Below are 54,543 nucleotides of genomic sequence, written 5' to 3'. Positions count from 1 at the left end.
TGTGCAGCGGGCGCAGTGCCGCTGCCCGGCGCCTGTTGTCCACCCGGCGCCGCCGCGGTGGCCGCCGTCGCCGAGCCCGGCGTCGTCGACGGTGCATTCGACGTCGACGTTCCCGGTGTCGTCGCGCCCGGCGTCGTACCGCGCGAAGGCATCGGGATCTCGCGCGTTTCGCCGCGCAACGTGGGCAAAGCGATTTCGCGCGATTGCGATTGCGCGGACGTGATCGGGATCTGTTGCGTCAGGCGCGCCGATTCTTCACCGCGCACCTGCGGCGGCGCGACGCGGATGCGTTGCGCTTCGACGGGCTGCGTTTCGAGCGTCTGGCGCTGCGCTTCCACGCGTGCGATTTCCTGCGTGGGCTGTCGCAATTGCGGAACCGTGATATCGCGCGGCGCGACGACGACTTCGCGCGGCCGTGGCGGCGGCAACACGAAGGTCGTATCCGGTTGCGGCACCTGCGTCACCTGCAACGGTTGCGGCGCGGGGGGCACTTCGACGACCGGTTCGGGCCCGGGTTGCGGCTGCGGCGGCGGTTGCGCGGCCACCGGTTGCTCGGGTTGCGGCGCGGGCTGCTCGGGTTGCGGCGGCGGTGGCGGTTGGGTCGGTGCCGGTGAAGGCGTCGGCGTCGCCGCGGGGGGCGAAGGCGCGGCGGCGGTTTGCGCCGGTTCCGGTTGCGGCCCCTGCGGCGCGCCACCGCCGGTTTCTTCCGGCGTGCCCTTGCCGATGAACTCTGCTTGCACCACCTGCTGGCCCTCGCCCTCCGGCGCTGGCGGCGGAACGAACACGTAGGCGAGGAACAACAACAGCACCGCGAAGAACAAGTGCAAAACCGCGCTGACCGACGCGGCGAACCAACGCAACCCGCGTTCTTCGCGAATCGGCGGATGCCACTGTTGGCGCCACAAGGTGGCGAAGGCCTGCCAACGATTGAGTTGCACATCGCGCCTGGGCGGCGATGCGAGCGGACGTTGTGCGAGTTCGTCGACGAAGGTTTGCGGTAGCGCGCCTTTCACCGCGTGCGGCGTGGCCGGCATCGCGTCGAACCACTGCTGCCACCCTGGCGGGAGCGTGCCCGGGGCCTGCGGGCGAATGGATTTCAGCCGCCGCCGCAGCCCCAGTGCTTCGATGATGTCGTCGGCGGAGAACACGCGCTCCGCGAACCGTCAGGCCGCGTCGCGCGGCATGTACGGCGCCGTGCCCGTCGCATGGTCGGTCGCATCGCGCACGGCGGTCACGCCCGGCACGCGCGTCATCAGCGTTTGTTCGATGCCCTGCTTGAGCGTCACGTCGGCCATGCCGCAACCGTGGCAGCCACCGCCGAAGCGCAGCAGCACCACGCCATCGGCCGTCACCTCATGCACCGACACGTGCCCGCGATGCTGGGCGAGCTGCGGGTTGACCTCGTGTTCGACCACCCACCGCACGCGCTCCACCAACGATGCGGACTCCGCCGGCGCTTCGCCTTTGATCTTCGGCGCGCGGATCTGCAACTGCCCGCCGGTGGCCTGCTGCGTGTAGTCGATCTCTGCAGCGTCCAGGAACGGCGCGCTCGCCGGATCCACCCACAGGGTGAAGCCTTCGCAATCGATGGCCCATTCCTCGCCGGTGAGGTCGCCCGGTTCGGCGAACTCCAGGCGCACGTCGGCGCGCGGCGTGCCGGGATGGACGGCGGAGAGGCGAACGCCGAGGCCCGGCAGGGCTTCGCGTTCGATGAGGCGGCGGAAGTGCGCCTGCGCGGATTCGGAGAGCTGGATCATGCGGGCTATTCTACCGACCCCGGAAGCGGCCGCCGTGGTGGACAGTCCACCATGCGACCACGGCCGATATGTTCTGGTTCAGCGCGCAACGCTGCGGAGTGCCCCCATGACCGACCTGATCGCCCTCGCCGACGCCCACTGCATCCCGCGCCGCGGCACCGAGCACAAGCTCACCGAAGCCCGCGTGCGCGAGCTGCTGCCGCAGATCCCCGGCTGGGAGCTGGCCGAGGACGGGCACGCGCTCGTGAAGACCTTCAAGTTCAAGGACTACTACCGCACGATGGGCTTCGTGAACGCGCTGGCCTTCATCGCCAACGCCGAGGACCACCATCCCGACCTGGGCGTGCATTACGACCGCTGCGTGGTGCGCTTCTCCACGCACGATGTCGGCGGGCTGAGCGAGAACGACTTCATCCTGGCGGCGAAGACGCAACGCCTCACGGGATGAGCAGCCAGGACTGGCACACCCTCCAGCAGGACGACATCCACCTCGAAAGCCGCCTCTGGCCGCGCGTATTCGCGGCCGTGCCGGAACTGGTGATGGCGATTTCCATCATTGCGATCTGGCTGTGGCCGATGGCCTTCGGCCGCGTCGGCGTGATCAGCACGGCGATCGCCGTCGCCTACGAACTCCCGGTGTTGTTGATCTGCGGTGGCCTGCGCCTGCTTGGTACGCGGCGGTGGTTCGATCCGCGCTTGCCTGCAATGGGGGTCGGGCCGCTCGTGGTCGCGGCGTGGTGGTCGAAGGTGATCTTCGTCGACTGGTGGTACATCGCCCCCGAACGCTGGCTGGCATGGGCGATCGTCGGCGTCCTGCTCGGCAAGGCGATGATCTTCTGGAATACGCGCCGCAATGCGCCGGGCTTCGATGCGACGGTCGCCTATGTCCAGGCGCTCGCGTTCGCGATCTGCATCCTGTTCGCGATGAACGCATCCGACCGCGGCCTCACGCCGGAGGTGATCGCGGCGCTCGACCTGCCCAATTCGCCCTCGTTCCCGAATTTCGGCGAAACCGGCGTCCAATGGGGACAGGCCGCCGCCGGTGCGGCCTCGTATTTCGCGATCAGCGCGATCCTGCGCTTCCTCTTCCTGGTGCGCCCAGCGCCCGCCCGGGGCTGATCAGGCGAGCCGGTCGAGGACGTCGATCAATTCCGGCGCCAGCGGCGCATTGAGCGAATACGGCGCACGCCCGCCATCGAGCGCGAATTCCAGCGTCGATGCGTGCAGGAACATCCGCTTCAGCCCGACCTGGTCGCGCAGGCGCTTGTTCGCCGCCGGATCGCCGTACTTGTCGTCGCCGGCGATCGGATGGCCGATGTGCTGGGCGTGCACGCGAATCTGGTGCGTCCGGCCGGTTTCGATGCGCACTTCGCAATACGACTGGCCACCGCGCCGCTCCAACGCCTTGAAATGGCTCAGCGAGGGCTTACCGGCGGGATTGACCTGCACATGGCGTTCGCCGCCCTGGCGCAGGCCGATGTGCAGCGGCGCGTCGACGGTCATCGTCCCGTTGGGCAAGCGGCCCACCAGCAGCGCCAGGTAGCGCTTGGCGATCCCGCCTTCCTCGCGCATCAGCGCCTGCAATTCGGTGAGCGCCGAACGCTTCTTCGCCAACACGAGCAGGCCGGAGGTGTCGCGGTCCAGGCGGTGCACGAGTTCCAGGCCGTCGTGCGGCCGCAACACGCGCAGCGTTTCGATCACGCCGAAGCTGATCCCGCTGCCGCCGTGGCTGGCCACGCCCGCGGGCTTGTTGACCGCCAGCAGCCGTGCGTCCTCGAACACGATGCTGGCTTCCATCGCTTCGAGCAGGCCCTTGGCGGGCGAGCCCTTGTCGGTCGGTTCGTCCAGGCGGACCGGCGGGATGCGGACCTCGTCCCCACCCTCCAGGCGTCGGTCGGCCTTCACGCGGCCCCCGTTCACGCGCACCTGCCCGGACCGCACGATCTTGTAGATCAGCGAGCGCGGCGCCCCCTTGAGGTAGCCCAGGAGGAAGTTGTCCAGCCGCTGGCCTTCCCGGTCTTCGGCAATGCGGACAGTCCGTGCCTGCGCGGGGGCGCGGCCGGGGGTCGGATCGGTGGGGTCCATGCTCGCCTTTGACCTGCTACACTCGCCGCGCGAAGTAAGGGTTTGATTTCGCAGGGAGATTGCGCGAAGGACCGCGAACATCGCGTTCCCGCACAGCCAACGGGCCGAAAGCCCGCCTCCCGCGATCCCCGACACAGTGCGCGACCACCGCCCCCGGGGCGGCCATGTTAGCGGCTCGTCGGCAGGCCCGGCCATCGCCCGGTGCGTCAGACATCGGCGCTCACACGACCCGAGCGACGCAAGGCTCCCCCGCCACGCGTCGCCGGCCCGCAAATTGGATTGGAAGTACAAGCGCTCCCGCGGTTCGCCGAGGTGTCGTAGCGCTGGCATACAAGAAGCGACAACGATGCGCCTGCAGGGCGCGCCGATGGCGCCGCGGTATCCAGAGGCGAACGCCCACGGCGTTCCGCGTGCGACAGCGCGCGAGGAACGCAAATGAAGCGAATGCTCATCAACGCCACGCAGGCCGAAGAACTGCGCGTGGCCATCGTCGACGGCCAGACCCTGTACGACATCGACATCGAACAGCCGTCGAAGGAACAGAAGAAGTCCAACATCTACAAGGGGCGCATCACGCGCCTTGAACCCTCCCTCGAAGCGGCCTTCGTCGAGTACGGCGCCGACCGCCACGGTTTCCTTCCGCTGAAGGAAATCTCCCGCGACTATTTCCAGCAAGGCGTCGACCACAACAAGGCCGGGCTGCGCGAGCTGTTGCGCGAAGGCCAGGAAATCGTCGTCCAGGTCGACAAGGAAGAACGCGGCAACAAGGGCGCGGCGCTGACGACGTTCATCTCGCTCGCCGGTCGCTACATGGTGCTGATGCCCAACTCGCCCACCGCCGGCGGCGTTTCGCGTCGCATCGAGGGCGACGACCGCGCCGCCCTCAAGGAGGCGATGGACAAGCTGCAGATCCCCGACGACATGGGCGTGATCATCCGCACCGCCGGCGTGGGCCGCGATGCCGAAGAACTGCAGTGGGACCTGGATTACCTGCTCCAGGTGTGGAAGGCGATCGCCGAAGCCGCGCTCACCAAGCCCAGCCCCTTCCTGATCTACCAGGAATCGCGCCTGATCATCCGCGCCCTGCGCGACTACATGCGCGCCGACATCGGCGAGATCCTCGTCGACACGCCGGAGATGTTCGAGGAAGCCCGCGAGTTCGTGCAGCAGGTGATGCCGCACAACCTGCGCAAGCTCAAGCACTACACGGACGACACCCCGCTCTTCAACCGCTTCCAGATCGAATCGCAGATCGAGAACGCGTACGAGCGCACCGTGCGACTGCCCTCGGGCGGCGCGCTGGTGATCGACCAGACCGAAGCCCTGACCGCCGTCGACGTGAACTCCGCGCGCGCCACCAAGGGCGGCGACATCGAGGAAACCGCGTTCCAGACCAACCTGGAAGCGGCCGAGGAAGTGGCCCGCCAGTTGCGCCTGCGCGACCTGGGTGGCCTGGTGGTCATCGACTTCATCGACATGGCGTCGAACAAGCACCAGCGCGAAGTCGAGAACAAGCTGCAGCATTCGCTCAAGTACGACCGCGCGCGCGTGCAGCTCGGCCGCATTTCGCGCTTCGGCTTGCTCGAAATGTCGCGCCAGCGCCTGCGCCCGAGCCTGGGCGAATCCAGCCAGCTGGTCTGCCCGCGCTGCGAAGGCCACGGCCGCATGCGCAGCGTCGAATCGCTGTCGCTGTCGATCCTGCGCATCGCCGAAGAACACGCGATGAAGGAGAACACCGGGCAGGTGCTCGTGCAGGTGCCGACGCAGATCGGCAACTACCTGCTCAACGAAAAGCGCCGCGCCCTGGCCGAGATCGAACAGCGCCACGACGCGCCGATCGTCATCGTCGCCGACGACCAGCTCGAGACGCCGCATTACGAAGTCACGCGCATCCGCGAGAACGAGATCGGCGAGGAAAGCAACAAGCCCAGCTACATGCGTGGCACGCCGCGCAAGCTGGCCACGCACGCGCTGACCAAGGCGCACCTCAACATCCCGAACCTCCCGGCCGTCACCAACGTGCGTCCCGCGCAGCCCGCGCCCGTGCGCGAGGAACCGCGCGAAGAAGTCGTGGCCGCGCCGGCGCCCGTCGCCGTCGCACCGGTGGCCCGTCCGGCCGGCGGCATCGGCGGCTTTTTCAAGCGCCTGTTCGGTGGCGGTGAACCCGTCGCCGCGGCGCCCGCCCCGGCCGCGCGTTCGCAGGAAGAGCGTGGCCGCAACGCGCGCGATGGCCGCCGCGATGCACGCGACGGCCGTGGCCGCCCCGCGCAGGGTGGTCGCGACGGCCGCCGTGACGAAGGCCGCCGCGACGAAAACCGCCGCGACCAGAAGGCCGGCCAGCAAAAGGGTCCGCAGCAGGCGCAGCAGCAGAAGGGCCAGCAACAGCAGCAGCCCAAGCAACCCAAGCAGCCCAAGCCGCCGCGCGACGACGCCCAGCGCGAACAGCAGCGCCTCGAACAGCAGCAGCGTGCCGAGCAGCAACGCGCCGAACAGCTGGCACGCAACGCCGAGAAGCAGCGCCTGCGCGAACAGCAGGCCGCCGCCGATGCCGCAGCGAAGGCCACCGAAGCCAAGCCGGCACCGATCGCACCTGCAGCGACCGCAGTCGCGCCGGGCACCGAGGCCGCCGTCGCCCTCGCCGCTTCCGCAGAGGCCACGGACATCACGCAGGACGCCGCGGCGCAGCAGCCGATGGTCGAAGGCGCCGAACACCCGCACGACGCGCACGCCGACGCGGGTGAAGCCGGCGGACGCCGCCGTCGTGGCCGTCGCGGTGGTCGTCGTCGTCGTCGTGGCCAAGGCGGCGCCGAAGGCGAAGCCGGGACCGAGGCCGACGCACAGGGCGCGATGCACGATGACGCCGACACCGGCGAAGTCGTCGCGCAGCATCGTTCGCAGCCGGAGTTCGACTTCGAGGACGACTTCGCGCCGGCCCCCGTCGCAACGCAGCCCGCCGAAGCCGCCGCCGCGCCGCAGCAGGCCGCCGCACGCGAAGCGCAGTTCGCGCAGGCGCCGGTGGAACACGACGTCGAGCGGACTTCGCAGGCCGAAACCAACGTCGAATCCGCCGCGACCGCATGGGACGACGCATCGGCCTCGACGCCGGGCGCATGGACCGATGCACCGGTCGCGAACGAAAGCGTCGCCGACGCCGCGCCCACGCTAGCCGAGGCCGAACCGGTCGAAGCTGCGCCGGCCGCGCCGCAAGCCACTCCCATCGTCGAAGCGCAGCCTGTTCCCGAAGCGCAGGCCGACGCGCCCGTCGTCGTGCATCACGACGCGCAGCGCGACGTGCAGGAAGACGCCGTCGCCGACGCGCACCCGGCACCGGGCCTGTTCGACGCGATGCCCACCGCAGACCCGGCGCAGGCCGCCGCCGACGCCGCGGAAGACGCCAAGCACGAGCAGCGCAACGCGTGATGCTCCGAAGCCCCGCCAGCACTGCTGGCGGGGTTTGCTACCAGGCCAAGGCCGGATCGCACATCCCGTAGCGACTGACCATCCGCGCCAGCGCGATCGGATCGCGGATCCCCAACTTTTCGAACAAGCGCGACTTGTGCGTGTTGATCGTCTTCGCGCTCAGGCTCAGGCGCCGCGCGATGTCTTCCTGGCGCAGGCCGCGCACGAGCAATAGCGCCACTTCCAGTTCGCGCGGCGAGAGCGCGTCGAACGGGCAATCGCCCGCGCCATCGATGCCCGCCAACGCCATCTGCTGCGCGATGCCCGTGGCGAGATAGCGCCGCCCGTGCGCGACATCCTGCAACGCACGCAGCAGTTCGGCCGAATCATGGCTCTTGCCGACGTAGGCCGAAGCACCCGCTTCCATCGCACGCCGCGGCAGCGGCCCGTGGTGTTGCGAGGACACGACGATCACGCGCGTGCCGTAGCCGCCACGCACGACACGTTCGGTAACCTCCAGCCCGCTGATGCCGGGCAGATGCACGTCGCACACCAGCACGTCGGGCCGCATCCTGCGCAATTGCGGCAATGCGTCTTCGCCGCTGCCGGCGTGCCCGACGATGTCCACGCCGGCCTCGCCGAGGATCAGGCACATGCCGGTGCGCACCATGACGTGGTCGTCGACCACGAATACACGGATCGTCATCCATGACCTCCTTTCGCAACAGCCTACGGCGAATGCGAAACGCACTCGTGCGACGCCGGTCAGCTTTCGCTCGCGGGCACGGTCGCGGATGGACAGTGGAATCTTCCACGCGCCTTGCGCATGGCGTGACAGAATCGCCGCGTGACCCCCATCGAGCCCCGCCCATGATCGTTCGCATGTGGCACGGCCGCACCGCCGTCCACCACGCCGATGCGTACCTGGCCTTCCTGGAGGAACGCGCGATTCCCGACTACCGCCGCATCCCCGGCAATGCGGGCGTGTGGTTGCTGCGCCGCATCGAAGACGACGCCGCGCACTTCATCACGATGACGCACTGGACCTCGCGCGAGGCCATCGCCGCCTTCGCCGGCGAAGACATCGCGAAGGCGAAGTACTACCCGGAAGACCGCGACTTCCTGCTGGACTTCGAACCGACCGTCGTGCACTACGAGATCTGCGCCAGCGCCGGCCCGCTCAATCCTCCAGCGTGAACCCGGCCTTGATCGTGACCTGCCAGTGCTGGATGCGGCCGTCCTCGACATGGCCGCGCGTCTCGATCACCTGGAACCACTTCAGGCTCCGGATCGTCTTGCCGGCGCGTTCGATCGCGTTGCGCACGGCATCGTCGGTGCCGGTCTTCGACGAACCGGTGAGCTCGACCGCTTTGTAGACGTGGTTGGACATGCGCGGATCTCCGATGGGACGTTCGAACACAACGGGCCACCGGCGCGCCGACGGCCAGCCTTCACGCCAATGCGCCGAGCAGCCGCTGCAGCACCTCGTCGATCGAGACCGCGTGCAACACCAGCGGGATCATCGGCAGCGCCGTGGTGACCGCCACGCCGAGCACCGTCAGCTTGTTGACCGGCACGACCGACATCGTCCGCACGGTCGTGTACATCTGGGTGAAGTCGGCGATGGCCGAAGGGTTCGGACTTTCGAGGAGCGCATCGCCGCTGCGCAGCGCATCCGGATTCTCCCAGCGCATGGCGAACGCGCGCGAGGCCGCCTGCCCCAGCGCGCCGAGCTCGTGCATCCCGTGGCGGCGCGCACGCACCAGCGGCCGCATCAGGAACAGCAGCGGCCCGAACACGACCAGCACGCTGCCGATGATGCAGCCGAGCAATTCCCACTGGACCGACTGCAGCGTTGCGTGCGCGTATTCCATCTGCACAAGGAGGTTGCCGCAGAGGATCGCGCTGCAGGCGAGCGTCAGGATCGCGAACCAGGCCTGCGTCGGCGCGAGGAACCCCAGCCCGCCCGCTCCGTCGGGATGCGCCGCCAACAAGGACAGGCGCAGCCGCGCCAATCGCCACAGGAACCAGGTCCACAGCGCGAAACGCCAGAGCCACACCAGCGCGATGAAGCGGAACATCGGCGCGGAGACCGCCGCGAACCACTCCCCCGCCTTCGACAACGATGCGCCGTCGGTCGCCCAATGCGTGAAGCCGGCCACGTGCGAAAACCGCGCGTCCGTGCCGAAGGCCGACAGCAACGCGAGCGCCGCGCAGAGCAGCTCCGGCACCACCGAATCGCGCGCGGCATGGCCCTGGCGCACCAGCCGTTCGAAGGCTTCGTGCGCCGACGTGGACACCAGGCCCGAACGCCCGATATAGCGCACGCTCGCGCGCAGCACCGCGTCGCAAGGCCCCGCGCCGAGCACGAGGATCGGGATGGCGACGAGCAATCGCGCGAGCACCGCGTAGTCGCCCAGCAAGGCGATGCGGTCGGTCGACGGCAACAACATGCCGTCCATCGCCGCGAGCACCACCAGCGGCACGAACGACACCAGCACGATCAAGGCCAGCACCAACCACTTCGTCGGCACGCCGGCGCGCAGCGCGCCCAGCCAATGCATCAGGCGATACACCGGTCCACCGTGCAACAACGAGAAGGTGTCGGAGATCATCGCGCCATGCCTCCGGCCAACAAGGCTTCAGACGCGGAACAACCAGGCCGCCGTCACGCAACCGATGAGCAGGAAGACCAGCGTCATCGTCACCACCGCGCGATCCATCGGCCGGAACCGCGCATTGCGGATGTCGTTGTTCACGCGCTTGTAGCGATAGATGGACCAGGCCGCGAGCGCGATCCCGAGCACCACCATGCCCATGCCCACGTTTTGCGTATCGTGCATCGCGCCGAAGGTCTGGCCCGCCTGCAGTTTGTCGTTCTGCTGCAGGAAGACCGCGAAGCGATTGAGCGTGATCCCGAAGCCGATCAGCGACACGCACGTGCGCATGTAAGCCAGGTGCGTGCGTTCGTTGGCCAGGTGCGAGCGCAGGTCGGCCAGGCTCGTACGGGTCGCGGCCAGTTCATTGGACGTGGGTTGCGTGCTCATTGGCCAGCCTCCGCGGCCTGCGCCGCGCCCTCGCGCGCCGCGGCGTCGAGGTCGCGTTCGAGGAAGAAGTTGAGGAAGGTGCGGATCACGGCGATCGCGGCGAGCTTGCCGATGTCGTCCCACGTCGGCGCGATCGCGGTGCGCACGATGTCGGCCGCGAGCATGAACTCCAGGCCCAGCAGCAACCAACGCCCCAGGCTCAGCCCTGCCGCGCGCCGCATGCCCTGCGTCGCGCGGTTGCGCAACAGCGGCACCACGATGCGCACGATCCCTTCCACCGCGCCGATGGCGATCATCAGGACGGAGATCGCTTCCAGTGCGAGCGCGACGGCCTGGCTGAGTTCGCGGAAGAGCTCTTCCATGCGCTGCGCTCACTCCGCGGCGACGCAGCGGAAGCCGAGGTGCGAGGTCGATGTATCCACCGGCTGCGCCATGCGCGCGGCGGGACGATAGCGTCGGCAATAGTTCGGCGCGCACAGGTGCGAGCCGCCCTTCATCACCCGGCGCGGGATGCGCAACTGCGGTTGCGCGGGATCGAAGCTGGATTCGGCCGGCCCGCCGCGCGGGTTGTCGGGAATGCAACAGGCCTTCTGCGCTTCGGCGGGATGGCGCGGGCGATACCAGTCCGACGTCCATTCCCATACGTTGCCGATCATGTCGAACAGGCCATGGCCATTGGCGGGAAAGGCACCGACCGGCGAGGTTCCGACGTACCCGTCCTGCGCCAGGTTCTGCCACGGGAACTCGCCCTGCCAGGTGTTCGCGCGATGCAAGCCGTGCGGCGTGAATTCACCACCCCACGCGAACTCGGCGTCTTCCAATCCGCCGCGCGCCGCGCATTCCCATTGCGCTTCGGTCGGCAGTTGTTTTCCCGCCCATTGCGCATACGCCTCGACATCGCTCGCGGCGACATGCACGACGGGATGATCGTCTTTTCCCTCGATCGACGAATGCGGGCCGAGGGGATGCCGCCAGTCGGCGCCGCGGATGAATTGCCACCAGCGATAGTGATCGTCCAGCCCGACGCGATGCGCAGGCGGCACGAACACCACGGACGCAGCGACCAACATCTCCGGCAACGCGCCGGGATAGTCTTCGGCCTTCGGCGCGATCTCCGCCAGGGTGACGTGCCCGGTCGCTTCCACGAACGCACGGAATTGCGCATTCGTCACCGGCGATGCATCGATCCAGAACCCGTCAATGCTCACGCGATGCGCCGGCGCTTCTTCCGGATAGTGATGGTCCGACCCCATGCGGAACGTGCATCCCGGTATCCACACCATGCCGGCGTTCGCATCGGCGCGCATCGCAGGCTGCGCGCTCATTTGACGACCGCGCCCGGCGGGAAGCTGGCGAACATCTTGTCGAGCGCGGTATTCACCGCGGTTTCGGTCTTCTCCGGCGAATCGGGCACCGTGCCGCTGGCTACACCGCGCCATACGGCCTTCTTCGTGCCCGTATCGAACATGTCGAGCACCAGCGTTCCGACGGTATAGGTGTTCACGCGCGTGGTGGACGTGGCCATCCCGCCGTAGCCCCACCCCGGGCCATAGCCCCAACCGCCCATGCCGGTGCCGGTGTACATCGTGTCGAGCGTTTGCTTCTCCTGCGTCGCGACGTTGCCGACGATGGCGAGGTCGCCGCTGCCTTCCTGCCGCGTGAATCCCTTGGCCGCCATGCGCGCATCGATACCCGCCAGGATGCGTTGCTTCGCGAGCGGGTTGTTGATCTGCAATTCCTGCGCCCAGTAATAGGTGTGATAGCGCGAGAAGTCGGCGGCCGGATCGTGGTCGACGGTGACGTCCGGTGTCGATGCACACCCGGCCAGCAACGCGGTCAGTGCGAATGGAATGAGCGCCTTCATTGTGTCTCTCCTGGAGTGTCCTAACCGAAAGGTTTGACGTCGAACACCATGCTGGCGATCGCCATCAGCCCGATGAACAGCAGCACCACCGCACAGATCAGGATCGGCGAAACCGGATACGCGCTCTGCCCGTGGATGAGCCCTTCGCGGATCATGTTCGTGCGTTCCATGCGCAGTTCCCGCATGTAACGCGCGTGATAGACGATGCCCACCATCAGCAAGAGGATTCCGATCGCGACCAACGCGATGCCGAAGTTGCGCGGCGCCTCGCGCGCGAGCGGCACGCCCGGGCTCTCCAGCCAGTGCGTGAACACCTGGTAGATCGTGAAGCCGAAGCTGATGAGCGACAACGAAGTGCGGATCACCGACATCAGGGTGCGGTCCGCGCTCAGCCGCGTGCGCTGGAAGCTCATGCCGGTGCGGCGCGAGGACAGCTCGACCGAGATGTCGTCGGAGGTCTTGAATTTCGCGGGATCGACCGGGGCCATGGCCCCAGCTTCCGGTCGCCGCACGAACCGCACAACGGGGTTTACACGGTCGGATGTCTCAGTATTTCTACTGTGCGCTCAACGTCGCAGCGCGTGCCGATTGAGCGAGGCCGACCCGAACCAGCGGCCGGCCATCACCGCATCCACCGCGGCGGCGAGTGCGTCGCCGGCATCGGCCTTGAGCACGTAGGCGGTTCGCGGGAGCGCGCGGGCGCGTTCGACCAGGGCCGGTTCGTCGTGCACGGTGATGAAGACCACGCGCAGGCCCGGATGCGCCTTCAACGCGAGTTCGGCGGCCTGCAGCCCATCCATGCCGGGCATCGAGATGTCGGTGACGAGCACGTCGGGCTGGAAGGCGCTCAGCGCGGGCAGGATCGCGTCGCCGTCGGTCACCAGCCCCAGGACCTCGAAGTCCTGTGCCAGCAACGTCCGCAACTGGCGCGCGACGACCGGGCTGTCTTCGGCCAGCAACACCCGCGTGCGATTCGGCGCGACCCCATGCATGCCGCCCAGCGTGACGGTGCGCGCGCGCCGCGCCTATCGCGAAAACGACTGAAACCGGGCAGGTAAAACTACTGCCCGGCGTCAGTACATGCCGCTCAGGGCGGCGCGTCGATCGCGATCAAGCCCGCGTGCGCCGCCTTGCGGACCAGTTCGACGGTGCTGTGCACGCCGAACTCCTGCATGATCGCGTACTTGTGCGACTCGACCGTGCGCACCGACAGGCCCAGTTCGAAGGCGATCTGCTTGGAACGCAAGCCTTGGGCGACGCGTTCGAGGATCTCGCGCTGCTTCTGCGTCAATGCGGCATCAGGCCTGGCGCGCGAAGCCGAAGGCGCATGCGCGCGATGCGCGCTGGCGCGGATGGTGCGCGCGGCGAGTGTCGGCGTCACGTAGGTGCGTCCTGCCAGCACTTCGAAGATCGCGCGCACCAGCTCGTCGCCGGCCGAGGATTTCAGGACATAGGCACTCGCGCCGCCTTCGATCGCTTCGGCGGCGAGTTCGGGATCGGCGTGCATCGTCAGGAACACGAACGGCACCTCGATGCCCATCGCACGCACGGTGCGCATCGCCTCCAAGCCGCTCATGCCGGCCATGCTGATGTCGGAGACGACCACATCGGGCGGGTCGCGCTTCACCGAGGCCACGAGCGATTCTCCGTCGCTCACGATCTGGATGTTGCAGAAGCACTCCAGCAACAACATTTCCACGCCCTGGGCGACCAGCACGTGGTCGTCGGCCAACAGCACGCGGGCCCGTTCGCTTGAATTCGCAGCGTCCATTCCTGGTCCCCTCCAACAGTCCGATGGATCCCCCCGCGTCCGGTGAGCCTCGCGTGAAAAGCGTTCAAACCGCGTGAGGGGCACGCGCGCATTCATGTGTTTGAACCGGTCATCCATCCGTCGGAACGGTGACCTTCCGTCATTGCCGCGCGCGTGTACGAGGTGTACACGAAGCTGAAAATGCATGGGGATCGGCATGGACCAGGCACCCGCACGCATGGGTTGGCTCCTGCCCGCGGCCGTCGCCGCGGCGGGCGCGCTCGGGCAGACATTGACCATGACGCCATGGATGGCGTCTTTCCTCGGGCAATCGGTCTGGGTCCCCGGCGCGATCCTGATGTGCGGCCTGCTGGCCACGCCCGGTTCGCGTTGGCCGGTGGTCTTCGGCGCCGCGCTGCTCGGCAGCGCGATGGCGTGCGTGGGGATGGAGCGCGAGTTGTTGCCGCATTGCGTGGTGTTGATGGGCGAGTTCGCGCTGGTCGTCGTCGCCACGTGGTGGCTGCATCCCGAACGCGACGGACGCATCTCGCCGACCGGCTGCGATCCGATCAAATTCCTGCTCATCTGCGGCGTCCTGCTTCCCGTGGCCGGTGGTGCATGGGCGCATGCGGCCGGCGCGCAGCTCGGGACGATGACGGGGGCGCTGACCGATGGCCACGAAATGCTCGCGCGCAGCATCGGATACCTGATCGTCGTGCCCGCCTTCACCGGTGCGGTGCGCCTGGCGAACGAGCGCGTGGAGGACGAGGCCGACGCGCACGGGTGGCAACCGGCGATCATCCTGATCGGCGCGCTTGCGATCGTCGTGCTGTGGATCTCGCCGATCGGCAATGGCGAAGCCTTCCCCTTGTTGTTGCTCGCACCGATCATGCTGCTGCTGTGGTCGGATCACGCGCTCGGTTCGGCGTGGACGCGCGTGGCCTGGCTGCCGGTGTGGCTGGGCTGCCTGCTGCTGACCTCGCTGGGTATCGGCCCGCTCGTGCACGAAGCCCCGCTTGCGACGCTTTCGCACGTGCAATGGTGGTCGATCGGTACGACCGTGGTGTTGCTGCTGCTCACCGCGCTGCGCGACCAGCGCGGCGAATCCAGCGAAGCCCTGCGCGATTCCGGCGAACGGCTGAGCCAGCTCGCACGGCGCGCGATGAACATGCAGGAGAACGAACGCAGCCGCATCGCGCGCGACCTGCACGATGACGTGAATCAATCGCTCGCATCGATCTCCATCGAACTCAGCAGCCTCAAGCGCAACGCCGATCCGCCGGGCCGCGACCGCATCGAAAGCTTGCAGGACCGCCTTCTCGGCGTGTCCGACGACATCCGCCGCCTCTCGCATGAATTGCACCCGAGCATGCTGCGCTACACGAGCCTGGCTGCGTCGCTCGAAGGCCTGTGCGCCAGCCATTCGCGCGAAGACCTGCACGTGCGTTGCGAGACCGACGAATCCTTCGACCTGGCCGAGCCGCAGAAGCTCGACTTGTTCCGCATCGCGCAGGAAGCGCTGCACAACGTCGAGAAACATGCCGGCGCACGGCACGTCCGCATCGAACTGCGCCGCGACGGCGGCAACCTGGCCTTGCTGCGCGTGGAGGACGACGGCCGCGGCCTTCCCGCCGATCGTGCGGCGGCGCCGCGGCGTGGGCTGGGCATGATCAGCATGGTGGAACGCACGCGTTCGTTGCGGGGCCGCATCGAGTTCGGCGCAGGCACGCGCGGCGGCACGCGCGTGGATGTGCGCTTCCCCGTGGCCGCGTCATCGGTAGAAGTACTGAGGTCCGTCCCGTAGAAGTCGGGTTGGGCTGCGCGGCGGCGACGCGGAGGATAGGGACCGTCCCGTCGTCAGCGGAAATCGCACATGCGCTCGAGCGCGCGCTCCCTCCCCCTCGGCGTCGCGCTGACCGGTGCCCTCGCCTGCACGTTTGCCGATGCTCCCGCCCATGCCACGGAAGGTGGCCTCGGCAAGCCCATCACCGGCTTGCAAGGGACGTCGTATGCAGGCCTGGTTCCGCCGACGCCGGGATTCAACCTCGCCATCGACTACATCTATTACTCGGGGCAAATCGGAGGCCAACGCGAAACACCGATCGGCCGCAGCACGGCGATCGGCCTGGATGCGCAGTTCAACCTGATCAGCTTCACCGGCGTGTATGTGTGGCCCACGGGCGAAGGCCGCTGGAACTTTGCGAGCGCGGTTGCGGTGCCCTTGGCGAAAGTCGACGTGAGCGCGGACCTGCGCATCGGCCGGCTCGGCCTGTCGACGAACGACAGCGACAGCGGCCTGTTCGACATGGACTTCGTGCCCGTGATCGCCAGCCGCCATTTCAGCCAGACCCACCACATGTCGCTGGCGCTTTACGTCAGCGCGCCGACCGGCGCGTACGATCCCGACAAGCTCGCCAACGTCAGCCTCAACAACTGGTCGTTCTCGCCGACCCTCGCTTATACCCAACTCGGCCAGGCCGGCACGCTCGAGTTCACCACGCTGGCGGCCGTGGATCTGTACACCGAGAACAACGCGACCGATTACCAGAATGGCGCGGTTTTCCGCGCGGATGCGTTGTTGATCAAGAGGACCCGAAGCGGTTGGGGCTTCGGCGGCGCAGGCGGCTGGATCCAGCAGCTGCAAGACGACACCGGGCCGACCGCCGATCGCCTGAATGGCTTCAAGGGACATTCGCTCGCGATCGGCCCGATCGCCACCTACAAGACCGGCAAGATCGAGTTTTCCGCACGCTGGTTGTACGAGTTCGACGTCAAGAATCGATTGGAAGGCAACCCGGTGATGGTCACCGGCACGATCACGTTCTGAGGAGACCGACCATGCTCAAGCGACTGCTCGCCGAAACCATCGGCACCTTCTGGCTCGTGCTGGGAGGCTGCGGCAGCGCAGTGCTCGCGGCGAACTTCGGCGGCGACGGCAATCCGCTCGGCATCGGATTGCTCGGTGTAGCCTTCGCCTTCGGCCTCACCGTCGTAACCGGCGCATACGCCTTCGGCCATATCTCGGGCGGACACTTCAATCCCGCCGTGAGTGCAGGCCTTTGGGCCGGCGGTCGGTTCCCCGCGAAGGAATTGATTCCGTATTGGGTCGCGCAAACCCTGGGCGCGGTGCTCGCCGGCTTCGTGTTGTGGCAGATCGCGCACGGCCGCGCGGACGTAGTGATCGACACCAGCGCCGCAGGGGCTTTCGCGACCAACGGTTACGGCACGATGTCGCCAGGCGGCTATTCGATGGTCGCAGCGCTGCTGTGCGAACTGGTGATGACCGGCATGTTCCTCGTGGTGATCATGGGCGCCACCGATCCGAAGGCGCCTGCCGGTTTCGCGCCGCTCGCCATCGGCCTGGCGCTCACGCTCATCCACCTGATCAGCATTCCGGTGACCAACACCTCGGTGAATCCCGCACGCTCGACCGGCGTTGCGTTGTTCACCGGCGGAATGCCGCTGCAGCAACTGTGGTTCTTCTGGGTCGTGCCGATCATCGGCGGCATCCTCGGCGGCGGCCTGTATCGGTGGTTGAGGCAGCCGGAATGAACGCCATCCTTGCCGATCCTGTCCTGGAGCGTCTGTTCACCGCCGATGCGGCCATCGTCAAAGTCGGGCGCAAGATCCGCGTGCTCGATGCGATCGGCTGGCCCGCGACGATGGAGACGCGTTTCCTCGAACGCCTGCGCGCAGGCCAACCCGAACTTCCGCAACCTCCCACGCAGCCGCAGGCGCTGGAAGCCGAAGTCGATCAACTCGACACGCTCATGCGCGGCATCGATCGCGGACATCCCATCGGACATTGGTTATGGAAGACCGCGTGGAGTTACCGCGTGGCCGCGCAGATGCTGCGCGGCATCGGCACGCCCGAATTCACGCGCTGCTCCACGCTGCTCTATGGCAGGCCCGATACGAAGTACCAATCGCAGGACATCACCTCCGACGACGCGGCGCGCGACATGCTCGCGACCACCGACCACTTGATCGATTCGCGCCTGATCCCGGAAACGCCCTGCGACATGACGGCCGAACAATTCGCGCAACGCATCCGCGCGCGCATCGATCCGTTCTTCACCGACGACAAGGTCGAAGTCGTCCTCAATCCCGACCTGGCCTCGAAAGCCGCCGCCGGCAGCAAACAGATCACCCTGCGCGCGACCGCGATGTTCTCCGAACTCGACGTCGAGCAATTGGTCCAGCACGAAGCCTTCATCCACTCGGCCACCCTGCTCAACGGCAAGCACCAACCGCACGTCAAATCGCTCGGCGTGGGTTCGCCGCGCACCACGCGCACGCAGGAAGGCCTGGCGACGTATTCGGAAATCATCACCGGCGCGATCGATCTGCAGCGCCTGCGGCGCGTCGCGCTGCGCATCGTCGCGGTGGGCCAGGCCTTGCAGGGCGCGGACTTCATGGAAGTATTCCGCACCTTCCTCGATGCAGGCCAGACCGAAGTGGAAAGCTATCGCAGCGCGGCACGCGTGTTCCGCGGGGGCGACGTGCGCGGCAAGATCTGCTTCACCAAGGACGGCGCCTACCTGGAAGGCGTGATCATGGTGCACCTGTTCATCTGCAAGGCGCTGCACGAAGGCCGCGGCGACATCCTGCGCATGCTGTTCTGCGGGCGCGTCAACACCGCCGACGTGATCACGTTGACGCCCTTCCTCGAAACCGGGTTGATCGTCGGGCCGCGTTACGTCGCGCCGTGGGCGAAATCGCCCGAACGCGTGCTCGCGACGATGGCCTTCTCCGCGGCGACCGAAAGATTCCGCCTGGATACGTTCAAGCTCGATCGCTTCGTCGAATACGAAGACGAGCGGATCGCCGAATCCGGCATCGGTGTCTGAGCGTCAGCGCGGAGGCGGGACGGGTGGCGGCGACGGCGGGCACTCCGCGCGGCGCTGCCACATCACGTAGGGCACGCCGACGAGCGCGGACACCAGGACATACAGCAGCACCGTGCCGACGAAGTTGAGGTCGGGGAAATTCGCCGAGGCGATCGTCAATGCGATCGCCGGATGTCGGCATGCGGTGGCGAGGGCGAGCACGATCGAATGCCCGCGCTCGGGCCGCCCGAGCCAATGCCCTACGGCCAGGCCGACCACGACGAAGAGCGTCACGGCGAAAATCGTCCCGTCGCCGACGGCCGACCAGATCCCGCGCCACGCGGCTGCGAGCAGCGCGACGACCGCCAGCGGCAGCAGGATCTTCGCGATGCGCCCGACGATCGGGGTCAACACGCGCGCGACCGCGGGCAACCGCCGCCGCAACACGACACCGACCACCAGCGGCGCGATGATCATCAACAGCACGATCTTCGCGATTCCGCCCACCGAGACATGCACCTGGCGGTGGAAGAACCAGCCGAGGATGAACCCGGCGATCGGGATCGCCACGATCGCGACCAGCGACAACGTCACCAGCAAGGCCACCATGTACGCGTGCTCGCCGCCCGCACGATCGGCCTTGGTCGGCAGCAGCGGCGGCAAGGGCGACAGCGACAGCGCGACGAGCGCCATTTCGGTCGTGCGGCGGAAATCGAAGCCCCGCTCCATCAACACAGCCAGCACCGGCATCACGAGGAACACCGACAGCAACGACTTCACCAACAGCCCCGGCCGACGCCACAGATACAGCAGGTCGTTGCGGGTGGCGTGCAGCCCGAAACCGAGCACCGTGCAGACGATGCTCAGCTGGAAAGCAAAGATGACGATGTGTTTGGGATCGATCACGGCTCAGCGTGCATAGAGGTCGACCCTCACGCCCTCCGCCGTGTTCTGTCTCACCTGTACGCTGAAGCGGCGCTCGTCACGCTTCACGCGCACGAAGACATCGCCCTTGGCGACGTCGGTTTCGAAATCCTTCGTGCCCAGCATGTCGCGAAACAGATCCCGCGTGGCCAGCGCGATGCTGTTCTCCGTCTGGCCCTGCCTGATCGGCACGACGACTTGCGTCGGCGCGTCCTCGTCGTTCTGCCAGACCAGGAACTTGATTTGGCCATCGCTCTTGGCCGAGCGGTCGAAATCGATGGTCCAACGCTTGGCGGCATCGCCGGGGCGTTTCATTGCAGAGGCAGCATCGGCCGTCGGTGCTGCGTCGGTCGATTGCGCCAGTGCGCCACCGCAGCTGAGCGCGGCGACCAGGCACAGCACGAAGCTGGACAAGCGCATCGCGGATCTCCCGAAGGGCAGAACCTCACAATGGCGGCCACCGGGCGGTGGAACTACCGCAATTCCACTTTGCGGCGGGCCAGTAGAAATACTGGGGCGAACCTGCAATGCGTTGACTCAGAACCAAATCCGCACCCCCGCAACCAGCCGCGTGTCACCAGCTCCCTCGCCCGCCGCGCGCCGGAAGTCCGCAGTGTCGCCGTAGGCGCGCTCGTATACCAGCCCCACGTAGGGCGCGAATTGCCGATGCACTTCGTATCGCAGTCGCAGCCCCGCTTCGATGGTCGACAAGCCGGAACCGATGCCGCGTTGCGGGTCGTCCTTTCCGTAGAGATTGGCCTCCACCAAAGGTTGCAGGATCAGGCGATTGGTGAACAACACCTCGTACTCGGCTTCGATGCGTGCCGCGGTTCGACCAGAGGGGCCCAGGTACGCGGTGGCTTCGACTTCGAACTTGTAGGGCGCAACGCCGGCGATGCCCAGCGCCGCCCAGTCCTGCGACGCGCCCGGTTTGAAATCGTGGCGCACGCCGGCCAACAGATCCCACCAGCGTGCGACAGGTCGGCCGTACAAGGCTTCGACTCCGGCCGCCTCCGTGCGTCCATCGATGCGTTCGCCTTCCGAGCGCACCCAGAGCTTGTCGGTATCCGTGCCAACCCAGGCCTGGGCTTCCCATTCCAGGCCTGCGCCATGGTCGGCGTCGAAGCCTTCGAGGCGATTGAACAGCACGTAGGACTGCACACTGTTGTCGTGCGCGGATTCGCCGTGCGCGGATTCGCCGTGCGAAGCCGGGTCATGCGCATGATGCTGCGCGTACGCACTGCCCGATGCGAGCAATGCGATCGTGACAACCAAGCTCTTCATCGTTCCACCCGCACTTCGCGCATCATTCCCGCTTCCATGTGGAACAGCAGGTGGCAGTGGTAGGCCCATGCGCCGGGCGCATCGGCGCGCACGCGATAACTGCGGCGCGTGCCGGGGGGCATGTCGATCGTGTGCTTGCGCACGTGGAATTCCCCGTTTTCGTCTTCCAGGTCGCTCCACATGCCATGCAGGTGGATGGGGTGCGTCATCATCGTGTCGTTGACCAGCACGATGCGCAGGCGCTCGCCGTAGTTCATGCGCAAGGGTTCGGCCTCGGAGAACTTGCGCCCGTCGAAGCCCCACACGAAGCGCTCCATGTGGCCGGTGAGGTGCAGTTCGATGTCGCGGCCGGGTTCGCGGCCATCGGGGTCGGCGAAGAGGCTCTTCAACATGCCGTAGCTCAGCACGATGCGCCCGTTGTCGCGCAGGCCGACGCCCGGATCTTCCAGGCGCGGCGTCGGCGCGGCGGCCTGCATGTCGACGAAGGGATTGCGGGTTTCGCTGGCGGGATGCGTTTGCGCGGGCATCGCGTGCCCCATCGCGGCGTGGTCCATGCCGGGCATGCCCGCCATGTCGTGCATGTCGTGCGACGTCGCGCTGCCCGACGGCATCGCCTGCGACATCGCCCCATGCCCCATGTCCGCCATCGTCAGGATCGCGCGCGGATCGCGGGCGGGCACCGGCGCGCGCAGGCCTTCGCGCACGGCGAGCGTGCCGCTCACAAAACCCGTGTGGCCCATGTCCTGCGCGAAGATCGTGAAGGCGTCCTGCCCCGTCGGTTCGACGATCACATCGAAGGTTTCCGCGGCCGCGATCCGGAACTCGTCGACCGTCACCGGATGGACGTATTGCCCGTCGGCGGCGACCACCGTCATCTTCAACCCGGGAATGCGCACGTCGAAGTAGCTCATCGACGATCCGTTGATGAAACGCAGGCGCACCTTTTCGCCGTGGCGGAACAGGCCGGTCCAGTTGCCGAGCGAAGTCGCGCCGTTCATCAGGTAGGTGTAGGTGTTCGCATTGACGTCCGACAGATCGGTCGGCGTCATGCGCATCCCGCCCCACATGCGGCGATCGGCGAGGGTTTTCGAGATGCCGTCGCGTTTCGCATCGCGCAGGAAATCGCCGACCGTGCGCTTGTGGTAATTGTCGTAGCCCGGCATTTTCTTCAGGCGCGAGAACAGCGCGGACGGATCCAGGTCGGTCCAGTCGGTCAGCATCACCACGTGTTCGCGGTCCCAGCCGAAGGGCTCGGGCGCGAGTGGATCGATGATCAGCGGTCCATACAGCCCCGCCTGTTCCTGATAGCCCGAGTGGCTGTGGTACCAGTACGTGCCGCCCTGGCGCACGTCGAAGCGATAGTCGTAGGCCTCCCCGCGCCCGATGCCGTCGAAGCTGATCCCCGGCACGCCATCCATGTTCGCGGGCAGGACGATGCCGTGCCAATGGATCGAGGTGCGATCGCCATGGATCGACCCGGGCGGCAAAGCGTTGCGCACGCGCAGATGCACGGTCGTGCCCTCCTTCCAGCGCAGCAGCGGCGCGGGAAGCGAACCGTTGACGGTCACCGCGGCGCGGACGCGGCCGGTGAAATTCACCGGCGACTCGCCGATGGACAGATCGAATTGCGTGCCACTGAGCACGCCCTGGCGCAGCGCGCCGGAAGCTGCACGCAAGGGCCACGCCCCCATGCCGGCGAACACGCCGGCGGCCGCGAGGCCTTGCACGAAACGGCGCCGCGCGGGTTGCGCAGGCGCGTCGAAAGGATCGAAGGACATCCAACACTCCGGAAAACGGACAGGCGTGCGCGCAGGCGCACGGCGGGAAAGGCGTCGCGACGGACGCCGATGGACCGCTTAGCCGATGGGAGGTCGGATCAGGTTCGGGAGCGCGGGACTCGCGCGTGATGCATCGCGCGCGGCGACGGACACACTTGCGGGGCGTGGCATCCACGCCACGATGCCAGGCATCGGCAAGGTCGCGGCCTGCGCGATGCAACTGCACATGCAGGCGCCGGGCGGGCAGCAATCGGCATGCGATGCCGAGGGTGCGGCGGGCGCATCGTGCGCCGCCGTCGCTTCGTGGCACGGCGGCGCGGCGTGTTGCGTGCTGGTGGCCACATCGCTCAAGGCCATGCGTGCATTCGCGAACGCCGTTGTCGTGCCGTTCGCCAACAAGGCGAGGCACAGGAGCAGGCGCAGCAGGCACGGCAACGGACGCATGGCCAAAGAGTAACCCATGCGCCCGCCGTCGAAACAAGCCCCGCGTTGGCGGGGCTTGTTCGGTTCATTTCTGGGGATTGACGCCCTTGTCGACGACCAGTTTCACGACGACCTTGCGCGCGTTCGCATTGTTCCCGGAGCCGGCATCGGGCGCCACGCCCATGCCGTCGCCCGCGGTCACGCGGCCGGGTTGCAGGCCACCGGAGCGCTGCAGGTAGTTCGCCACCGCCTCGGCGCGGCGCTTGCTCAGGCGTTCGTTCGCCGCCGCATCGCCTGTCGAATCGGTGAAGCCCTGCATCACGACGGCGTAGTTCTGGATTTCCTTGGCCTTGGTCGACAGCGCCATCAAATCCGACTTGCCCTTTTCCGAGATCGCCGTGCTGCCCGAAGCGAACAGCACTTCGGCCGTGGCAACGGCTTCGTATTTACCGAAGTCGTCCATGCGCTTGCCCATCGCATCGACCTTCGTCGATGTCGGCGAGACGCCCGCCTGGACTTGCTGCGCGGTGCGCATGTCGTCGGAACGGAACGAAATGGCGGTGGCCTGCAGTTGATCGCCCTGCGCGACGAGGTCGGCCACGATCGGCAGGCCCGGCATCAGCGCGGTCTTCTGCATGCGTTCGAAGCGGACGGCCGCGAGGCCCTCCTTCTTCTTGATCTCGGTGGTCGAGGTCAGCATGATCTTGTGATCGACGTTGTTGCTGTCGCGCACGGTGACGGTATCGCCGTCGATCGCGGTGATCAGCCCCTTGACCGTCGACTGGTCGCCGTCGGCGGCGAAGGCCGATGGCGCGAGGGCGAGCCACGTCAGCAACGCGGCGATCCAGATCGCGTGTTTCGAAGATGTCCAGCGTGCCATGGCATGTCCCTCCAGGACGATTGGCCGAGTGGAAAGCCTCGCGCCGGGATCGTGGCCTCGCAATTGTCCGTTGGGCCAATCCGCTTCGGCTCATCCGTGGACACGACCGACCACCACGCGCCTTGCCCACCGGGCGTGCCACGCTTGGCGCCTGATTCCGGACGAGCAAGCCCGATGACAACCCGCAGCAAACTCTTCACGCGCTTCGCCAAGAAGTCCGCGCACTTCACCGGCACGCCGGCGTGCTTCGTGATCGCAGTGGCCGTGCTGGTCGTCTGGGCCGCGACCGGGCCGATGTTCCACTTCGGCGACACCTGGCAACTGGTGATCAACACCGGCACCACCATCATCACCTTCCTGATGGTGTTCCTGATCCAGAACACGCAGAACCGCGACACCGAGGCGATGCAGATCAAGCTCGACGAATTGCTGCGCGCCAACCGCTCGGCGAGCAACACGCTGCTGGACCTGGAGGATCTGGAGGAAAGCGAGATGGAGGAGCTGCGCAAGCACTACGAAGCGCTGGCGGAAAAGAGCCGCACGCGGCGCAGGTCTTCGCACGATCGCAAGTGATCGGCGTCAGAGGCGATTCGAATCGACGATCGCCTGTGCGAAGGCCTGCGGTGCTTCCTGCGGGAGGTTGTGGCCGATGCCGCCGGTCAGCAGTCGGTGTGCGTACTTCCCGGTGAAGCGTTTGGCATAGCTCTCCGGAGGTGGATGGGGTGCGCCATTGGCATCGCCTTCCAGGGTGATCGTCGGCACGCCGATGCCGGGAAATCCCGCCAGCTTCTTTTCGATGTCGTCGTACTTCGGATCGCCCTGCGCCAGGCCCAGGCGCCATCGATAGTTGTGGACGACGATGTCGACGTGGTCGGGGTTGTCGAAGGACCGTGCGCTGCGATCGAAGGTCGCATCGTCGAACGCCCATTTCGGCGAGGCCAGCTTCCAGATCAGCTTCGCGAAGTCGTGCGTGTACTTCGTGTAGCCGGCGCGGCCGCGATCGGTGGCGAAGTAGAACTGGTACCACCACTGCAGTTCGGCTTCGGGTGGAAGCGGTGCCTGTGCCGCGGCCTGGCTGCCGATCAGGTAACCGCTCACCGCGACGAGCGCCTTGACGCGTTGCGGCCAGAGCGCGGCGACGATATCCGCGGAGCGAGCGCCCCAGTCGAAACCACCGATGACGGCCTTCTCGATGTCGAGCGCATCCATGAAATCCACGACGTCCTGCGCGAGCGCGGCCGGCTGCCCGTTGCGCGTGGCGTCCGTCGAAAGAAAGCGCGTCGTGCCGTAGCCGCGCAAATGCGGCACCAGCACGCGGAACCCCTGCGCGGCCAGTTGCGGCGCGACGTCGACATAGCTGTGGATGTCGTACGGCCAACCATGCAGGAGGACGACGGGCGGGCCGTGCTTCGGTCCGTCTTCGGCGTAGCCGATGTCGAGCAGGCCGGCGCGAACCTGCTTGATGTTCGCGAATTTCGTCGCAGTGGCCGTCGAAGCGGCGGCGCGCGTCTCATGTGCGAAACTCAGCGGCGCAAGCGCCGCAGTCCCCAGGAGAAGACGACGTCGCTGATCGCCCAGGCTCGGCAGTTGTTCGTGCATGTTGGGTTTACTTGATCGAATCGACGGCAGCCAGGATCACCTTCGCGACCGCGTCGGGCTGCGACACCATCGCCACGTGGCTGGAATCCAGCTCGGTCGTGTTCGCCTTGATCTTCTTGGCGAAGGCGCGTTCGGCGTCGGGTTGGATCATGTGGTCGTTCTTCGCGACGATGTACCAGCTCGGTCGCGTCGACCACGCGGCCTTCGTCACCTTCGCGTCGAAAGCCTTCGAATTGATGGGACCCTGCGTCACCGCAATGAGGTTCGCATCCCGCGGGTCGACGTCCTGCGCGAAGTCTTTGGCCACCGTATCGGCCGACAGCGTGAGGAAGCCATCCGCGCTCGCGATCGGATGCGCGAGTCCAGGCGGCGGCGGATAGCCCTTGCCGCCATCGGCGGTGGACTCGCCTGCCGAAGGCGCGAAGGCCGCGACATAGACGAGCGCCTTGACCTTGTCGTGGTTGCCCGCTTCGGTGATGACGGTTCCGCCCCAGGAGTGTCCGACCAACACGATCGGCCCTTGCTCGGCATCGAGCACACGTTTTGTCGCGGTGACATCCTCGGCCAGCGAACTCAGCGGGTTCTGCACGGCCACGACGTGCAGGCCCTTGGCCTGCAGCAAGGGAATGAGCTTGTTCCAGGACGATCCGTCGGCAAAGGCGCCATGCACGAGCACGACAGTGGGCTTGCCCTTCCCCTCGGGTTCCGCGGCGCGCGCGGGCGTGGCGGCGAAGACGGCGAGTGCGACGAATGCGGACAGGAGCATGCGGTTCATGACGGCACCTTGGTTCATGTTGCGAATGGGAACGACGCCTTCGCCGCATCTTCGCCGCCCGTCGCACGGATTCGCGCTCACCCGCGCAGGCGATTGCATTTGCTGCGCGTCCCGTCCAGCGGCCTTGCGAACTGATCAGTGCAGTTCGGCGATCAATGCATCCATCAGGGCGCGCGTCGACATGCGTCGCGCGAGTGGCGCGCCCTGCCCGGCCCATTGCGCGCCGTAGCCCGATTGCCTGTGGGAATCGGCAACTTGCGCGAGCGCCTTGCCTGCGTCGTAAGCGATGGGATAGTCGGGAATCGCCGCGTCGGGCACGGTTGCGCCCAATCGCGTGAAGTCGTTGGCCAGGCAACGCGCAGGGCGACCGGAGATCGCGCGCGTCATGATCGTGTGGTGCGCGGCATCGGAATGCAGGCGCGCGCGATAGCCCGCGTTCGCAAGCGATTCGTCGGTGTCGATGAACGCGGTGCCGAGTTGCGCGGCACGTGCGCCCAAGGCCAGCGCAGCACGAATGCCGGCGCCATCCATGAGGCCGCCGGCGGCGATGACGGGTAGCGGGGTCGCGCGCACCAGCACGCGCACCAGCGCCATCGTGCCCAGGCGATCGTCGGGTGCATCGGGGTCGAAGACACCGCGATGCCCGCCGGCTTCGTAACCTTGCGCGACGATGGCGTCGAGGCCAGCGGCTTCGATCGCGCGCGCCTCGGACAAGCTCGTCGCCGAAGCGATCAACACGATCCCCGCGGCATGCAACGCATCGCGCTGCGCCTCCGTCGGCAGCCCGAAGTGAAAGCTGACCACCGCAGGACGCGCTTCGACGAGTGCAGCCAACATCGCGTCGTCCGCGCGGAACGACGTGTAGATCTCGCGCAATGCCTGCGGCGGTTGTGCATCGAAGCGCTGGAATTCAGGCGCCAGGCGTGCAAGCCATTCGCGCGACTTCGCCGCATCGGCAACCGCGGGCCGATGCGCGAACACGTTGACGTTGAGCGGCCCGCGATGCAGTGCACGCGTGGCTGCGATCGCCTGCGTGGCCTGCGCCGCGGACATCGCGCCCACGCCCAGCGCGCCGAGCCCGCCGGCCGCCGACACCGCAGCGGCCATCGCCGGCGAGGAGACGCCCGCCATCGGGCTCTGGAAAATCGGAACGCGCACGCCAAGTGTTTCAAGCCATCCGGACATCCGCCGCCCCTTCGACCGCGCGCCCTTCGGCGCGCCATGCCTCGAACCCGCCCGCCAAGGGTCGCACATGACGGAACCCACGCGCCTTGAGCGCATGCGCCAGCACCGCCGCGCTGACCTCGTTCGGGCAATCGCAATACACGATCACCTCGCCGTGCGGAGGCGCCTGCGCTTCGTCGGGCGTGCGCACGAGCATCGCGCCCGGGATCCAGCCGGTGCTGTCGTGTTGCCCTTTCTCGCGAACATCGAGGATCAGCGGAGAACTACCCGACGCAATCAATGCGTCGAGTTCCGCGGGCGAGATGCGCGCCATGCGCAAGGCGCGCAGGAATCGCCGGCGCCGCCACCACTTCCACGCGACGAACGCGACGATGAGCCCGACCACCACCGGCAGCGCGAAGTGGCCCGTCTCCTCCAGCGCGTTCAACACGTCTTCCACCGCATCCTCGAAGACGATACCCAGGAGCACGGCGCCACCGGCCCACAGAGCCGCGCCGATCGCATCGAAGAACAGGAAGGTCCGTGCCCTCGTTCCCGTTTGTCCCGCGAGCGTGGTCGCGACCGCGGCGAACCCCGGGACGAACTTGGCGACGATCAGCGATGCAGGCCCCCAGCGCCCGTAGACGCCGCGCGTGCGCATCACGCAGGAATCGGGCGATAGCGACAACTTGCACATCAGGCGCACGAGCGTGTTGCCGAATCGGCGCCCGCCGAGGAACCACGCCCAGTCGGCGAGCACGGCCGCGAGCGTGGCGACGAGGAAGATCGCGAAGGTCGACTCGTGGTGATGCACCGCGACCGCGGTGGTCAGGATGACCAGCGGATACGCAGGCACCGGGATGCCGCCCTGGTCGAGCAGCACCGAGGCGAACACGACCAGCAGGCCCCAGGTGGCGATGAGTTGGAGCATCGCGTCCATTCGCTCAACTCCGCAGGCGAGCGATCGCGTGCATCAGGCGGCCACCACTTCCACTTCGATGTCGCCACGCGTGGCGCGCGAATACGGGCACGTCTGGTGCGCGATCTCGACCATCTTCTTCTTGGTCTCCTCGTCGATGCCCGGCAGGTTGACCGTCAACTTGGCGGACAACTGGTACTGGCCGGCGCTGGTCGTGCCGAGCGTAACTGCCGCGTCGACCGACGTGTCCTGCGGCAGGCGCACCTTCACCTGCTGCGCGGCGAAGCCCAATGCGCCGATGAAGCACGCCGACCAACCGGCCGCGAACATCTGTTCGGGATTGGTGCCCGGCTTGCCGGAGCCCGGCGTGCTGAAGTCGACTTCGAGCTGGCCGTCGTCGGACTTGGCGTGGCCTTCGTGACGGCCGCCGATGGTGTGCGTGTGCGCCGTGTACAGCGGCTTTTCGAGGGGAAGGGTCATGACTGCGATTACCTTTGGTTGGGGAGGGAAGCGACTTCAGGGCAGCGTATTCCCGCGCGGCGCCCGCATCGTGGAAGTCCAGTAGGTGCGGAATCGCCGCGGGGGAATGCACGATCAGGAAACAGTGCGTACCGCCGTTGGTTTCACCCTTGCGTCAGTGGCCGGCGCTCTGGCCGCCGTCGACGTGCAGGATCTCGCCGGTGACGAAGCCCGCGCTTTCCAGATACAGGACGGCCTGGACGATGTCGCTGATTTCACCCATCCGGGCGACCGGATGCAACGCAGCGAGAAAGCCGTGCGTTTCCGCCGGGTGCATCGGCGTCTTGATCACGCCGGGCGAGACCGCGTTCACGCGAATGCCGCGCTTGGCGTATTCGATCGCGAGCGACTTGGTGGCCGAGTTCACGCCGCCCTTGGTGAGGTTGGCGAGCACCGAGGGCACGCCGTCGATCGCATGGTCGGTCAGGCTGGTGGTGACGGAGACCACATGCCCACTGCCCTGCTTTTCCATTTCGACCAGCGCCGCCTGCGTGATGTGGAAGAAGCCGTCGACGTTCGTGCCGATCGCCGAGGCGTAATCCTCCGCGGTGTATTGCGCGAACGGCTTGGCGATGAAGACGCCGGCGTTGTTGACGAGCGTGTCGATGCGGCCGAACTTCTCCAGGCCCTCGCGCACGATCTTCCGTGCCACGGCCGGATCGGCGATGTCGCCGGCGACGACGTGGATGTCCGGGTCGCTCGAGGCCTTGATCGAACGGGAGTTGGCGACGACGCGATAACCACGGTCGCGGAAGGCGCGGACGAGGCTGGCACCGATGCCCTGCGATGCGCCGGTGACGATTGCGACTTTCTGTTGGGTGTTCATGGCTGTGTTCCTTGGATTGGGGGAGGCGTCGTTTTTCGACGGGGGTCAATCTAGGCGCGCAGCATCCGACTGAGAATCCGCCGATCCAGGCAGACATTCTTCCGCGCAGCGAACGAATCAAACGCGCAAGCCGGCGAAGGTGGCTCGCAACCGCGGCAAGGCGAACTCGACGAAGGCACGGACCTTCGGCACCGACAGTCGCCCCTGCGGGCAAACCAGGTTGACGGGGATCGGCTTGGGCTCGTCGTCGGGCAACACGATGCGCAGCGCGTCCTGCGCGATCAGCGGTGCGACGTGGTAGGACAGCACGCGGCCGATGCCGTGGCCTTCGACGACCGATGCGATGGCCGCATGCAGGCTGTTCACCACCAGCCGCGGCACGAACGCGACCGAGCGCGGAATGCCCCCTGCGTCCACGGCCGGGAAACGCCAACCCTCCAGGCCCATGTGGTCGGTGGTGATGATCGCGTGCCTGGCCAGGTCGCCGATCTGGTCGATGCGCGGATGCGTGGCGAGATAGCGCGGCGAAGCGATCACGATCCGCCGCACCTCCCCCACGGATTTCGCGACCAACGTCGAATCGGCCAGGTGCGTGATGCGCAAGGCGACATCCACGCCCTCCTCGATGAGGTTCACCGGCCGCTCCAGCAAGTGCAATCGCACCTGCACCGTCGGATGCGCATCGATGAAGGCATCGACGATCGGGCGCAGGATCTCCACGCCGGTGTACATCGTCGCGGTGATCGTGAGCGTGCCGCGCGGCACCGAACGCTCGCCCGCCGCTTCGCGATCGGCCTGTTCGAGTTCGGCGAGTACGCGGCGCGAGGCTGCGGCATAGCGCTCGCCGGCTTCGCTCAACTTCAACGAACGCGTGGTCCGGTGCAGCAACGGAACGCCAACGTGCGCTTCGAGGGAGGCGATGGCACGGCTGACGGCAGCCGGCGAACGCCCCGTGCGCCGGCTCGCGCCCGCAAGGCTGCCTTCGTCCAACGCAGCGACGAAGATCTTCATGGCCTCGATGCGGTCCATTCGCCTGATCCGTTGCGCCGGTCACGGGTGCATCCTCGGGCATCGTGCGGCCCATGCCGACGACATCGCCCGATCGGGTGACCAAAGGCCTGGACCGCCGCACCACCGGGTTTACGCCGAATTGACGCGCGCGCATGGTCCCGGGAATGGCGATTTGAGGGGCCGTGTTTCGATAATCGTCGCATGGACAGACCCGTGCTCATGAAGATGTTCGCACTCGCACTCGCACTCGCATGCGCGTTCGCGCCCGCAGCCAGCAACGCTGCCGACTTCAGCGGCAACGCGACGCTGACGTCGGACTACGTATGGCGCGGGAGTACGCAGACACATGGCGATCCCGCGGTGCAGGCCGGCTTGAAGGTCGCCGGCGCGTCGGGGCTGTACGCAACGGCCTGGGGGACGAACGTCGAATTCGCGCCGGACACCCACGCGCGCAGCGAACTGGATTTCACCGTCGGTTGGAGCAAGGCCTTGTCGGGCGACTGGGCGCTGGACATCAACCTGCTGCGGTATCAATACCCCTCCACGACGATCGACCTGAACTGGACCGAATTGAATTCCACGCTGACGTGGAAGAACACCTACTGGGCATCCGTCGGTTGGTCCGATGAAGCGCTCGGCTACGACGCCAGCGGTACCTATGCGTTGGTCGGCGCGAAGCTCCCGGTCAGCGAGACCTTCCGTTTCGAAACGGCGCTTGCGCACTACTTCCTCGATGATGCCGTTGTTGCAGAAGACGGCTACACGCACGGCGCGATCAGCGCCGTGTGGGCTTTCCACGCGCCCTTCGAACTGCGCCTCACCGCGCACGGCACCGATTCCAATGCGCGACGCATCTTCGGCGATGCATTCGCCGGATCGCGCATCGAAGCCGCATTGCAGGCCACGTTCTGAATTGATCCCACGCCGACACCCGAACGGGGGATGCGGAATCGGCCTGCGTTGGAGCGAGGCTTGTCGCCGATGTCCGACGCCCGACTCGACCCGTATCGATTCAAGCCGGAGGAATACCCGATCGTACCGGGCGGGCCCTACACGCCCTGGCATCCGGTCAGCAGGCGCGTGGCCTATGCGGCGCTCGGGGTCGGCATCGGCGTGCTGGGGTCGCTGGGCAATGCGCTGGTCAACGTCAACGTCAATGCCCTCGCCGGCGGCATCGGCCGGGACACGGTGCAAGCCAATTGGCTGGTCGCCGTCGCCGTTGCGGCCAACGCCAGCGCGAACCTGATGCTCATCCGCGCACGCTTCCGCTTCGGCGTGCCCGCGATCACGCGCGCCGTGATCCTGTTCTACGCGGCGATGGCGTTGCTGCAGTTCGCGTTTCCCGGCTACACCGCGGCGATCGCGATCCGCTTCGCCAGTGGCATGGCCGCCGCTGGCCTGACGACGCTGGCCTTGTATTCGCTGCTGCAGGCCATGCCTGCGAACATGCGGCCCTCGGCGCTCGCCATGGCCATCGTGCTGCCGCAATTGGCCACGCCGATCGCGCGCCTGTTTCCGGTCGAACTTCTCGCGCAGGATGCCTGGCACGGACTGCACCTGATCGAATTGGGCAGCGCCTGCCTCTGCCTGGTGCTCAGCTCGGTGCTGCCGCTTCCACCGACCGATCGCAAGCCGGGGCTGGAGCGACTGGATTACGTGACCATCGCCGTCCTCGTGCCGGCGATCTTCTGCCTGTGCGGCGTGCTCGGGCTCGGTCGCGTCGTGTGGTGGACCGACACGCCATGGCTGGGATGGATGCTCGTGGCCTTCGTCGCCTTGCTCACGGTGGTCGTCCTCCTCGAACGATCGCGCGCGCAACCGCTGCTCTACATGGCGTGGCTCGGCAGCCGCGAAATCCTGCGATTCGCCGCAGTCGCGGTGCTCGTTCGCTTGGCGCTGGCCGAGCAGACCTACGGTGCAGTCGGCCTGTTGACCTCGGGCGGACTGACCAACGACCAACTGCGCATCCTGTTCCTCTGGGTGCTGGCCGCGATGGTGCTCGGCATGCTGACCGCAGGCTTCACGCTCTCGATGTCCCGGCTTCCCTACCAGGTGATGATCGCCGCCTGGATCATCGCGCTCGGCGCGTGGCTCGACAGCGATGCGAGCAATCTGACGCGGCCGGAGCAGCTCTATTTCAGCCAGGCGCTGATCGGATTCGGCACCAGCCTGTTCGTGGGCCCGGCGCTGGTGTTCGGTTTCACGCGCATGCTCGGCGCGCGGCGGCCGGACTTGTTCGTCAGCATCATCGTCTTGTTCAGCCTGACGCAGAACGTCGGCGGCCTCGCCGGCTCGGCGATGCTCGGCACGATCCAGCAGTACGAAACCCGCGCGCATGCGCAAGCGCTGTCCGAACGGCTGGTCGCCAGCGATCCGCAGGTCGCGGCGCGATTGCAGGGCGGTGCGTCGGCGCTGGCGCCCAGCGTGATCGACCCCAACCTGCGCATCGCGCGCGGCGGCGCCTTGCTCACCCAGGCGCTCAACCGTGAAGCGGCCGTGCTCGCCTACGACGTGGTGTTCAAGGTCGTCGCATTCCTCGGCGGAGCGACCGGACTGTACGTCGCTTACCTGATCGCCCTGCGCGCCCGCAGGGAACGCCTTGCTGCGTTGGCCTCGACGACATGAGCACCGAACCGTCCTCCGTTCCACCGCCTGCACAATCGGCGCCCTCGCCGCCCGTGTGGCGGCCGCCGCCGCTGCGTCGATGGCAGATCGTGGTCACCGTCGTCGCGGCCATCGTCGCGGTGCTGGCGATCCTCGCGGCCTGGGACCTGTGGCCCTTCGGCGGCGGCGTGCAGACCACCGACAACGCCTACGTGCGCGGTCGCATCGCGTTCATCGCACCGCAGGTCAGCGGTTACGTGGTGGCCGTGAAGGTGCGCGACTATGCGCAAGTGCGCGCCGGGGATGAATTGGTTCGGATCGACGATCGCATCTATCGCGCGCGCGTGGAGCAGGCGATCGCCAATCTCGCCGCGCAGCGCGCCGCGCTCGCCAACAGCACGCAGGCGCACGCATCGCGTGCCGCGGGCATCCAGTCGCAGGCCGCCGGCATCGCCAATGCGCGTGCGCAACTGCTGCGCGCACGCGCCGACATGGCGCGCGCCGACGACCTGGTGCGCGACGGTTCGATCTCGATCCGCGAACGCGACCAGACCGCCGCCGCATTGCGACAGGCCGAAGCCGGCGTGCAGCAGGCGATCGCCAGCGGCGAAATCGCGCACGAAGATCTGCGCACCGTGGATGTCGGGCGCGACGGGCTGGTCGCGCAGGTGAAGGCCGCGGAAGCGCAGTTGCACCTGGCGCAGATCGACCTCGGCAACACCATCGTACGCGCACCGGAAACGGGCCAGATCGGCGAAGTCGGCGTGCGCCTCGGACAGTACGTCACCAATGGCGTGCAATTGCTCGCGCTGGTGCCGGTCGACCGATGGGTCATCGCGAACTACAAGGAACGGCAAGCCGCCGGCATCGCACCGGGGCAACGCGTGCGCTTCACGGTCGACGGGCTGGATGGCAAGCAATTCACCGGCCGCGTCGAACGGATCTCGCCCGCGGCCGGCTCGGAGTTCGCCGTGCTCAAGCCCGACAACGCGACCGGGAATTTCGTGAAGGTGCCGCAACGCATCGGCATCCGCATCGCCATCGATCCGGGCCAGGCAGGCCTGGAACGCCTGCGCCCGGGAATGTCGGTGGTCACGCACGTCGAGATCGGGCGGTGAAGCGCATCGCGGCCGCGGCATGCGCTGCATTGCTCGCGGCCTGCGCGGGACCGCGACCGCAAACGCCGCCCGCCGCCGCCGTCGTGCCACATTCGCAATGGCGCACCACCGTGCCGGCGAACGCGGCGCACATCGATGCGCAATGGTGGACGGGATTCGGCGATCCGGCGCTCGATGCGCTCGTCGCCACCGCGCTCGACCGGAACATCGACCTCGCCGTCGCCGCCGCGCGGGTCGACGAAGCGCGCGCGCAATATCGTTACGCGAGCGGCCTGGCCGGGCCCGATGTCGCACTCGGGTTCGCCGGCGGGCGCCAACGCGTGGTGAGCGCATTCGGACGCGGCCTGGACTCGACGTACGGCCAAGGCCTGGTCTCCGCCGCCTACGAAGTCGATCTGTTCGGACGTCTTGCAGCGACCACCGGTTCGGCCCGCGAAGCCTTGCTCGCAACGCAGGATGCGCGGGAAACGCTGCGCCTGGCGGTGATCGCCACCACCGTCAGCGGCTACGTCACGCTGCTCGCGCTGGATGCGCGCCTCCAACTGCTTCGCGAAACCCTGGAGACCCGCGGCGAAACCGTGCGCGTGGCGCGAAGGCGCGCGGACGCCGGCTATGGCTCGGTGCTGGAATTGCGCCAGGCCGAGACCGACTACCACGGCGCAGAACAACTGATTCCCGCGACGCAATTGGCGATCGCGCGACAGGAAGATGGCTTGCGCGTCCTGCTGGGGCTGGAGCCCGGCGATATCCATCGCGGCGGCGAACTGATCGCGCTGCGCATGCCCGTGGTTCCTCCCGTCGGCGTTCCCTCGGCGCTGCTGCGCGCGCGACCGGACATCGCCCAGGCCGAGCATCAACTCGCCTCCACGGACCAGAGCCTGGATGCAGCGCGTGCCGCCTTCATGCCGCGCCTTCAGATCACTGCGTCCGGCGGGCACGCCGATTCCAACATCCTGCGCAACGGCATCGATGTCTTCGCCGTGGGCGGCAGCATCCTCGCACCCTTGTTCCAGCGCGGCAAATTGCATGCGCAGGCCGATGCAGCCGCGGCGCGGCGCGACCAGGCGGCTTACACGTATCGCCGCACGGTGTTGGTGGCGTTCCGCGAAGTGGAGGATGCGCTTGCGGCGATCGAACGCCTCGACGAACAGGAGACCGCGACCGCCGCACAACGCGACGCAGCATCCGCCGCCCTGCAACTTGCCATCAACCGCTATCGCGCCGGTTACTCGCCCTACCTGGAACAACAGGATGCGCAGCGCATCCTGCTCGCCGGCCAAATCGCACTGATCCAGGTGCGCGCCGATCGTCTGTCGGCGGTGGTGTCGCTGTACCAGGCGCTGGGCGGCGGTTGGGAGGAACAGCGCTCCGTGCGCTAGATTCGCAAGGCCATCCCAACGAGGGCGTCACCGATGAGTTCCCTTTCCCGCCTGCACGCCATCGGCCTGCTGGCTCTGCTGTTGGGCCTGAGCGCAAGCGGTCGCGCCCTGGCCGAAGTCCATCCCTACTCCGCGGCCTTCCACGGCAGCGACATGGCCGTGACCGGCGGCACCCAATACGTGCGCGTCGGCGGGCACGGTCCGGCGGTGTTGTTGTTGCACGGCTTCGGCGACACCGGCGACATGTGGCAACCCCTCGCCGAGCGTTTGGTGAAGGACCACACGGTGATCGTTCCTGATTTGCGCGGCATGGGCCTGTCGTCGCACCAGGATGGTGGCTACGAGAAGGCCGCGCAGGCGCGGGACGTGGCCGGCATCCTGGATGCATTGAAGGTCGACAAGGTGCAGCTGGTGACGCACGACATCGGCAACATGGTGGGCTACGCATTGATCGCGCAGTTTCCCCAGCGCGTCACCAAATGGGTGGTGATCGATGCACCGCTCCCGGGCCTGGGCAGCTGGGACAAGCAACTGCTCAACCCCAAGGTCTGGCATTTCAATTTCCGCGGGCCGGATGTCGAACGCCTCGTCGCGGGCCGCGAGCGCATCCTGCTGGATCGGTTCTACAACGACATGTCCGCCAATCCCGCCGGCATCGATGAAGCCACGCGCGCGCACTACGCCGCGCTGTATGCGCGCCCGGGGGCGATCCATGATGCGACCAGCGGGCAGTTCGGCGCGTTCGCGCAGGACGCCAAGGACAACCAGGCGCTGTTCGCGAAAGGCGGGAAGTTGAAATTGCCGGTGTTGGCGATCGGCGGCGATCATTCTTATGGCGCATCGATGCAGACCGAAGTCGCCACCGTCGCCGACAACGTCGAAGGCGCGGTGATCACCGACGCAGGCCACTGGATCATGGAAGAGCAAACCGACCAGGCCGTGCGGGTGATCGAAGCCTTCCTGCGCAAGTGACGATCAGGCGGGCGGCGCGGGCTCGATGCCCTCGATGATCCGCACGTCGCGTTCGGCGGCCCCGACCAGGTGCGGCAACGTCGCCTGGTAGGCGGGGCTCTCGTACGCGGCGATGGCCGCCTGCAGGCTGTCGAATTCGACGATGACCAGTCGCGCCTGCAGGCCTTCTTCGTAGGCCCGTGCCGGTTCTCCGCCAGCAATGACGCGGCCGCCGCCGGCGACGATCGCGTCGGTCGCGGGCGCGACGTAGCGCCCGACGGCCGCCTGGTCGGAGATGGATCGCCACGCGATCACCCAGTAGCCCTTGGCCATTTGCGATTCCTCCGACAACGCTATTCGATGCGCAGCACCTGCTCCATCGAGAAGCACTGGTCCCACGCGAAGACATCGAACGCGGCCAGGCGCGATTGCCACTTCGGGGTGATCGCATTCACGCACTTCACCACCACGCGATCGATGAAGTTGTCGTAGACCGCCCACGGGTTGGCCATGTCGCCGGGATCCACGCCCTCGCCCGGTTTCGTCGATCCGAGCGCATCGGCGGCCGCCTGCTTGAGGTCGTGGTAGAAGTCCAGTTGGGCCTGGACGTCGGCATGCGTTCCGCTTCGCGTCACGTGGCCGCCGATGAAGGTGTCCCAATCGAGCTTCGCGATTTCCTCCGCCTGCGCGATCGAGCCGAGCACGCTTTCGGCGATCGCGAATCGACGCCACGGCATCCATCCGGGAAAGACGACGTCGACGACCATCAGCACCCGTTGCTTCGGCGCGCTGATGAAAATGTTGCCGGGCAAATGCGCGGGGCCGCCGTGGTAGGACAGTTCGAGCACCTTTCCGCCGACATTCAGCGTGTACTTGTCCTTGAAGGTGACCGTGGGCAGCGGGCGATCCGGGTCCTTGTCGCGCTCGAGCAGCTTCTTGGTTTCTTCCTGCGCGATGATGATCGGGTGGCCGCCGAGGCTGCCGGCGCCGCCGATGTGGTCCTTGTGCGCATGGCTGTAGATGATGTGCGTGATCGGCTTGTCCGAGACTTCGGCGATCGCCTGCTTCATCTTCGCCGCATAGGTTTGTGGCACGTCGACGACGACCACGCCCTTGTCGTACACCAGGAACATCGACTGGTTGGCGTTGTCGGTGATCATGTACAAGCCATCGCCCAGATCCTGCAGGCGATAGCCCTTCGCCGCATCCACCGGCGGGCCCTTGGCGCTTTCCGGGACATCGGCGTACTTCGCGATGCGCACGCCGATGGGGGCGATCTTCGGCATTCCGTCGTAGGGCTTGCTCGCCGCTTCGCTGGGTGCATCCTGGCCCAGCACAACGCCGGGAAGCAGGATTGCGCAGGCAAGGACGAAGCAAGCGTACGGTCGAATGGCCATGGCGGACTCCCGGCGGCGAAGCGGGAAAATCTACTCTGGCCCGTCGGTGCGGTGCGCTCACCCACGCGGGCGATTGCGAACGCGCGCGCTAGTGGCGAACGGGCGTGATGCTGAAGCTTTCGATGTCGGGATCTTTCGAGAGTTCTTCGGCGATGTGCGCCGGCGACACGGCGCGCGAACGCTCGAGCGCCACCACGTCGAATCGCCAGATCGCCTGCTTGTCGCTGAAGGAAATACTCAGGCTCTCCCGGATCACGCGATAGCCGCGGGCTTCGCCGTTGCGCACGACTTCGCCCAATTTCGGCTCGAACGCCGCGCAGAACTTGATCGTGACATCCAGCGACGCCCGCCCCGGCAGTCGCATCTCGATGCGCTGCAGGAACGACATCGAGGCCGCGCACAGCAGCGCCAGCAGCAATGCCGCTGCGTAGAAGCCGGTTCCGAGCAGGATGCCGACCGCGGATACCGCCCAGATCGAAGCGGCGGTCGTCAGGCCGCGGATGCTCAGGCCGTCTTTCACGATGACGCCGGCGCAGAGAAACCCGATGCCGGTGACGATGCCCTGCACGACGCGCGTGGGATCGGCCACGGCATGCGCGTTCAACGTGCCGTACCAGTACGGCGCGAAGCCCACCATGACGGTCAGCGCAGTGGAGGCCATGCACACCAATCCATACGTGCGCATCCCGGCCGCCCGCCCCTGGTAGGAACGTTCGTAGCCGACCAACATGCCGAGGAGCAAGGCGCCCAACAGGTTCAACCCGATGAACGCATTCACCGCCAGCAGGTCCATTCCCCAGTACTGGTGCAGCGTGTGGGAGTACATCGGCGTCCTCCGTTCGCGCTGGAGTGCTATGCCGCTGCTTACGCGAAAAGACGAAAAAAAGGGCCGTGCATCCTGCACGGCCCAAGGATCGCGACATCAGGGGTACAACGTTCAGTACGTCGCCAGCACCGCCACTCCCGAGGTGGCCTGTTCGCCCTGCACGCGCAAGAAATAGTCGCCTGCGACCGGGCGCGGGAGGACGATCGCTTCGGTGGTGCCCAGGTGCGCCGAGCGCCATCCGTACGTGGTCGTCGTCGGCACCACGCTGCGCGACAGGTACAGCGAAACATCGCCGCCGCCACCGTAGGTGCGCACGTTGAGTTGCGATGCGCCGGCCGGAATCGTGATGCGGTACAGGCGGCCTTCGCCGTTTCCGATGGTCTGCGCCGTCGCCGGTGCGCGGGACGCGAGCGGAACGGCGAGGTCGGGTTCGGTGACACCGGCGGCGGCCACGGCGACGATCGCCGGCAAGTCGAGGATGCCTGCGCCGATCGGCGTCGCTGCAGCGGGCTGCACGCCGAAGGGTTTGGCCTTCGCACGCAACACCGCGCGCACCAGGTCCGGCGTGAGCGCCCCATGTCCGGCCGCGACCGACGCGCTCTGCATCAACGCAACGGCGCCGGCGACGTGCGGACTGGCCATCGACGTGCCGATGTGCGCCAGCACCACATCGCCGGCGGGGCTCGCCACCGGCGAGGTGCGACTGCTGTTGCCGAGCGACCAGATCCACGCCTCATCGGGTGCATCGCCGGTGCTCGCATTCCCGCCGGGCGCGGCAAGCGCCACGGTCGCGCCGTAGTTGGAATACCACGCACGCGCGCCATCCACGCCCGTGGCGCCCACGGTGATGACGTTGCGACAACTGGCCGGCGAGAAGTGCGCGGCGTCCACGTTGGAATTGCCGGCCGCGACGACCACCGTCGTGCCACGCGACACCGCGCCGTCGATCGCGTCCTGCATCGCCGGATCGTCGCTGCATGCACCCGAGCCGCCGAGGCTGAGATTGATGACCTCGGCGGGCGTCGGATTGCGCGGCACCCCCGGCACATCGCCGCCGGACGCCCACGTCACGCCATCGATGATGTCCGATGTCAGGCCGCCGCAGTGACCGAGCACGCGCACCGGTTGCACCTTCGCACCGTAGGCCACGCCCGCGACACCGCGCGCATTGTTCGTCACGGCCGCGACGGTGCCGGCGACGTGCGTGCCATGCCACGAACTGTCCGAAACCTCGCCACCGCAGAAGGGTTCCTGGCCGGTGAGGAAATCGCCGGGATCGTGCGCATCGGCGTCGCGCCCGTTGCCGTCGCCGGCGACGTCGGGATACGCCGTGCCGTCTTCGGTTTGCCCGTACCAGCTGATGAAGTCGTAACCGGGCACGAGGTTGGCGGCAAGGTCGGAGTGATCGACGAAGCCGGTGTCGATGACGGCCACCACGACGCCGACGCCCGTGGTCGTATCCCACGCATGCGGCGCGCCGATGCCGGACACCGGATTCGTGAAGTCCCACTGCAAGGTCGCGAAGTGCGTGTCGTTGGGCACCGTGTCCATGCGGTACTTCATGGTGTCCGCCTGGGCCCAGGCGATATTCGGGTCGCTGCGCAGTTGCGCGAGCAATGCGTCGCGTTCGGCGATCGACAGCGCGCGCGAGCTGCGCACCAGCGTCGCGCCCTGCCCCAGTGCGCGGACGCGCCGGATCGAAAGCAACGCGGTCGACGATTGACGGACGCCTGCACGTTGTGCGGCGCTGGCCACGAGCGTTTCCGGCGCCAGCGCCGTGCGCGATTTCACGATGAAGCGCGAGAACGACGTCGGCGTGCGGGTGATGTCGGGCGTGAAGCGCGCCGCGCTCGTCGAAACGCTTGCGCGCTGCTTGTTGGCGGACGAAACCTGGATCGCGCCGGCGTGGAAGGCCGTGCCGCACAGGGCGACGCACAGGGTGGTGCGGGTGAGGACGTTCATGCGTGCGTTCCTTGTGTTCACAGGTCGATGCCGAAGCCGACGCCGGCGGCGCTGTCGCCGTCGGAGAACGACCCGCCCAGGCTGAAGGACGCGCGGCCGATGGATTTCGAATAGCCGATCGACAACGCGGATTGGCCGTTCTGCAGGCCCGCGCCGACGCCGAGTCGCCCACGTTCGCTGCGTGCGTTGGAGGCGTTGATCGACATGCTCATCATCGCCGCGCTCATCGCACCCATGCGGTCGATGCGCTGGTCCTGGCGATCCAGGCGGCGATCCACTTCGCGGCTGAGGTCGATGAACTGATCGTTGAAGGCGGCCAGGCGCTGGTCGGTGTAGGCGTTGGCGCTGTTGAGCGTGCGCGTCGCGCTGGCATCGGTGTACTGATGCGACGATGCAAGCGTCGCGGCATCGCCGCGGTCCATCTGCGCGACGTTCGCGGCATCGCGGCCGTCCACGCCGTCGGCCACGTTCTTCACCTGCGTGCCGCCGGTGCCGCCGAGGGTGACGCTGCCGTGGCCCGCGTCGTCGTAGCCGATGCCCTCGCCGCTGCCCGGTGTCGTGGGATCGGTCGGGTCAGTCGGATCGGTGGGATCGTTCGGCGGATTGCCGATGCCGTCGACCGCCTGCTGCAGGTTCGACAACTTCGCGTCCACGGCGGCGAATGCGCTGCCGACGTCGCCGTAGCTGCCGCCCTGGATCGTGTACACGGGCGCTTGCATCATGCCGCCCGCGAATGACGCGCCGCCACCGAACATCGACGCGACCTGCCGCGCCTGCCCGACGTTGACCGCATCGTTGTCCTGCGTGCCCGCGGACACGTTGATGATCTGGCGCGTGAAGCCCGCCACCGTCGAACCATCGCTCCGCATCCAACTTTGCGAGGCGCCGACGGAGACCGCGTTGTCGCGATCGGCGAGCGAGCCTGCGCCGAGCGCAACTGCGTTCTCGCTCAACGTCAGGCTGTTGTAGCCCAACGCGATGCTGCCGAAACCGAAGGCCTGCGCGCCCTGGCCGAACGCGATGGCGTAAATGGGCTGCTCGAGTCGTTGCGGACCGCCGGGTCCTCCCGGGATGCCGGGGCCGCTGCTGCAATCGGGATCGTTGGGATCGCACGGCGGCGGCGGGGCTTGCGGGGGGCGATCGCCGCCTGTCGTGGCGAGCTTGCCGATCGCGATGGAGCCATCGCCCCAGGTGTGCGCCTGGTAACCGACGGCAATCGAAGCGTACCCGTCGGAATACGCGGCGTTGCCGAAGGCGATCGAGAGATCGTCCCATGCGTGCGCGAACATGCCGACCGCGGTGGATTGGATGCCGTGCGCGTAGGACTGCGCACCGACGGCTGTCGAAAACATGCCTTCTGCCGTGCTGGCGCCACCGATGGACGTCGAGTAATAGGCGCGCGCTTCGGCCTGGCTGCCCATCGCCGTGCTGAGGTAATCGCCGGCGATGGCGAAGTTGCCGATCGCGACGGACACCGTCGTGGCCTGCGCGCGATGACCGATGGCCACCGCGACCGGATCGGTCGCCTGCGCGCCCGGCCCGATCGCCACCGATGCGTCGCCATCGGCTTGCGCGCCGGGGCCCAGCGCGGTCGACAACACGCCATCGGCGCGCGTCACGAACAAGGCATCGCCCTGCCCGATCGCCACCGTGAGCGTGGCCTCCGTGCCGATCGCGATCGCGCCGGCACCGTTGCTGCTCGCGTTGTAGCCGAGCGCGAGCGACGCGAAGCCCGAGGCGTTCGAGCCATAGCCCATCGCGGTGCTGTAGTCGCCGAGCGCGGTGGTGCCGAAACCGAAAGCCGAAGACCCCGTCCCGATCGCCAGGCTGAGCGGACCCACGGCGGTGCTGTCGTCGCCGAGCGCGGCGCTGCCGTAGCCGAAGGCCGATGCATTGGTGCCGCTCGCCACGCTCGATGCGCCGGCCGCGGTCGAATTCAGACCATCGGCGGCAGCGGCATCACTGCCGTCGCCCGCGCCATCGGCGTCGAAGTAGTCCTGCGCGGCCGTGAGGGATTGCGCCTGGAGTGCATCCGGCGCGCCCGCGAGCGACGTAGCTTTCTTGTCGACTTGCGTCGTACCAGGGGAAGGATCGACCGCGAACGCGGGCGGCGCCGTGAGTGCGAGGGCGATGGCGATCGGAATGGCGCGGCGTGCGGCGAGCGTGCGTGGTGCAATGCGGAGCATGTGCGGTGTTCCCCTGCGAAGCGTGAGTGATGTGTGTGTTCGTGCAATGCTTCCGTGCGACGCAAACCTCATTTTTCCAGCCGGGAAACACTACTTTTCGGTTCGATGACTTGTCACGCACGCCATCTCCGCAACATCTCACGCATATCTCACCGTCGACCAAGCACGCCTCCATGACGACCGATTCCCTTCGCGCGATGTTCCCGACGATGCCGTCGTTCGCGGCCCATGGCGTGCGCTGGCTTGCCGAGGTTCCCATCGCCGACGCAATCGATCGACGCAATGCGCCGACGATGCAGGCGCTGTTCGCGTTCATGGCGATCACGCTGCCCATCAGCTGGGCAATCCACTTCTCGTCGATGCACGTCGTCCCGGGAATGCTGCTGCTCGCGGGAATGGACTTGATCACCGTCCTCACGGCGCTGGTCGGCATCGCGTTGATCCGCCGCGGTGCATTCCGCATCGCGGTCGCCGCATTCCTCGCCTCGCTGCTGCTGGCCTTGTTCGTGACGCATGCGCAGTTGGGGTATCAACGCGTCGCGGTCGACCAGACCGGGCAGATGCTGTCGCTCGCCATCGGCGGCCTGGTGCTGGGAAGGCGCGCGTTGTGGACGGTGTTCGGCGTGCTGATGCTCGTGTTCCTCGCCGGATTCACGACCGACGCAGCGCTGCTCGCCGCCTCCGGCCAGTCGCCGATCGCGGCCTTCCATTTCGCGCCGTCGGCGGCCTTCAGTTACTTCGTGATCGTGCTCGTGCTGGATCGCTGCATCACGGCGCTGCGCGTCGCCCTGCGCGAGTCAGAGGCGCACCGCCGCGCATTGCAACAGGAAATCGACGAGCGCGAACGCATGCAGGCGCGGCTGCTCCATGCGCAGAAAATGGAAACGATGGGGCGCCTGGCCGCCGGCGTCGCGCACGATTTCAACAATGTGCTCGGTGTCGTGATGGGCTACGCCGACGCGCGCCATCGCATCGACGATATCGGAGACGATCCACGACAGATCGCGCGCGACATGGCCGATGCGCTGGAAGGCGTGGACGCCGCCGCGCAGAAAGGCGTGGAGCTCGCCAGGCGCCTGCTGTGTTTCGGGCGCCGCGATGACGAACGCTTGGTCATGCTCGATGCCGGCGGATTGTTGACCGACATGCAACCGATGTTGCGCCGGCTGCTGCCGCGTTCCATCGCGCTGACGCTCCATGCCCTCCCCGATCAGGCGCCCGTGCGCGTGGATCGCAGCCAGTTCGAACTCGTCGCGCTGGACATCGCGACCAACGCGCGCGATGCGATGCCCGACGGCGGCGCACTGCATGTGGTGGTCCACGTCGAAGGCGACCACGTCGAGATCGCATTCACCGACACCGGGCACGGCATGTCGGCCCACGATGTCGCGAACGCATTCGAACCTTTCTTCAGCACCAAGCCCGCAGGGTCCGGCACGGGCCTGGGCCTGGCCACGGCGCGCAGCGTGGTGGAACGGGCGGGCGGCACCGTGTCGCTGGACAGCGCGGTCGGCCACGGCACCACGGTTCGCGTGCGTTTGCCGCGCGCATCGGATCAGCCGACGACGTAACCCTCGCCGTGCACGCAGATCAGCGGGAAGGTTTCGCCCGAGGTCTTCATCACTTTGCGGCGCAGCCGATGGATCAGTGAATCCAGGCGATGCGGATCGAAGTCGTGCGCGTCGGGCGCGAGCTCCGCGATGATCGCCTCGCGCGTCATCATGCGGCCGGGCCGGGACATCAAGGGCCGCAACAGACGGCGTTCGGTCTTGCTCAGCGCGATGCTCGCGTTGGCCGGGCTCACCAGGCACCAACCCTCCGACTCCAGGCGCCATGACGGCGCGTGCGCCGCAACGCGCGATGGCTGGACGCGCCGCGCGACGCTGTGCAGGGTCGCCGCAAGCAATCCCAGATCGATGGGTTTGGACAGATAGGCATCCGCGCCCTCGGTGAGCCCGCGGATGCGATCCTCGGTTTCGCCGCGCCCGGTCAGCATCACGATGCCCATGGCGGGCCAACGCTCGCGCAAGGAACGTGCGAGCGTGAAGCCATCGGCGTCGGGCAATCCGACATCGAGCAACACGATTTGCGGCGGCGCCTGGAGCAAGCTGGCGTCCAACTCGGCGGCGGTGCGCATGGGCACCAGCGCGAAGCCGTAGGCACGCATGCGTGGCACGAGCACGTCGTCGCGAAGCGTGTCGTCGTCCTCGACGACGACGATCCGCAGATCGCCGTAGGCCATGTTGAATGCGGTCATGCAGTCCGGGGGGAGCGGAACCAGGCGCGGATGGTAGCGCGCCCCGTCGCCGAAGTTGTGTCAGGCGATCGTAGCCACCGGATCGGTTGCCTGGCCAACCAACCCGAGCGCGCGAAGGCGCATTTCCAACTGCGCGATTGAATTCCAAGGCAAGATCGGCGCGTTTTGTCGTTCGTCCGGCGGATTCGCCTCCAACGTATCGGACCAACCGCCACACCCCTGGAGCGGCAAGAGCGGACGCTTGTGCAGCCACGCAAGGCAAACCTCGGAAATCGTGCCCGCGCGTCCACCGACCACGATGCACGCATCGCCCGACAGCGCCATCAGCAAATTGCGCGCGTCGCCCATGCCGCAAGGGATCACGACGGTGGCGGGCCAGTCCGGTGCAGGCATTTCATCGGGCGGAATGATGCTGACGACCAGTCCGCCCGCCTGGATGGCGCGCTCGGCCGCGACCCGTGTCGCGGGGCTGCCGCAACCGCTGACCAGGGTGATGCCCAGTCGCGCGAGCAGTTCGCCTGCTTCGCTCGCCAGCGCGTATGCGTCCGATCCGGGCTCGGCGCTTCCGAGCACGCAGACCTGGGGGCGTCGGTGCGAATGTGGCATCGGTCTCCGGGATTGCGCGCGGTTGGCGGAGGGAGTGACCGCCGTTTTTCTTCCGCCGAAGTCTGCCATCGTCCGAGGCGTCCGGAAAGTTCCTGAAAGTCCGACAATCAAGGGTCCGAACACGTCCGCGCCTGTCCGGTATAGTCCGGCTCAATCCGGTGCTGATGTAGGGAACGAGGTAGGGAGCAGCTCCGCCCCCGATCCTTTCCATGACCCGTTTGACCAACCGATTGACGGACCGCGCGCTGCGGACGCTCACCCGACCAGGCCGCTTCAATGACGGCGGCGGGCTGTACGCGTTCGTCAGCGACTCTGGCGCGCGTTCGTGGGTGTTCCGCTATCGATCCCGCACCAGTGGCAAACACCGCGACAAGGGGTTGGGCGCGTTGTCGGTCGTGTCGCTGGCGGAAGCCCGGCGCAAGGCTGAGGCCTGTCGAAAGCTGCTCTCCCGCGGAATCGACCCCATTGACCGTGAACAGCGCGCGCGGGCCCGCGCAGCCGAAGCCGCGGCACAACGCCGCACCTTCGGTTGGTGTTTGGAGCAGTACATCGCCAGCCGGGCCGATGCCTGGAAGAACGAAAAGCACAAAGCCCAGTGGCTGAATAGCGTCACGACGCACGCTTCGCGGTTGATCGGCATGGACGTGGCCGCAATCACCACGGACGACGTGCTGGCGGCGCTGGAAGCGATATGGACGACGAAGACGGAAACCGCGTCGCGCGTTCGTCAGCGCATTGAAGCGGTGATCGACTGGGCCACGGCGAAAAAATATCGCTATGGCGACAACCCCGCCCGCTGGCGCGGTCACCTCCAAAACCTTCTCGCCAAGCCGGGCGCGATCAAGCAGGTCGAACATCGCGAGGCCCTGCCCTACGCCGACATGCCCGAATGCATGTCGAAGATCATAGCGAAGGATTCGCAGGCAGCCCGCGCGTTGCGCATGACGATCTTGACCGCCCTTCGCGCCGGCGAAGTCGTTGGCGCACGTTGGGACGAGTTCGATTTCAAGGCGGGCGTCTGGACGATACCCGCGCATCGCATGAAGGGCCCGAAGTCGCAGCGTCGGGATCACGAGGTGCCGTTGTTTCCGGCACTGATGGAGTTGATCGAGTCGCTACCGAAGTTGTCCGACGTGTACGTGTTCCCCGGCGGTGGCCGGAAGAATCCGACCATGTCGACGGATGCGGTGTTGAACTGCCTTCAAGACCTTGACCCGGCTTACGCCGACCTGACCGTGCACGGCTATCGGTCGACGTTCCGCGACTGGGTCGGCGACTGCACGGACTTTGACGAGAATCTCGCCGAACTCGCGCTCGCGCACAAGTTGAAGGACAAGGTCGCCGCGGCATATCGCCGCAAGACCGCATTGGACAAGCGTCGGCAGCTCATGACCGCGTGGTCGACGTTCGTCGACACGCCAACGAAGGCGCGGGCGCGTGACTAAGAAGCGCAGAGACCCGCTCACGGCGGCCGGCTATCGCGTGCGCGTCGCAGACGATTGCCCGAGGGTTGAGCCGGGAACGATGACCAACGTCTCCATCGACTGGCCGCCCTCTGACCCGCTAGAAGGAGTCGTTATGGCAGAGCTATCGCGACTTCGCACGAATGCGACGCTGCGGGGCTTCACCGTCCAGCCCGGTCTATGGGACCTCGTTCGCGAACACATGTTGGCGTTGCTGCACGTGGAACACGATCTCCTGCACGAGGCGGCGCAGGGTCACGGGCGGAAAGGACCTGCCAAGCATCCCTACCCCGCGGCCGCGCGCGCGAAGATCAAGACCGCATTGAACGAGGTGCACCCGGGCGACCTGCACGAGCCCGGCACGGCCGCGAAGGTCGCGAAAGAAACCGGCACCGATCCGTCATACGTGCGGCGGATCCTGCGCGAAGACTATCCGCAGGACTGACCCCCCTACTGTCCCGAATCGCTGGAATCGGAACACTGAATCGACAAGCCTTGCCCGGACTTCCGCGGACCCGCGCGGAGCGAAACGGACCGCTGCGCACGTCGCGCGCCGGTCCTTCGGAGACCGACAATGCTGTTCGAACCGCACCGCTTCTACCGCTTGCCCGAGATCATCGACGACGCGCGAAACGCGTGTCACGGACCTTTCCCGATCAGGCGAAGCACGTGGTACCAGGGCGTCGCGTCGGGCCGCTTTCCAAAGGGTGTCAAGTTCGGTGGAAAGCTGACTGCGTGGCGCGGGCGCGACCTCAACTTGATCGGCGAGCCACCCGATGCGGATGAGCCGTCCACGGCGCGCGCGGTGGATCAACGCGACCGCGCGTCGGCGGGGTGACGGACATGAAGTCCCGCCTGGTCAATCCCGAAATATTCCGCGACGTGGTGCTTGCGAAGCTCAGCCCGCGCCAGCGCCTGCTTGTGGTCGGCTTGCCGACGATGGCGGACCGCGAGGGCCGGATGGAGGACTGTCCGGAACGCATCCGAATCGACCTGTTCCCGTTTGATGACGACGACCTGCGACCTGACCTCGACGTGTTAGCCGACGTGGGTTACATCCACCGCTACGAGGTGGAGGGTCGTAAATACTTCTGGATGCCTACTTTTGCAAAGTATCAACGCCCACATCCCCGCGAAGCAGCCAGCACCACACCGCCTCATCCAGCGGAAGGATTGGCCAAGGACACGCCAAGGACCAACCCTGCACAAACGCAGGACACGCCAAGGTCGCCGGTTTCTGATTCTGCTTTTGATCCTATTTCTAAAAATGTTTCTGTTTGTCTGGACGCCAACCAGGACGCGGACCTCGCTCCGGCGCAGACAAACGGGTCGGGGTCAGCCAACAGCGACGTCGAACGGGCAGCCACGCTGGCCAAGCTGGCCAAGCTGGCCAAGCTTCAAGCAATGGTCCGCGAAGGCGTGCCGTAGGCCGTCAACGCTAACAACTTGACCACGGCCGCGCCGTCGACGACGGGGCGAAACAGCCGGGGGGGGATCTAATGAAATTCTGCGATTGCGGCGCAACCGGACGCCCACCCGCCGAAAGAATAAATGGCCACGAACTCGGAAACCCAGAATCGATATGAGCCGCAAACGCTCCGAGCCAATACACCCGAACCGCGTCGCACCACCCGCCGACCTGCCGGCAGACCTGCGGGCGATATGGAATCGCGAATTTTCCAGTGTGCCAATCGGTCACTTCGCGCAGTCCGATGTGGGCGCGATGATCGACCTGTGTCGCCTGATCCATGAGACCGACCGGGCCCACGCCATCATGCTCACCAACCGCAGCCGCGACGCATCGACGCATTGGCGGGCTTGCATCGCCATGTGCCAATCCGCGCGCCGCGCGCTTCGACTGTTGCCGCATTCGCGACAAAGCCCGCGGCGTGCAGGTTTACTGTCGGTGGGTAGCACACGCGATGACGGAACAGCGTACGACCCACCGGAACGCGGTCGTCATGATTGGCGGCAACTGTTCGACGCCCGCGACAACCTCACGCCGCTCAACGGGTCGAAGGGTTGACGGTCGCGCGCGCAACGCGCGCGCTTCATCCGCGGCCGACTTCGCCCCGGCGTTTGGCGGGCGCGCCGGCCTTGTCGGACCGCTCCTTTTTCTTCGACTGCGCCGGCGGTGACGCGGCACCTTCTTTCGCCAGAAGCGCGCGCCTCATTGCGACCACCGGCTTCAACTCCTCGGCCAGAAGGTCCATGCATTCGGCAATGTCCGCTTCGGTCTTCTTCAACGTCTTGTGACGTTCCAGCGGATCGATCTTGTAGATCTCCTCCATGACGTAGAACTGGTAAAGCAATTCCCGGTGCGCGAGTTCATCGCGAACATCCTTCAACGCGCGGAGCTTCGCATGGAGAAGCGTGTTGTCGTTGAGGCGCGCGAACTGACCGATAAGCTTTCCGAGGGCTAGGCCCTCGACCAGGTCAAAGTCATACTTGAACGGCAGTTCGCCCTCCATCCGGTCCTTGATGATCGCGAACGAGTAGCCGATGTAGACCTTCAACGAGAACTCAATCATTTGAAAATGCCCGAGCATGTCCATCGTGCGGGCATTCTTGTTAAACGGGTCTTTCATGTCGGCCTCCCCATCGGACCGAAGAAGGATACCCCCGCTACTGCACCGGCCGAGTCGACGCCCGGGCGCGCGCTTCGTTCAGCCGCCGCCGATGCTATCGTCCCGCCTTATATCCTTGGAACACCTCGCCCATGCGTGACTTCCTGTCGCGATGGCTGCCCGGTCACGGCACGCCTGCGCCCGTCATGTGGCCCATGACGAAACTCGGTAAAGCGCTACACGGCATCTTCGGTTACGAAGTCCCGACCGAGGCATACGTTGCGGCCACGCGCCTCGACGCTAAGCGCCTCACCCTTCTTGACTCGATCCTCCGCGCGATGTGGGACGGCAGCATTGGCCACAACAGGAGCGATGCGCGCGCAGCGGTCGCGTCGCTTTCGCAGGCGGAAGACGTGCCGCTCGCCTTGTTCGTTGCAGGTTGCGACGGTAACGGATTCGTGCGGGAAGCTGCGTTGCAGGCGATGCCGGCCGATGCGGTGGCCGCCGCACTTTCGTTGGCATTGCTGCGCGCCGACGACCACGTCCCGCAGGTACGCGCGGCCGCGCTGACCCTGCTTGCCGAGATCTTCAAGTCGGTGGATGCGCGCTTCGTCTTCGAACGCTTGGACTTGGTGTTCGCGCTTCGCGCGCGGCAGCGGTTCGGCGAAGGTGCGTGGCAGGCTATCGAAACCAAGCTGCTCGACTTCCGCAGCGCCGGTGACCGATGGAACGCCGCGCGCAACCCATCGCACGCCATTCGCAGGTTCGCGTGGGATCTCATGGCGCGCGCGGATGCCGACGTCATCGACACGCGCTTGCTGGATGCCGTGCATGACCCGCACCCTGTCATCGCACACTGGGCGCTTGAACGGGCGCGGACCGTCGCAGCATGGCGAGACCTCGCCGACGCGGCCGCGCGCCATCCGCAGGCATCGGTGCGCGCCGAATCGCTGCGCTTGCGCGCGCTTCGGGACGGCGACGCCGCGATTCCTGACATTGAACCGGCGTTGTTCGACCGCGCGCAGACTGTGCGGTTAGCGGCATCGTTCTTGTTACGCGGAAAGGTGGATGCAATCGCGCGATGGCGGACAGCCGCCGACGCCAACAATGAACCCGCGCGCGCCATCGGCATCGCCGCCCTTGCGGACTTGGCTCTGCCGGATGATCGCGAACGCTTCCGCCGCGCTACGTCGCATCCGCGCGGTAGCGTCCGCGCCCACGCGCTCGTGGCGTTGGCGCGCGTTGACCGCGACGAAGTCGGACCGCGGTTACTGAACTCGTTTGCCGACCCTTCGCCGCGCGTCGCCCGCATGGCGTTCCGGCTGGCACGAAAAGTCAGCCTGCACGTCGAACCGTCCACCATCGACGCCTGCTTCGCGCAAGCAGACGGCCCTGCACGGGCGCGCGTGGTGGCGAATGCCGATCTTGCGGGGAAGTGGGAAAGCGTTGCGTTGCTGCTCTCCTGGTTGGCGCAGGAGGCCTCTCCGTCGATCCAGCCCGCGCTGCGCGACCGCGTCGCAGCGCTCAATCAAGGACACGCACCGCTCACCGCGGAGATGCGCGCACGCATCGCCCAGACGTTGGACGGCAAGGGGCTGCCCGACCCTGTCCGGCGCGAGGTGGAGTTCGCCCTCAGGACAAGCAGTTCTTGATACAGACAACGCGCGCAGGTACCACGCGCCTTTGTATGGGATCACTGCCGATTACGGCTTAGTGAGTGTCCGCTATCGGCCAGAAGCGGACATTGGTCCGTCGGGGGGGCAGAAGGTCTTGGCCTACTTTTGGCGCCGCTGCGGTGCGTAAATCACGGAAAGCAGTCCTGAAGCCGCACCCAAGATGAGACCGACCAGGCCGCCAACAATTGCCAGCTTAGGATGACGTGCCGCATACGCCAGCGCGGCAAACGCGGCTGCGAACCCTAGAAGGGACCAATCTCTCCAAGAGAGCGGCAAGCGAAGCGCCATGGCTGAAATTGCACGAAAACAAAACCACCTCACCGCAAGCAAATAGCAGGCTCCTGCGGCGAACCAAGCTCCATTCGCGATGCCTTCCTCAAACATCGCGGCGGCAAAGAGCAACGCCACAAGCGCGGTCAAGAGCCAGTTGCTCTTGATCCACCCCTCTAATTTATGCTTCACGTCCACGGCGACCGTCCAGGCAATCAAATTCATTAAGCCCGACAAATCGAATGTTCGCCATGGGTCGAAAGCGGGCACTGGCTTCGATGTCCGCTATCGGCCAAAAGCGGACATTCGCGATCAGGGCGCTTCCGGTAGTTCTTCTTGGGGCACCGCAGGGTCCCAATGGAATAGCTGCACGTAGTCATTCCATTCTTCGTCGGTGGAACACATCGCCATGGACGCTCTCGCCATGTGTGCGGCGTGCCCAGGCGCGCGAAAAACTTGCTCTTGGATCAGACGCCAGAGATCAGCCGGGCACAATGTTCCGAACGTGAAGTTGAAATAGGCGCCGTCGTCGAAGCCATGATCGAAAGAATGGCTACGAACTAGATCGATGCGACTGACAAGGTTCCGGAACAGCTCCGTAATGCGCGGCATGTCGATGCCGGGCGAGCGATTGGGCTGGACTTGGATTGATATGGATCTCATCTCGCATCCTGTCTGGATGAGTTGCAACCCGCATCGTACGACAGGGCGCCGAGTGTCCGCTTTGGGTCGAAAGCGGACATATCGCCCCCCCGTCCGTTTCACGAAGCCGGCCCGGCCGAGCACCCGATCAGGCCGTCCCCGCGGCTGCTAGGGAACTGCTCGCGTAGGGAATGAAGTAGGTAATGACGCCGATCTCCGCCCGCAATACGCACAAAATCACGGGGAAAATAGACTTATTTGGCGGAGGGAGTGGGATTCGAACCCACGGTCGTCCTTCGACGACGCCGGTTTTCAAGACCGGTGCCTTAAACCGCTCGGCCATCCCTCCGGTCACGACACTTTAACGGGAGTTGCTGAACCGGCCAAATGGCCGTTCATCGCCGCTCTGCGCGTGCTCTGCCTACCATGCCCGTGCTGGAAAGGAGCCAACCGGATGGCCATCGAGACGCGCGCGCCCGTGCCCCTGCTCTGGACCGGGGGATGGGATTCCACCTTCCGCCTGCTCGTGTTGTTGCTTCAGCTGCGCGCGCGCGTCCAACCCTGGTATCTGCTCGACGACAAGCGGGGGTCTGCGCAACACGAAACGCAGGCGATGGACCGCATTCGCACCTGGTTGGCCGAACACCATCCGCAAACGCGCGAGATGCTGCTGCCCACGCGCGTGGTTCGCCTGCAGGACGTGCGCCCCGATGCGGAGATCGAACGCGCCTTCGTGGAAATGCTGCGCTTGCGCGGCATCGGCGATCAGTACGCGTTCCTCGCACGCTTCGTGAAGCAGTTCGACGTGAAGGGCATCGAGCTGTCGCTGGAGAAGACCATGCACGGCGCGTACGGCGTGATCAAGGATTACGTCATGGCCTCCCGCGATGCGCACGGCCATGACACCTTCCGCGTGAAGGTCGAATGCCTCGACACGCCGATCGGCAAGATCTACGGCAGATTTTCGCTACCGCTGTTCAACACCGAGAAGGACCAGACCATCGCGGTGGTCGAGCGCAGCGGTTGGCACGATGTCATGGCGATGACGTGGTTCTGTCATTCGCCGACGCCGGACGGCGAGCCGTGCGGCTTCTGCAATCCGTGCCAGTACGCGATCCAGGATGGCTTCGCGTGGCGGATTCCGCCGAAGCGTCGCGCGTTGTCGACGCTCTACGGCAAAACGCTACAGCCGCTGCGCGGGAAAACTCGACAGTTGCTGCGGCGCTTGCGCGCGTGAGCGCGAGGACGAAACCGGACACGCAGCCACCGCGATTTGCTCACCGTGACGGGTGATTCGCAAGCCTCACGATCGTCCACGACCATGCGGCACTTTCGATCAACACAACGGCCGCTTCCATGACGTCGACCTTGCTGAACGTCTATCGGTGCTACCAGGGGCACTACATGCTGCAACGCGGCCCGGTGATCGAACAGATACGCGGCACGCAAGTGCATTGGCTCGGCGTGCTCGAACCCGAGGTGCTCGACCCCACGCTGCGCCATCGCGTCGAACACGAGCTGCAGGCGCGTGCGTTCGCCTTGCTGACGGCCTCGCAGTTCTACGACCCCAGGCGCGGCCGGCACCAACTGCACTGAAGCGCTGCGTCAGGCTTGCGGTGCGACCGTCACCGCCGCGGGCTTGCGCCGCTCCACGTGCACGACGTCCTGTTTTTCCTTGCCCTGCGGGCAATTGCGGCAATTCAGGCGCGATTCCTCGATCAACGCGGGCACGCGCTCGGCGAGGAAATCGATCATCGCGCGCACCGCGGGCAACAAGCCGCGACGCGAAGCGAACACCAGGTGCGC

60 protein-coding genes and 1 tRNA gene (2 of these 61 only partly in view) are annotated in these 54,543 nt (G+C 66.6%); 23 read left to right on the top strand and 38 right to left on the bottom strand.

Annotation, left to right across the window (positions count from 1 at the left end; genetic code table 11):
• Positions 1-1,148, bottom strand: the 5' portion of a protein-coding gene (locus AB4059_RS01775) for a hypothetical protein (RefSeq protein ID WP_498976063.1). It extends 574 nt beyond the left edge of the window; 1,148 of the gene's 1,722 nt are visible here — the first part of the coding sequence; the start codon lies at positions 1,146-1,148; its stop codon lies off the left edge, out of view.
• Positions 1,149-1,163: 15 nt separating this feature from the next.
• On the bottom strand, positions 1,164-1,757 hold the full coding sequence (locus AB4059_RS01770) for an NfuA family Fe-S biogenesis protein (protein ID WP_498976061.1): 594 nt from the start codon (positions 1,755-1,757) through the stop codon (positions 1,164-1,166).
• A gap of 106 nt (positions 1,758-1,863) precedes the next feature.
• On the opposite strand from AB4059_RS01770, the gene AB4059_RS01765 reads away from it, so the two are divergent.
• Positions 1,864-2,205, top strand: coding sequence for a 4a-hydroxytetrahydrobiopterin dehydratase (locus tag AB4059_RS01765; protein WP_498976060.1), 342 nt, complete (start codon positions 1,864-1,866; stop codon positions 2,203-2,205).
• Complete coding sequence (locus tag AB4059_RS01760; RefSeq protein WP_498976059.1) at positions 2,202-2,876, top strand: hypothetical protein; 675 nt, start codon at positions 2,202-2,204, stop codon at positions 2,874-2,876. The genes AB4059_RS01765 and AB4059_RS01760 overlap by 4 nt, the downstream gene beginning before the upstream one ends.
• Here the strand turns inward: AB4059_RS01760 and AB4059_RS01755 are convergent, their stop codons facing one another.
• A complete protein-coding gene (locus AB4059_RS01755; protein ID WP_498976058.1) occupies positions 2,877-3,842 on the bottom strand; it encodes an RluA family pseudouridine synthase in 966 nt (321 codons plus the stop codon).
• Positions 3,843-4,277: 435 nt separating this feature from the next.
• Between AB4059_RS01755 and rne the strand changes: the two genes are divergently transcribed.
• On the top strand, positions 4,278-7,262 hold the full coding sequence (rne, locus tag AB4059_RS01750; protein ID WP_498976056.1) for a ribonuclease E: 2,985 nt from the start codon (positions 4,278-4,280) through the stop codon (positions 7,260-7,262).
• Between the two features lie 37 nt (positions 7,263-7,299).
• On the opposite strand, the gene AB4059_RS01745 is transcribed toward rne, so the two are convergent.
• The gene (locus AB4059_RS01745) at positions 7,300-7,947 is read right to left on the bottom strand and encodes a response regulator (RefSeq protein WP_498976054.1); all 648 of its coding nucleotides are present in this window, start codon (positions 7,945-7,947) and stop codon (positions 7,300-7,302) included.
• 164 nt (positions 7,948-8,111) lie between these two features.
• Between AB4059_RS01745 and AB4059_RS01740 the strand changes: the two genes are divergently transcribed.
• Positions 8,112-8,438, top strand: a complete 327-nt coding sequence (locus AB4059_RS01740; RefSeq protein WP_498976052.1) for an antibiotic biosynthesis monooxygenase family protein — start codon at positions 8,112-8,114, stop codon at positions 8,436-8,438.
• On the opposite strand, the gene AB4059_RS01735 is transcribed toward AB4059_RS01740, so the two are convergent.
• From AB4059_RS01735 to AB4059_RS01695, 9 genes are all read right to left on the bottom strand, one after another.
• Complete coding sequence (locus tag AB4059_RS01735; protein WP_498976050.1) at positions 8,422-8,631, bottom strand: dodecin; 210 nt, start codon at positions 8,629-8,631, stop codon at positions 8,422-8,424. The genes AB4059_RS01740 and AB4059_RS01735 overlap by 17 nt on opposite strands.
• Positions 8,632-8,692: 61 nt before the next feature.
• Positions 8,693-9,856, bottom strand: coding sequence for a hypothetical protein (locus AB4059_RS01730; RefSeq protein ID WP_498976046.1), 1,164 nt, complete (start codon positions 9,854-9,856; stop codon positions 8,693-8,695).
• A gap of 27 nt (positions 9,857-9,883) precedes the next feature.
• Positions 9,884-10,288: a YidH family protein gene (locus AB4059_RS01725; protein WP_498976044.1), complete on the bottom strand. Its 405-nt coding sequence runs from the start codon at positions 10,286-10,288 to the stop codon at positions 9,884-9,886.
• On the bottom strand, positions 10,285-10,650 hold the full coding sequence (locus AB4059_RS01720; protein WP_498976042.1) for a DUF1622 domain-containing protein: 366 nt from the start codon (positions 10,648-10,650) through the stop codon (positions 10,285-10,287). Before AB4059_RS01720 ends, AB4059_RS01725 begins: the two co-directional genes overlap by 4 nt.
• A 9-nt stretch (positions 10,651-10,659) precedes the next feature.
• Complete coding sequence (locus AB4059_RS01715; RefSeq protein ID WP_498976040.1) at positions 10,660-11,613, bottom strand: formylglycine-generating enzyme family protein; 954 nt, start codon at positions 11,611-11,613, stop codon at positions 10,660-10,662.
• Complete coding sequence (locus tag AB4059_RS01710; protein ID WP_498976037.1) at positions 11,610-12,152, bottom strand: DUF4136 domain-containing protein; 543 nt, start codon at positions 12,150-12,152, stop codon at positions 11,610-11,612. Before AB4059_RS01710 ends, AB4059_RS01715 begins: the two co-directional genes overlap by 4 nt.
• A gap of 20 nt (positions 12,153-12,172) precedes the next feature.
• On the bottom strand, positions 12,173-12,640 hold the full coding sequence (locus AB4059_RS01705; RefSeq protein WP_498976035.1) for a YidH family protein: 468 nt from the start codon (positions 12,638-12,640) through the stop codon (positions 12,173-12,175).
• 78 nt (positions 12,641-12,718) lie between these two features.
• Positions 12,719-13,144 (bottom strand): response regulator transcription factor, encoded by a 426-nt coding sequence (locus tag AB4059_RS01700; protein WP_498976033.1) that lies wholly within the window; start codon positions 13,142-13,144, stop codon positions 12,719-12,721.
• Positions 13,145-13,239: 95 nt separating this feature from the next.
• Complete coding sequence (locus AB4059_RS01695) at positions 13,240-13,890, bottom strand: response regulator transcription factor (protein ID WP_498976031.1); 651 nt, start codon at positions 13,888-13,890, stop codon at positions 13,240-13,242.
• Between the two features lie 229 nt (positions 13,891-14,119).
• Between AB4059_RS01695 and AB4059_RS01690 the strand changes: the two genes are divergently transcribed.
• The 4 genes from AB4059_RS01690 to AB4059_RS01675 all read left to right on the top strand — a co-directional run bounded on the left by AB4059_RS01690 (position 14,120) and on the right by AB4059_RS01675 (position 18,752).
• Positions 14,120-15,706 carry a sensor histidine kinase gene (locus tag AB4059_RS01690; protein WP_498976029.1) on the top strand — a complete coding sequence of 529 codons (1,587 nt, stop codon included), beginning with the start codon at positions 14,120-14,122 and terminating at the stop codon, positions 15,704-15,706.
• A 69-nt stretch (positions 15,707-15,775) separates the two neighbouring features.
• Positions 15,776-16,729: a SphA family protein gene (locus AB4059_RS01685; RefSeq protein ID WP_498976027.1), complete on the top strand. Its 954-nt coding sequence runs from the start codon at positions 15,776-15,778 to the stop codon at positions 16,727-16,729.
• A gap of 11 nt (positions 16,730-16,740) precedes the next feature.
• Positions 16,741-17,454, top strand: a complete 714-nt coding sequence (gene aqpZ, locus AB4059_RS01680; protein ID WP_498976025.1) for an aquaporin Z — start codon at positions 16,741-16,743, stop codon at positions 17,452-17,454.
• Positions 17,451-18,752 (top strand): peptidase MATCAP family protein, encoded by a 1,302-nt coding sequence (locus AB4059_RS01675; RefSeq protein WP_498976023.1) that lies wholly within the window; start codon positions 17,451-17,453, stop codon positions 18,750-18,752. Before aqpZ ends, AB4059_RS01675 begins: the two co-directional genes overlap by 4 nt.
• Positions 18,753-18,755: 3 nt before the next feature.
• Here AB4059_RS01675 and AB4059_RS01670 read toward each other — a convergent pair whose 3' ends face one another.
• The 6 genes from AB4059_RS01670 to AB4059_RS01645 all read right to left on the bottom strand — a co-directional run bounded on the left by AB4059_RS01670 (position 18,756) and on the right by AB4059_RS01645 (position 24,020).
• Positions 18,756-19,637 carry a bile acid:sodium symporter family protein gene (locus AB4059_RS01670; RefSeq protein WP_498976021.1) on the bottom strand — a complete coding sequence of 294 codons (882 nt, stop codon included), beginning with the start codon at positions 19,635-19,637 and terminating at the stop codon, positions 18,756-18,758.
• Between the two features lie 3 nt (positions 19,638-19,640).
• Positions 19,641-20,075 (bottom strand): hypothetical protein, encoded by a 435-nt coding sequence (locus AB4059_RS01665; protein ID WP_498976019.1) that lies wholly within the window; start codon positions 20,073-20,075, stop codon positions 19,641-19,643.
• A gap of 117 nt (positions 20,076-20,192) precedes the next feature.
• Complete coding sequence (locus AB4059_RS01660) at positions 20,193-20,939, bottom strand: copper resistance protein B (protein ID WP_498976017.1); 747 nt, start codon at positions 20,937-20,939, stop codon at positions 20,193-20,195.
• Positions 20,936-22,717 (bottom strand): copper resistance system multicopper oxidase, encoded by a 1,782-nt coding sequence (locus tag AB4059_RS01655; RefSeq protein ID WP_498976015.1) that lies wholly within the window; start codon positions 22,715-22,717, stop codon positions 20,936-20,938. The genes AB4059_RS01660 and AB4059_RS01655 overlap by 4 nt, the downstream gene beginning before the upstream one ends.
• 78 nt (positions 22,718-22,795) lie before the next feature.
• Positions 22,796-23,179 carry a CopL family metal-binding regulatory protein gene (locus AB4059_RS01650; protein WP_498976013.1) on the bottom strand — a complete coding sequence of 128 codons (384 nt, stop codon included), beginning with the start codon at positions 23,177-23,179 and terminating at the stop codon, positions 22,796-22,798.
• A gap of 46 nt (positions 23,180-23,225) precedes the next feature.
• Positions 23,226-24,020, bottom strand: coding sequence for an OmpA family protein (locus tag AB4059_RS01645; protein ID WP_498976011.1), 795 nt, complete (start codon positions 24,018-24,020; stop codon positions 23,226-23,228).
• A 174-nt stretch (positions 24,021-24,194) separates the two neighbouring features.
• Here AB4059_RS01645 and AB4059_RS01640 point away from each other — a divergent pair, with 174 nt between their 5' ends.
• Entirely contained in the window at positions 24,195-24,593 is a 399-nt protein-coding gene (locus tag AB4059_RS01640; protein WP_498976009.1) for a low affinity iron permease family protein, read from the top strand.
• 6 nt (positions 24,594-24,599) lie between these two features.
• On the opposite strand, the gene AB4059_RS01635 is transcribed toward AB4059_RS01640, so the two are convergent.
• From AB4059_RS01635 to AB4059_RS01605, 7 genes are all read right to left on the bottom strand, one after another.
• Positions 24,600-25,619, bottom strand: a complete 1,020-nt coding sequence (locus AB4059_RS01635) for an alpha/beta fold hydrolase (RefSeq protein WP_498976007.1) — start codon at positions 25,617-25,619, stop codon at positions 24,600-24,602.
• 7 nt (positions 25,620-25,626) lie between these two features.
• Positions 25,627-26,394 carry an alpha/beta fold hydrolase gene (locus AB4059_RS01630; protein ID WP_498976005.1) on the bottom strand — a complete coding sequence of 256 codons (768 nt, stop codon included), beginning with the start codon at positions 26,392-26,394 and terminating at the stop codon, positions 25,627-25,629.
• Positions 26,395-26,529: 135 nt separating this feature from the next.
• Positions 26,530-27,579 carry an NAD(P)H-dependent flavin oxidoreductase gene (locus AB4059_RS01625; protein ID WP_498976003.1) on the bottom strand — a complete coding sequence of 350 codons (1,050 nt, stop codon included), beginning with the start codon at positions 27,577-27,579 and terminating at the stop codon, positions 26,530-26,532.
• On the bottom strand, positions 27,563-28,498 hold the full coding sequence (locus AB4059_RS01620; RefSeq protein WP_498976001.1) for a rhodanese-like domain-containing protein: 936 nt from the start codon (positions 28,496-28,498) through the stop codon (positions 27,563-27,565). The genes AB4059_RS01625 and AB4059_RS01620 overlap by 17 nt, the downstream gene beginning before the upstream one ends.
• Positions 28,499-28,531: 33 nt before the next feature.
• Positions 28,532-28,957: an organic hydroperoxide resistance protein gene (locus AB4059_RS01615; RefSeq protein WP_498975999.1), complete on the bottom strand. Its 426-nt coding sequence runs from the start codon at positions 28,955-28,957 to the stop codon at positions 28,532-28,534.
• Positions 28,958-29,111: 154 nt separating this feature from the next.
• Entirely contained in the window at positions 29,112-29,822 is a 711-nt protein-coding gene (locus AB4059_RS01610; RefSeq protein ID WP_498975997.1) for an SDR family NAD(P)-dependent oxidoreductase, read from the bottom strand.
• Between the two features lie 117 nt (positions 29,823-29,939).
• Positions 29,940-30,851, bottom strand: coding sequence for a LysR family transcriptional regulator (locus AB4059_RS01605; RefSeq protein WP_498975995.1), 912 nt, complete (start codon positions 30,849-30,851; stop codon positions 29,940-29,942).
• Positions 30,852-31,034: 183 nt separating this feature from the next.
• Here AB4059_RS01605 and AB4059_RS01600 point away from each other — a divergent pair, with 183 nt between their 5' ends.
• From AB4059_RS01600 to AB4059_RS01580, 5 genes are all read left to right on the top strand, one after another.
• Complete coding sequence (locus tag AB4059_RS01600; RefSeq protein ID WP_498975993.1) at positions 31,035-31,745, top strand: TorF family putative porin; 711 nt, start codon at positions 31,035-31,037, stop codon at positions 31,743-31,745.
• A 69-nt stretch (positions 31,746-31,814) separates the two neighbouring features.
• A complete protein-coding gene (locus AB4059_RS01595; RefSeq protein ID WP_498975991.1) occupies positions 31,815-33,458 on the top strand; it encodes an MFS transporter in 1,644 nt (547 codons plus the stop codon).
• Entirely contained in the window at positions 33,455-34,555 is a 1,101-nt protein-coding gene (locus AB4059_RS01590) for an HlyD family secretion protein (RefSeq protein ID WP_498975989.1), read from the top strand. Before AB4059_RS01595 ends, AB4059_RS01590 begins: the two co-directional genes overlap by 4 nt.
• The gene (locus AB4059_RS01585; protein ID WP_498975987.1) at positions 34,552-35,934 is read left to right on the top strand and encodes an efflux transporter outer membrane subunit; all 1,383 of its coding nucleotides are present in this window, start codon (positions 34,552-34,554) and stop codon (positions 35,932-35,934) included. Before AB4059_RS01590 ends, AB4059_RS01585 begins: the two co-directional genes overlap by 4 nt.
• 33 nt (positions 35,935-35,967) lie before the next feature.
• On the top strand, positions 35,968-36,906 hold the full coding sequence (locus tag AB4059_RS01580; RefSeq protein ID WP_498975985.1) for an alpha/beta fold hydrolase: 939 nt from the start codon (positions 35,968-35,970) through the stop codon (positions 36,904-36,906).
• Between the two features lie 3 nt (positions 36,907-36,909).
• Here the strand turns inward: AB4059_RS01580 and AB4059_RS01575 are convergent, their stop codons facing one another.
• The 5 genes from AB4059_RS01575 to AB4059_RS01555 all read right to left on the bottom strand — a co-directional run bounded on the left by AB4059_RS01575 (position 36,910) and on the right by AB4059_RS01555 (position 43,256).
• Positions 36,910-37,218, bottom strand: coding sequence for a DUF1330 domain-containing protein (locus AB4059_RS01575; RefSeq protein WP_498975983.1), 309 nt, complete (start codon positions 37,216-37,218; stop codon positions 36,910-36,912).
• Positions 37,219-37,238: 20 nt separating this feature from the next.
• Positions 37,239-38,282, bottom strand: a complete 1,044-nt coding sequence (locus AB4059_RS01570; protein WP_498975981.1) for an MBL fold metallo-hydrolase — start codon at positions 38,280-38,282, stop codon at positions 37,239-37,241.
• A gap of 88 nt (positions 38,283-38,370) precedes the next feature.
• Complete coding sequence (locus tag AB4059_RS01565) at positions 38,371-39,108, bottom strand: MgtC/SapB family protein (protein ID WP_498975979.1); 738 nt, start codon at positions 39,106-39,108, stop codon at positions 38,371-38,373.
• A 111-nt stretch (positions 39,109-39,219) separates the two neighbouring features.
• Positions 39,220-41,070 (bottom strand): S8 family peptidase, encoded by a 1,851-nt coding sequence (locus AB4059_RS01560; RefSeq protein WP_498975977.1) that lies wholly within the window; start codon positions 41,068-41,070, stop codon positions 39,220-39,222.
• A 17-nt stretch (positions 41,071-41,087) separates the two neighbouring features.
• On the bottom strand, positions 41,088-43,256 hold the full coding sequence (locus tag AB4059_RS01555) for a YadA-like family protein (protein ID WP_498975976.1): 2,169 nt from the start codon (positions 43,254-43,256) through the stop codon (positions 41,088-41,090).
• A gap of 173 nt (positions 43,257-43,429) precedes the next feature.
• Between AB4059_RS01555 and AB4059_RS01550 the strand changes: the two genes are divergently transcribed.
• Positions 43,430-44,827: a sensor histidine kinase gene (locus AB4059_RS01550; protein ID WP_498975974.1), complete on the top strand. Its 1,398-nt coding sequence runs from the start codon at positions 43,430-43,432 to the stop codon at positions 44,825-44,827.
• On the opposite strand, the gene AB4059_RS01545 is transcribed toward AB4059_RS01550, so the two are convergent.
• Together AB4059_RS01545 and AB4059_RS01540 are read right to left on the bottom strand one after the other, a co-directional pair.
• Complete coding sequence (locus AB4059_RS01545) at positions 44,812-45,513, bottom strand: response regulator transcription factor (protein ID WP_498975972.1); 702 nt, start codon at positions 45,511-45,513, stop codon at positions 44,812-44,814. The genes AB4059_RS01550 and AB4059_RS01545 overlap by 16 nt on opposite strands.
• A gap of 60 nt (positions 45,514-45,573) precedes the next feature.
• Complete coding sequence (locus AB4059_RS01540) at positions 45,574-46,188, bottom strand: SLOG cluster 4 domain-containing protein (RefSeq protein ID WP_498975970.1); 615 nt, start codon at positions 46,186-46,188, stop codon at positions 45,574-45,576.
• A 140-nt stretch (positions 46,189-46,328) separates the two neighbouring features.
• On the opposite strand from AB4059_RS01540, the gene AB4059_RS01535 reads away from it, so the two are divergent.
• The 5 genes from AB4059_RS01535 (at position 46,329) to AB4059_RS01515 (ending at position 49,608) form a co-directional block, all read left to right on the top strand.
• Positions 46,329-47,564: a tyrosine-type recombinase/integrase gene (locus AB4059_RS01535; protein WP_498975968.1), complete on the top strand. Its 1,236-nt coding sequence runs from the start codon at positions 46,329-46,331 to the stop codon at positions 47,562-47,564.
• Entirely contained in the window at positions 47,557-48,027 is a 471-nt protein-coding gene (locus AB4059_RS01530) for a hypothetical protein (RefSeq protein ID WP_498975966.1), read from the top strand. Before AB4059_RS01535 ends, AB4059_RS01530 begins: the two co-directional genes overlap by 8 nt.
• 129 nt (positions 48,028-48,156) lie before the next feature.
• Positions 48,157-48,420, top strand: a complete 264-nt coding sequence (locus tag AB4059_RS01525; RefSeq protein WP_498975964.1) for a helix-turn-helix transcriptional regulator — start codon at positions 48,157-48,159, stop codon at positions 48,418-48,420.
• Positions 48,421-48,425: 5 nt separating this feature from the next.
• Positions 48,426-49,010: a hypothetical protein gene (locus tag AB4059_RS01520; RefSeq protein WP_498975962.1), complete on the top strand. Its 585-nt coding sequence runs from the start codon at positions 48,426-48,428 to the stop codon at positions 49,008-49,010.
• Between the two features lie 154 nt (positions 49,011-49,164).
• Positions 49,165-49,608, top strand: coding sequence for a hypothetical protein (locus AB4059_RS01515; protein ID WP_498975960.1), 444 nt, complete (start codon positions 49,165-49,167; stop codon positions 49,606-49,608).
• Between the two features lie 25 nt (positions 49,609-49,633).
• Here AB4059_RS01515 and AB4059_RS01510 read toward each other — a convergent pair whose 3' ends face one another.
• Entirely contained in the window at positions 49,634-50,170 is a 537-nt protein-coding gene (locus AB4059_RS01510) for a hypothetical protein (protein WP_498975958.1), read from the bottom strand.
• 131 nt (positions 50,171-50,301) lie between these two features.
• On the opposite strand from AB4059_RS01510, the gene AB4059_RS01505 reads away from it, so the two are divergent.
• Complete coding sequence (locus tag AB4059_RS01505) at positions 50,302-51,801, top strand: hypothetical protein (RefSeq protein ID WP_498975956.1); 1,500 nt, start codon at positions 50,302-50,304, stop codon at positions 51,799-51,801.
• A gap of 123 nt (positions 51,802-51,924) precedes the next feature.
• On the opposite strand, the gene AB4059_RS01500 is transcribed toward AB4059_RS01505, so the two are convergent.
• From AB4059_RS01500 to AB4059_RS01490, 3 genes are all read right to left on the bottom strand, one after another.
• Positions 51,925-52,320 (bottom strand): hypothetical protein, encoded by a 396-nt coding sequence (locus AB4059_RS01500; protein ID WP_498975954.1) that lies wholly within the window; start codon positions 52,318-52,320, stop codon positions 51,925-51,927.
• An 87-nt stretch (positions 52,321-52,407) separates the two neighbouring features.
• Positions 52,408-52,785 (bottom strand): hypothetical protein, encoded by a 378-nt coding sequence (locus AB4059_RS01495; protein ID WP_498975952.1) that lies wholly within the window; start codon positions 52,783-52,785, stop codon positions 52,408-52,410.
• Positions 52,786-52,996: 211 nt separating this feature from the next.
• Positions 52,997-53,086, bottom strand: a tRNA-Ser gene (locus AB4059_RS01490).
• Between the two features lie 105 nt (positions 53,087-53,191).
• Here AB4059_RS01490 and AB4059_RS01485 point away from each other — a divergent pair.
• Both AB4059_RS01485 and AB4059_RS01480 read left to right on the top strand, forming a co-directional pair.
• Complete coding sequence (locus AB4059_RS01485; protein WP_498975950.1) at positions 53,192-53,974, top strand: hypothetical protein; 783 nt, start codon at positions 53,192-53,194, stop codon at positions 53,972-53,974.
• A 119-nt stretch (positions 53,975-54,093) separates the two neighbouring features.
• Positions 54,094-54,333, top strand: a complete 240-nt coding sequence (locus tag AB4059_RS01480) for a hypothetical protein (RefSeq protein WP_498975948.1) — start codon at positions 54,094-54,096, stop codon at positions 54,331-54,333.
• A 9-nt stretch (positions 54,334-54,342) separates the two neighbouring features.
• On the opposite strand, the gene AB4059_RS01475 is transcribed toward AB4059_RS01480, so the two are convergent.
• Positions 54,343-54,543: the 3' end of a LysR family transcriptional regulator gene (locus AB4059_RS01475; protein WP_498975946.1), read on the bottom strand. Its footprint extends 807 nt past the window's final position; the window shows 201 of its 1,008 coding nt (coding positions 808-1,008); the start codon falls outside the window, past its right edge; its stop codon occupies positions 54,343-54,345.

It is taken from the genome of Lysobacter sp. 2RAF19 (genome assembly GCF_052115395.1).
In the GTDB taxonomy this organism is placed as follows: Bacteria; Pseudomonadota; Gammaproteobacteria; order Xanthomonadales; family Xanthomonadaceae; genus Noviluteimonas.
The sequence above is the reverse complement of the archived record's forward strand: the minus strand, read 5'-3'. Positions and strand labels throughout refer to the sequence as shown.

What these genes read in the sequence shown, in the direction of transcription:
- AB4059_RS01640 (WP_498976009.1), top strand. Translation starts at nt 24,195, where the DNA reads ATGACAACCCGCAGCAAACTCTTCACGCGCTTCGCCAAGAAGTCCGCG.
- AB4059_RS01515 (WP_498975960.1), top strand. Translation starts at nt 49,165, where the DNA reads ATGAGCCGCAAACGCTCCGAGCCAATACACCCGAACCGCGTCGCACCA.
- AB4059_RS01690 (WP_498976029.1), top strand. Translation starts at nt 14,120, where the DNA reads ATGGACCAGGCACCCGCACGCATGGGTTGGCTCCTGCCCGCGGCCGTC.
- AB4059_RS01580 (WP_498975985.1), top strand. Translation starts at nt 35,968, where the DNA reads ATGAGTTCCCTTTCCCGCCTGCACGCCATCGGCCTGCTGGCTCTGCTG.
- AB4059_RS01590 (WP_498975989.1), top strand. Translation starts at nt 33,455, where the DNA reads ATGAGCACCGAACCGTCCTCCGTTCCACCGCCTGCACAATCGGCGCCC.
- AB4059_RS01665 (WP_498976019.1), bottom strand. Translation starts at nt 20,075, where the DNA reads ATGCGCTTGTCCAGCTTCGTGCTGTGCCTGGTCGCCGCGCTCAGCTGC.
- AB4059_RS01625 (WP_498976003.1), bottom strand. Translation starts at nt 27,579, where the DNA reads ATGTCCGGATGGCTTGAAACACTTGGCGTGCGCGTTCCGATTTTCCAG.
- AB4059_RS01655 (WP_498976015.1), bottom strand. Translation starts at nt 22,717, where the DNA reads ATGTCCTTCGATCCTTTCGACGCGCCTGCGCAACCCGCGCGGCGCCGT.
- AB4059_RS01685 (WP_498976027.1), top strand. Translation starts at nt 15,776, where the DNA reads ATGCGCTCGAGCGCGCGCTCCCTCCCCCTCGGCGTCGCGCTGACCGGT.
- rne (WP_498976056.1), top strand. Translation starts at nt 4,278, where the DNA reads ATGAAGCGAATGCTCATCAACGCCACGCAGGCCGAAGAACTGCGCGTG.
- AB4059_RS01715 (WP_498976040.1), bottom strand. Translation starts at nt 11,613, where the DNA reads ATGAGCGCGCAGCCTGCGATGCGCGCCGATGCGAACGCCGGCATGGTG.
- AB4059_RS01520 (WP_498975962.1), top strand. Translation starts at nt 48,426, where the DNA reads ATGAAGTCCCGCCTGGTCAATCCCGAAATATTCCGCGACGTGGTGCTT.
- AB4059_RS01635 (WP_498976007.1), bottom strand. Translation starts at nt 25,619, where the DNA reads ATGCACGAACAACTGCCGAGCCTGGGCGATCAGCGACGTCGTCTTCTC.
- AB4059_RS01710 (WP_498976037.1), bottom strand. Translation starts at nt 12,152, where the DNA reads ATGAAGGCGCTCATTCCATTCGCACTGACCGCGTTGCTGGCCGGGTGT.
- AB4059_RS01725 (WP_498976044.1), bottom strand. Translation starts at nt 10,288, where the DNA reads ATGAGCACGCAACCCACGTCCAATGAACTGGCCGCGACCCGTACGAGC.
- AB4059_RS01630 (WP_498976005.1), bottom strand. Translation starts at nt 26,394, where the DNA reads ATGAACCGCATGCTCCTGTCCGCATTCGTCGCACTCGCCGTCTTCGCC.
- AB4059_RS01600 (WP_498975993.1), top strand. Translation starts at nt 31,035, where the DNA reads ATGGACAGACCCGTGCTCATGAAGATGTTCGCACTCGCACTCGCACTC.
- AB4059_RS01755 (WP_498976058.1), bottom strand. Translation starts at nt 3,842, where the DNA reads ATGGACCCCACCGATCCGACCCCCGGCCGCGCCCCCGCGCAGGCACGG.
- AB4059_RS01535 (WP_498975968.1), top strand. Translation starts at nt 46,329, where the DNA reads ATGACCCGTTTGACCAACCGATTGACGGACCGCGCGCTGCGGACGCTC.
- AB4059_RS01730 (WP_498976046.1), bottom strand. Translation starts at nt 9,856, where the DNA reads ATGATCTCCGACACCTTCTCGTTGTTGCACGGTGGACCGGTGTATCGC.
- AB4059_RS01675 (WP_498976023.1), top strand. Translation starts at nt 17,451, where the DNA reads ATGAACGCCATCCTTGCCGATCCTGTCCTGGAGCGTCTGTTCACCGCC.
- AB4059_RS01510 (WP_498975958.1), bottom strand. Translation starts at nt 50,170, where the DNA reads ATGAAAGACCCGTTTAACAAGAATGCCCGCACGATGGACATGCTCGGG.
- AB4059_RS01525 (WP_498975964.1), top strand. Translation starts at nt 48,157, where the DNA reads ATGCTGTTCGAACCGCACCGCTTCTACCGCTTGCCCGAGATCATCGAC.
- AB4059_RS01560 (WP_498975977.1), bottom strand. Translation starts at nt 41,070, where the DNA reads ATGAACGTCCTCACCCGCACCACCCTGTGCGTCGCCCTGTGCGGCACG.
- AB4059_RS01555 (WP_498975976.1), bottom strand. Translation starts at nt 43,256, where the DNA reads ATGCTCCGCATTGCACCACGCACGCTCGCCGCACGCCGCGCCATTCCG.
- AB4059_RS01610 (WP_498975997.1), bottom strand. Translation starts at nt 29,822, where the DNA reads ATGAACACCCAACAGAAAGTCGCAATCGTCACCGGCGCATCGCAGGGC.
- AB4059_RS01480 (WP_498975948.1), top strand. Translation starts at nt 54,094, where the DNA reads ATGACGTCGACCTTGCTGAACGTCTATCGGTGCTACCAGGGGCACTAC.
- AB4059_RS01705 (WP_498976035.1), bottom strand. Translation starts at nt 12,640, where the DNA reads ATGGCCCCGGTCGATCCCGCGAAATTCAAGACCTCCGACGACATCTCG.
- AB4059_RS01735 (WP_498976050.1), bottom strand. Translation starts at nt 8,631, where the DNA reads ATGTCCAACCACGTCTACAAAGCGGTCGAGCTCACCGGTTCGTCGAAG.
- AB4059_RS01540 (WP_498975970.1), bottom strand. Translation starts at nt 46,188, where the DNA reads ATGGCAGACTTCGGCGGAAGAAAAACGGCGGTCACTCCCTCCGCCAAC.
- AB4059_RS01770 (WP_498976061.1), bottom strand. Translation starts at nt 1,757, where the DNA reads ATGATCCAGCTCTCCGAATCCGCGCAGGCGCACTTCCGCCGCCTCATC.
- AB4059_RS01740 (WP_498976052.1), top strand. Translation starts at nt 8,112, where the DNA reads ATGATCGTTCGCATGTGGCACGGCCGCACCGCCGTCCACCACGCCGAT.
- AB4059_RS01620 (WP_498976001.1), bottom strand. Translation starts at nt 28,498, where the DNA reads ATGGACGCGATGCTCCAACTCATCGCCACCTGGGGCCTGCTGGTCGTG.
- AB4059_RS01605 (WP_498975995.1), bottom strand. Translation starts at nt 30,851, where the DNA reads ATGGACCGCATCGAGGCCATGAAGATCTTCGTCGCTGCGTTGGACGAA.
- AB4059_RS01485 (WP_498975950.1), top strand. Translation starts at nt 53,192, where the DNA reads ATGGCCATCGAGACGCGCGCGCCCGTGCCCCTGCTCTGGACCGGGGGA.
- aqpZ (WP_498976025.1), top strand. Translation starts at nt 16,741, where the DNA reads ATGCTCAAGCGACTGCTCGCCGAAACCATCGGCACCTTCTGGCTCGTG.
- AB4059_RS01700 (WP_498976033.1), bottom strand. Translation starts at nt 13,144, where the DNA reads ATGCATGGGGTCGCGCCGAATCGCACGCGGGTGTTGCTGGCCGAAGAC.
- AB4059_RS01720 (WP_498976042.1), bottom strand. Translation starts at nt 10,650, where the DNA reads ATGGAAGAGCTCTTCCGCGAACTCAGCCAGGCCGTCGCGCTCGCACTG.
- AB4059_RS01575 (WP_498975983.1), bottom strand. Translation starts at nt 37,218, where the DNA reads ATGGCCAAGGGCTACTGGGTGATCGCGTGGCGATCCATCTCCGACCAG.
- AB4059_RS01550 (WP_498975974.1), top strand. Translation starts at nt 43,430, where the DNA reads ATGACGACCGATTCCCTTCGCGCGATGTTCCCGACGATGCCGTCGTTC.
- AB4059_RS01505 (WP_498975956.1), top strand. Translation starts at nt 50,302, where the DNA reads ATGCGTGACTTCCTGTCGCGATGGCTGCCCGGTCACGGCACGCCTGCG.
- AB4059_RS01595 (WP_498975991.1), top strand. Translation starts at nt 31,815, where the DNA reads ATGTCCGACGCCCGACTCGACCCGTATCGATTCAAGCCGGAGGAATAC.
- AB4059_RS01570 (WP_498975981.1), bottom strand. Translation starts at nt 38,282, where the DNA reads ATGGCCATTCGACCGTACGCTTGCTTCGTCCTTGCCTGCGCAATCCTG.
- AB4059_RS01660 (WP_498976017.1), bottom strand. Translation starts at nt 20,939, where the DNA reads ATGAAGAGCTTGGTTGTCACGATCGCATTGCTCGCATCGGGCAGTGCG.
- AB4059_RS01650 (WP_498976013.1), bottom strand. Translation starts at nt 23,179, where the DNA reads ATGGGTTACTCTTTGGCCATGCGTCCGTTGCCGTGCCTGCTGCGCCTG.
- AB4059_RS01745 (WP_498976054.1), bottom strand. Translation starts at nt 7,947, where the DNA reads ATGACGATCCGTGTATTCGTGGTCGACGACCACGTCATGGTGCGCACC.
- AB4059_RS01545 (WP_498975972.1), bottom strand. Translation starts at nt 45,513, where the DNA reads ATGACCGCATTCAACATGGCCTACGGCGATCTGCGGATCGTCGTCGTC.
- AB4059_RS01645 (WP_498976011.1), bottom strand. Translation starts at nt 24,020, where the DNA reads ATGGCACGCTGGACATCTTCGAAACACGCGATCTGGATCGCCGCGTTG.
- AB4059_RS01760 (WP_498976059.1), top strand. Translation starts at nt 2,202, where the DNA reads ATGAGCAGCCAGGACTGGCACACCCTCCAGCAGGACGACATCCACCTC.
- AB4059_RS01500 (WP_498975954.1), bottom strand. Translation starts at nt 52,320, where the DNA reads ATGAATTTGATTGCCTGGACGGTCGCCGTGGACGTGAAGCATAAATTA.
- AB4059_RS01765 (WP_498976060.1), top strand. Translation starts at nt 1,864, where the DNA reads ATGACCGACCTGATCGCCCTCGCCGACGCCCACTGCATCCCGCGCCGC.
- AB4059_RS01615 (WP_498975999.1), bottom strand. Translation starts at nt 28,957, where the DNA reads ATGACCCTTCCCCTCGAAAAGCCGCTGTACACGGCGCACACGCACACC.
- AB4059_RS01565 (WP_498975979.1), bottom strand. Translation starts at nt 39,108, where the DNA reads ATGTACTCCCACACGCTGCACCAGTACTGGGGAATGGACCTGCTGGCG.